57 protein-coding genes, 1 tRNA gene and 1 pseudogene (2 of these 59 only partly in view) are annotated in these 56,670 nt (G+C 60.5%); 15 read left to right on the top strand and 44 right to left on the bottom strand.

The features are described 5' to 3' along the window. The 3 genes from RPE78_RS09405 to RPE78_RS09395 all read right to left on the bottom strand — a co-directional run. On the bottom strand, positions 1-49 hold the 5' end (the start) of the coding sequence (locus RPE78_RS09405) for a MarR family winged helix-turn-helix transcriptional regulator (RefSeq protein WP_406720398.1). Its footprint begins 473 nt before the window's first position; 49 of the gene's 522 nt are visible here — the first part of the coding sequence; it begins with the start codon at positions 47-49; the stop codon falls past the left edge of the window. A 151-nt stretch (positions 50-200) separates the two neighbouring features. After that, positions 201-485: a succinate dehydrogenase assembly factor 2 gene (locus RPE78_RS09400; protein ID WP_339109222.1), complete on the bottom strand. Its 285-nt coding sequence runs from the start codon at positions 483-485 to the stop codon at positions 201-203. After that, entirely contained in the window at positions 482-862 is a 381-nt protein-coding gene (locus tag RPE78_RS09395) for a multiprotein-bridging factor 1 family protein (RefSeq protein WP_406720397.1), read from the bottom strand. Before RPE78_RS09395 ends, RPE78_RS09400 begins: the two co-directional genes overlap by 4 nt. 81 nt (positions 863-943) lie before the next feature. Between RPE78_RS09395 and RPE78_RS09390 the strand changes: the two genes are divergently transcribed. After that, a complete protein-coding gene (locus RPE78_RS09390; RefSeq protein WP_406720396.1) occupies positions 944-2,146 on the top strand; it encodes a pyridoxal phosphate-dependent aminotransferase in 1,203 nt (400 codons plus the stop codon). A gap of 99 nt (positions 2,147-2,245) precedes the next feature. Here RPE78_RS09390 and RPE78_RS09385 read toward each other — a convergent pair whose 3' ends face one another. Next, positions 2,246-2,659, bottom strand: a complete 414-nt coding sequence (locus RPE78_RS09385; RefSeq protein ID WP_406720395.1) for a VPLPA-CTERM sorting domain-containing protein — start codon at positions 2,657-2,659, stop codon at positions 2,246-2,248. A 246-nt stretch (positions 2,660-2,905) separates the two neighbouring features. On the opposite strand from RPE78_RS09385, the gene RPE78_RS09380 reads away from it, so the two are divergent. Then, positions 2,906-3,328, top strand: coding sequence for a hypothetical protein (locus tag RPE78_RS09380; RefSeq protein ID WP_339109218.1), 423 nt, complete (start codon positions 2,906-2,908; stop codon positions 3,326-3,328). On the opposite strand, the gene RPE78_RS09375 is transcribed toward RPE78_RS09380, so the two are convergent. The 3 genes from RPE78_RS09375 to RPE78_RS09365 form a co-directional block, all read right to left on the bottom strand. Then, a complete protein-coding gene (locus RPE78_RS09375) occupies positions 3,325-4,677 on the bottom strand; it encodes an MATE family efflux transporter (RefSeq protein WP_406721644.1) in 1,353 nt (450 codons plus the stop codon). The genes RPE78_RS09380 and RPE78_RS09375 overlap by 4 nt on opposite strands. A 143-nt stretch (positions 4,678-4,820) precedes the next feature. Further along, entirely contained in the window at positions 4,821-5,453 is a 633-nt protein-coding gene (locus tag RPE78_RS09370) for a cytochrome b/b6 domain-containing protein (protein WP_339109217.1), read from the bottom strand. 89 nt (positions 5,454-5,542) lie between these two features. Further along, positions 5,543-6,139 (bottom strand): class I SAM-dependent methyltransferase, encoded by a 597-nt coding sequence (locus tag RPE78_RS09365; RefSeq protein WP_339109216.1) that lies wholly within the window; start codon positions 6,137-6,139, stop codon positions 5,543-5,545. A gap of 286 nt (positions 6,140-6,425) precedes the next feature. Between RPE78_RS09365 and parE the strand changes: the two genes are divergently transcribed. Genes parE through RPE78_RS09350 form a run of 3 tightly spaced genes read left to right on the top strand, consistent with a single transcriptional unit; the run spans position 6,426 to position 9,855 of the window. Further along, positions 6,426-8,384: a DNA topoisomerase IV subunit B gene (parE, locus tag RPE78_RS09360; RefSeq protein ID WP_339109215.1), complete on the top strand. Its 1,959-nt coding sequence runs from the start codon at positions 6,426-6,428 to the stop codon at positions 8,382-8,384. After that, positions 8,384-9,007 (top strand): HEPN domain-containing protein, encoded by a 624-nt coding sequence (locus RPE78_RS09355; RefSeq protein WP_406720394.1) that lies wholly within the window; start codon positions 8,384-8,386, stop codon positions 9,005-9,007. The genes parE and RPE78_RS09355 overlap by 1 nt, the downstream gene beginning before the upstream one ends. Further along, positions 9,004-9,855 (top strand): aldose 1-epimerase family protein, encoded by an 852-nt coding sequence (locus tag RPE78_RS09350; protein WP_406720393.1) that lies wholly within the window; start codon positions 9,004-9,006, stop codon positions 9,853-9,855. The genes RPE78_RS09355 and RPE78_RS09350 overlap by 4 nt, the downstream gene beginning before the upstream one ends. Positions 9,856-9,866: 11 nt before the next feature. On the opposite strand, the gene hypE is transcribed toward RPE78_RS09350, so the two are convergent. The 21 genes from hypE to RPE78_RS09245 form a co-directional block, all read right to left on the bottom strand. After that, complete coding sequence (gene hypE / locus RPE78_RS09345; RefSeq protein ID WP_406720392.1) at positions 9,867-10,889, bottom strand: hydrogenase expression/formation protein HypE; 1,023 nt, start codon at positions 10,887-10,889, stop codon at positions 9,867-9,869. A gap of 96 nt (positions 10,890-10,985) precedes the next feature. Further along, a complete protein-coding gene (gene hypD, locus RPE78_RS09340; RefSeq protein WP_406721643.1) occupies positions 10,986-12,122 on the bottom strand; it encodes a hydrogenase formation protein HypD in 1,137 nt (378 codons plus the stop codon). 7 nt (positions 12,123-12,129) lie between these two features. Next, complete coding sequence (locus RPE78_RS09335; RefSeq protein WP_339109211.1) at positions 12,130-12,420, bottom strand: HypC/HybG/HupF family hydrogenase formation chaperone; 291 nt, start codon at positions 12,418-12,420, stop codon at positions 12,130-12,132. Continuing rightward, entirely contained in the window at positions 12,420-13,946 is a 1,527-nt protein-coding gene (locus RPE78_RS09330) for a sigma-54-dependent transcriptional regulator (RefSeq protein WP_406720391.1), read from the bottom strand. Before RPE78_RS09330 ends, RPE78_RS09335 begins: the two co-directional genes overlap by 1 nt. Further along, complete coding sequence (gene hypB / locus RPE78_RS09325) at positions 13,901-14,788, bottom strand: hydrogenase nickel incorporation protein HypB (RefSeq protein ID WP_406720390.1); 888 nt, start codon at positions 14,786-14,788, stop codon at positions 13,901-13,903. The genes RPE78_RS09330 and hypB overlap by 46 nt, the downstream gene beginning before the upstream one ends. After that, positions 14,788-15,129: a hydrogenase maturation nickel metallochaperone HypA gene (gene hypA / locus RPE78_RS09320; protein ID WP_339109210.1), complete on the bottom strand. Its 342-nt coding sequence runs from the start codon at positions 15,127-15,129 to the stop codon at positions 14,788-14,790. The genes hypB and hypA overlap by 1 nt, the downstream gene beginning before the upstream one ends. Next, complete coding sequence (locus RPE78_RS09315) at positions 15,122-16,006, bottom strand: hypothetical protein (protein ID WP_406720389.1); 885 nt, start codon at positions 16,004-16,006, stop codon at positions 15,122-15,124. Before RPE78_RS09315 ends, hypA begins: the two co-directional genes overlap by 8 nt. Then, positions 16,003-16,839 (bottom strand): [NiFe]-hydrogenase assembly chaperone HybE, encoded by an 837-nt coding sequence (gene hybE, locus RPE78_RS09310; RefSeq protein WP_339109480.1) that lies wholly within the window; start codon positions 16,837-16,839, stop codon positions 16,003-16,005. Before hybE ends, RPE78_RS09315 begins: the two co-directional genes overlap by 4 nt. Positions 16,840-16,856: 17 nt before the next feature. Then, positions 16,857-17,681, bottom strand: a complete 825-nt coding sequence (locus RPE78_RS09305) for a hydrogenase expression/formation protein (RefSeq protein WP_339109208.1) — start codon at positions 17,679-17,681, stop codon at positions 16,857-16,859. Between the two features lie 4 nt (positions 17,682-17,685). Then, positions 17,686-18,102, bottom strand: a complete 417-nt coding sequence (locus tag RPE78_RS09300; RefSeq protein WP_339109207.1) for a hydrogenase accessory protein — start codon at positions 18,100-18,102, stop codon at positions 17,686-17,688. Positions 18,103-18,112: 10 nt separating this feature from the next. Next, positions 18,113-18,433, bottom strand: coding sequence for a HypC/HybG/HupF family hydrogenase formation chaperone (locus RPE78_RS09295; protein WP_339109206.1), 321 nt, complete (start codon positions 18,431-18,433; stop codon positions 18,113-18,115). Beyond that, on the bottom strand, positions 18,433-19,074 hold the full coding sequence (locus tag RPE78_RS09290; RefSeq protein ID WP_406720388.1) for a HyaD/HybD family hydrogenase maturation endopeptidase: 642 nt from the start codon (positions 19,072-19,074) through the stop codon (positions 18,433-18,435). Before RPE78_RS09290 ends, RPE78_RS09295 begins: the two co-directional genes overlap by 1 nt. 250 nt (positions 19,075-19,324) lie before the next feature. Next, positions 19,325-20,827 carry an FAD-dependent oxidoreductase gene (locus RPE78_RS09285; RefSeq protein WP_406720387.1) on the bottom strand — a complete coding sequence of 501 codons (1,503 nt, stop codon included), beginning with the start codon at positions 20,825-20,827 and terminating at the stop codon, positions 19,325-19,327. Between the two features lie 135 nt (positions 20,828-20,962). Then, a complete protein-coding gene (gene cybH, locus RPE78_RS09280) occupies positions 20,963-21,742 on the bottom strand; it encodes a Ni/Fe-hydrogenase, b-type cytochrome subunit (RefSeq protein WP_339109203.1) in 780 nt (259 codons plus the stop codon). Positions 21,743-21,745: 3 nt separating this feature from the next. Next, positions 21,746-21,940, bottom strand: coding sequence for a hypothetical protein (locus RPE78_RS09275; protein ID WP_339109202.1), 195 nt, complete (start codon positions 21,938-21,940; stop codon positions 21,746-21,748). A gap of 13 nt (positions 21,941-21,953) precedes the next feature. Further along, positions 21,954-23,750, bottom strand: a complete 1,797-nt coding sequence (locus RPE78_RS09270; protein WP_406720386.1) for a nickel-dependent hydrogenase large subunit — start codon at positions 23,748-23,750, stop codon at positions 21,954-21,956. A gap of 2 nt (positions 23,751-23,752) precedes the next feature. Further along, positions 23,753-24,829 carry a hydrogenase small subunit gene (locus RPE78_RS09265; protein ID WP_339109200.1) on the bottom strand — a complete coding sequence of 359 codons (1,077 nt, stop codon included), beginning with the start codon at positions 24,827-24,829 and terminating at the stop codon, positions 23,753-23,755. A gap of 210 nt (positions 24,830-25,039) precedes the next feature. After that, positions 25,040-27,304, bottom strand: a complete 2,265-nt coding sequence (gene hypF, locus RPE78_RS09260) for a carbamoyltransferase HypF (RefSeq protein WP_406720385.1) — start codon at positions 27,302-27,304, stop codon at positions 25,040-25,042. A gap of 76 nt (positions 27,305-27,380) precedes the next feature. Next, positions 27,381-28,814, bottom strand: a complete 1,434-nt coding sequence (locus RPE78_RS09255) for a nickel-dependent hydrogenase large subunit (RefSeq protein ID WP_406720384.1) — start codon at positions 28,812-28,814, stop codon at positions 27,381-27,383. Further along, positions 28,811-29,830 carry a HupU protein gene (locus RPE78_RS09250; protein WP_406720383.1) on the bottom strand — a complete coding sequence of 340 codons (1,020 nt, stop codon included), beginning with the start codon at positions 29,828-29,830 and terminating at the stop codon, positions 28,811-28,813. Before RPE78_RS09250 ends, RPE78_RS09255 begins: the two co-directional genes overlap by 4 nt. After that, positions 29,830-31,182 carry an ATP-binding protein gene (locus tag RPE78_RS09245; RefSeq protein WP_406721642.1) on the bottom strand — a complete coding sequence of 451 codons (1,353 nt, stop codon included), beginning with the start codon at positions 31,180-31,182 and terminating at the stop codon, positions 29,830-29,832. The genes RPE78_RS09250 and RPE78_RS09245 overlap by 1 nt, the downstream gene beginning before the upstream one ends. A gap of 334 nt (positions 31,183-31,516) precedes the next feature. Between RPE78_RS09245 and hemP the strand changes: the two genes are divergently transcribed. The 3 genes and pseudogenes from hemP to RPE78_RS09230 all read left to right on the top strand — a co-directional run. Further along, positions 31,517-31,666, top strand: a complete 150-nt coding sequence (hemP, locus tag RPE78_RS09240; RefSeq protein WP_339109196.1) for a hemin uptake protein HemP — start codon at positions 31,517-31,519, stop codon at positions 31,664-31,666. Between the two features lie 257 nt (positions 31,667-31,923). Continuing rightward, a complete protein-coding gene (gene rlmF / locus RPE78_RS09235; protein ID WP_406720382.1) occupies positions 31,924-32,829 on the top strand; it encodes a 23S rRNA (adenine(1618)-N(6))-methyltransferase RlmF in 906 nt (301 codons plus the stop codon). Positions 32,830-33,342: 513 nt separating this feature from the next. Further along, a pseudogene (locus RPE78_RS09230) lies at positions 33,343-33,581 on the top strand (transposase); the annotation flags it as partial. A gap of 122 nt (positions 33,582-33,703) precedes the next feature. Here the strand turns inward: RPE78_RS09230 and RPE78_RS09225 are convergent. Next, positions 33,704-34,867: a DNA cytosine methyltransferase gene (locus RPE78_RS09225; protein WP_406720381.1), complete on the bottom strand. Its 1,164-nt coding sequence runs from the start codon at positions 34,865-34,867 to the stop codon at positions 33,704-33,706. A gap of 79 nt (positions 34,868-34,946) precedes the next feature. On the opposite strand from RPE78_RS09225, the gene RPE78_RS09220 reads away from it, so the two are divergent. Next, positions 34,947-36,332, top strand: a complete 1,386-nt coding sequence (locus RPE78_RS09220) for an ATP-binding protein (protein ID WP_406720380.1) — start codon at positions 34,947-34,949, stop codon at positions 36,330-36,332. Then, the gene (locus tag RPE78_RS09215; RefSeq protein ID WP_406720379.1) at positions 36,329-37,276 is read left to right on the top strand and encodes an O-methyltransferase; all 948 of its coding nucleotides are present in this window, start codon (positions 36,329-36,331) and stop codon (positions 37,274-37,276) included. The genes RPE78_RS09220 and RPE78_RS09215 overlap by 4 nt, the downstream gene beginning before the upstream one ends. Positions 37,277-37,884: 608 nt before the next feature. Here RPE78_RS09215 and RPE78_RS09210 read toward each other — a convergent pair. The 14 genes from RPE78_RS09210 to RPE78_RS09145 form a co-directional block, all read right to left on the bottom strand. After that, complete coding sequence (locus RPE78_RS09210) at positions 37,885-39,240, bottom strand: hypothetical protein (RefSeq protein WP_406720378.1); 1,356 nt, start codon at positions 39,238-39,240, stop codon at positions 37,885-37,887. Between the two features lie 226 nt (positions 39,241-39,466). Further along, on the bottom strand, positions 39,467-39,817 hold the full coding sequence (locus RPE78_RS09205) for a hypothetical protein (RefSeq protein WP_406720377.1): 351 nt from the start codon (positions 39,815-39,817) through the stop codon (positions 39,467-39,469). Then, a complete protein-coding gene (locus tag RPE78_RS09200; protein WP_406720376.1) occupies positions 39,805-40,572 on the bottom strand; it encodes a lysozyme in 768 nt (255 codons plus the stop codon). The genes RPE78_RS09205 and RPE78_RS09200 overlap by 13 nt, the downstream gene beginning before the upstream one ends. Positions 40,573-40,611: 39 nt before the next feature. Beyond that, positions 40,612-41,301, bottom strand: a complete 690-nt coding sequence (locus RPE78_RS09195; RefSeq protein ID WP_406720375.1) for a hypothetical protein — start codon at positions 41,299-41,301, stop codon at positions 40,612-40,614. A gap of 35 nt (positions 41,302-41,336) precedes the next feature. Then, a complete protein-coding gene (locus tag RPE78_RS09190; protein ID WP_406720374.1) occupies positions 41,337-41,948 on the bottom strand; it encodes a hypothetical protein in 612 nt (203 codons plus the stop codon). A 2-nt stretch (positions 41,949-41,950) separates the two neighbouring features. Beyond that, a complete protein-coding gene (locus tag RPE78_RS09185) occupies positions 41,951-46,825 on the bottom strand; it encodes a hypothetical protein (RefSeq protein ID WP_406720373.1) in 4,875 nt (1,624 codons plus the stop codon). Between the two features lie 5 nt (positions 46,826-46,830). Next, the gene (locus tag RPE78_RS09180) at positions 46,831-47,247 is read right to left on the bottom strand and encodes a DUF6950 family protein (RefSeq protein WP_406720372.1); all 417 of its coding nucleotides are present in this window, start codon (positions 47,245-47,247) and stop codon (positions 46,831-46,833) included. Positions 47,248-47,251: 4 nt separating this feature from the next. Beyond that, positions 47,252-47,863 carry a hypothetical protein gene (locus tag RPE78_RS09175; protein ID WP_406720371.1) on the bottom strand — a complete coding sequence of 204 codons (612 nt, stop codon included), beginning with the start codon at positions 47,861-47,863 and terminating at the stop codon, positions 47,252-47,254. Further along, entirely contained in the window at positions 47,863-48,153 is a 291-nt protein-coding gene (locus tag RPE78_RS09170; protein WP_406720370.1) for a hypothetical protein, read from the bottom strand. Before RPE78_RS09170 ends, RPE78_RS09175 begins: the two co-directional genes overlap by 1 nt. Then, positions 48,150-48,764, bottom strand: a complete 615-nt coding sequence (locus RPE78_RS09165) for a hypothetical protein (RefSeq protein WP_406720369.1) — start codon at positions 48,762-48,764, stop codon at positions 48,150-48,152. The genes RPE78_RS09170 and RPE78_RS09165 overlap by 4 nt, the downstream gene beginning before the upstream one ends. Next, complete coding sequence (locus RPE78_RS09160) at positions 48,764-51,097, bottom strand: hypothetical protein (protein WP_406720368.1); 2,334 nt, start codon at positions 51,095-51,097, stop codon at positions 48,764-48,766. Before RPE78_RS09160 ends, RPE78_RS09165 begins: the two co-directional genes overlap by 1 nt. Continuing rightward, positions 51,069-51,257, bottom strand: a complete 189-nt coding sequence (locus RPE78_RS09155; protein ID WP_406720367.1) for a hypothetical protein — start codon at positions 51,255-51,257, stop codon at positions 51,069-51,071. Before RPE78_RS09155 ends, RPE78_RS09160 begins: the two co-directional genes overlap by 29 nt. Positions 51,258-51,289: 32 nt before the next feature. Further along, positions 51,290-51,670: a GTA-gp10 family protein gene (locus RPE78_RS09150; RefSeq protein ID WP_406720366.1), complete on the bottom strand. Its 381-nt coding sequence runs from the start codon at positions 51,668-51,670 to the stop codon at positions 51,290-51,292. Next, positions 51,670-52,119 (bottom strand): phage tail tube protein, encoded by a 450-nt coding sequence (locus RPE78_RS09145; protein WP_406720365.1) that lies wholly within the window; start codon positions 52,117-52,119, stop codon positions 51,670-51,672. The genes RPE78_RS09150 and RPE78_RS09145 overlap by 1 nt, the downstream gene beginning before the upstream one ends. A 456-nt stretch (positions 52,120-52,575) precedes the next feature. Between RPE78_RS09145 and RPE78_RS09140 the strand changes: the two genes are divergently transcribed. Beyond that, positions 52,576-52,758, top strand: a complete 183-nt coding sequence (locus RPE78_RS09140; RefSeq protein WP_406720364.1) for a hypothetical protein — start codon at positions 52,576-52,578, stop codon at positions 52,756-52,758. A gap of 1 nt (position 52,759) precedes the next feature. Next, complete coding sequence (locus RPE78_RS09135; protein WP_406720363.1) at positions 52,760-53,824, top strand: tyrosine-type recombinase/integrase; 1,065 nt, start codon at positions 52,760-52,762, stop codon at positions 53,822-53,824. Positions 53,825-53,900: 76 nt separating this feature from the next. Here RPE78_RS09135 and RPE78_RS09130 read toward each other — a convergent pair. After that, a tRNA-Gly gene (locus RPE78_RS09130) sits at positions 53,901-53,974 on the bottom strand. A 173-nt stretch (positions 53,975-54,147) separates the two neighbouring features. On the opposite strand from RPE78_RS09130, the gene RPE78_RS09125 reads away from it, so the two are divergent. From RPE78_RS09125 to RPE78_RS09115, 3 genes are all read left to right on the top strand, one after another. Then, positions 54,148-55,389, top strand: coding sequence for an Hsp70 family protein (locus RPE78_RS09125; RefSeq protein WP_339109194.1), 1,242 nt, complete (start codon positions 54,148-54,150; stop codon positions 55,387-55,389). 151 nt (positions 55,390-55,540) lie between these two features. Then, positions 55,541-55,984, top strand: coding sequence for a MarR family transcriptional regulator (locus tag RPE78_RS09120; RefSeq protein WP_339109193.1), 444 nt, complete (start codon positions 55,541-55,543; stop codon positions 55,982-55,984). Beyond that, positions 55,977-56,670 carry the start of an MFS transporter gene (locus RPE78_RS09115; protein ID WP_406720362.1) on the top strand. It continues 959 nt past the right edge of the window, so only the first 694 of its 1,653 coding nucleotides appear in the window; the start codon lies at positions 55,977-55,979; its stop codon lies off the right edge, out of view. Before RPE78_RS09120 ends, RPE78_RS09115 begins: the two co-directional genes overlap by 8 nt.

Here is a 56,670-nt window from a genome sequence, read left to right as displayed (position 1 = left end):
GGTCCGCGACCACGCCGCCCATCTGGCCCATAGGGGGTTCTATACTCATCTCATTCTCCGCATCATCTATGCCCCGAAAGACACCATGCGGGAAAATGCCAAAATTTCGGTTAAGCGAATTAAATCTATCGCAAATCTGACAATAATTTTCAGACAACATGGCGGAAGCAAGGCAATTTGCCCCTTCCGCCATAATTGAATCATGCAACCGAATGACGTTTTTTCGCAAAGGCCGCAATCACTTGCAGCAGTTGAAGATACTCCGGCGGGCAGGGTTTCGCCCCCGACACCCACAGATAGAGATCCTGATCATATTCTTCCAGCAGCGCGTCATAGAGGTCCAAGGTGGCCGGATCCATCTTTGCCAGCTCGCTATCGGCAAAGGGGCCAAGCACCATGTCCATCTCTTTCATCCCGCGCCGCCAGCTGCGCATCACCATCCGCTTCAGCCGCGCTTCCGGCGTTTCCTGAACCTGTCCGGTCATTGGCTCTCTCCCGCTTTGACCCTGCGCTCCAGCCGTTCCAGCCGCGCATCGAGGTCTTTGATCACCGCACGGGCCTCGCGTATCTCGCGCAAGATCTCCCGCTCTCGTTCTGCCTCATCTACCCCTTGCGGCGGCCCGTCAAGTCCGGCGCCCTCGCCATTGAGCAACCACATCAGCGAAACATTCAACATACCCGCCACCATCTGCAACTTGTTGGCACGCGGGTCGGCCATATCCTCTTCCCATGACTGCAGCGTCTCCAGCCGCACGCCCAGCTTTGCGGCCAGTTCGGTCTGGCTCAGCCCTGCGGCCTCGCGCGCGCCCTCCAGCCTGTCGCCAAAGGTCGCGGCATCTCCGCCATACCAGTCATCCGCCATGGGGCCTCCTCTTGATCGCCATTTGACCCGAGCGTAAGACATGACCACGCAAGTTACAAACCCATCCGAACGGAGCCCCTCATGGCCTTTCTCTCCGACAGCCTCGCCCGTGTGAAACCCTCGCCCACCGTGGCCATGACTGGCAAGGCGGCAGAGCTGAAGGCCGCAGGGCGCGACATCATCAGCCTTTCGGCGGGCGAGCCCGATTTCGACACGCCGCAGAACATCAAGGATGCAGGCGCCCGCGCCATTACCGAGGGCCGCACCAAATATACCACCGTTGACGGGATCGCCGAGCTGAAACAGGCGATCTGCGATAAATTCGCCCGCGAGAACGGGCTGAGCTATACGCAAGCGCAGATCAGCGTGTCCTCGGGCGGCAAGCAGGTGCTGTTCAACGCCTTCATGGCAACGCTCAATCCCGGTGACGAGGTCATCATCCCCACGCCCTATTGGGTCAGCTACCCCGATATGGTGCTGATCGGGGGCGGCACGCCGGTCTTCGTGCAGGGCAATCCCGAGATGGGCTACAAGATCACGCCCGAGGCTTTGGAGGCCGCGATCACGCCGCAGACCAAATGGTTCCTGTTCAACTCGCCCTCCAACCCCTCGGGGGCGGGCTATACGCGGGCAGAGCTGAAGGCGCTGACCGATGTGCTGATGCGCCACCCCCATGTCTGGGTGATGACCGACGACATGTACGAACACCTCGTCTTCGACGGCTTCGAATTCTGCACCCCCGCCGAGGTGGAACCCGCGCTTTATGACCGCACACTGACAGTGAACGGCGTGTCGAAAGCCTATGCGATGACCGGCTGGCGGATCGGTTATGCCGGTGGTCCGGTGGAGCTGATCACCGCGATGCGCAAGATGCAGTCGCAATCCACCTCGAACCCCTGCACCATCAGCCAATGGGCCGCTGTCGAGGCGCTGAACGGGCCGCAGGATTATATCCGTGACAGCCGCGAGGCCTTCCACCGCCGCCGCGATCTGGTGGTTGCGGGGCTCAACGCCTGCCCCGGCATCACCTGCCCCACGCCCGAAGGGGCCTTCTATGTCTACCCGTCCATCAAGGACTGCATCGGCAAAACTTCGGCCCAAGGCACCAAGATTACCGATGACGAGACCTTCTGCACGGCGCTTCTGGAAGAAACCGGCGTGGCCACGGTGTTCGGCGCGGCCTTCGGCCTCAGCCCCAACTTCCGCATCAGCTACGCCACCTCGGACACCGTGCTGACGGAGGCTTGCAACCGGATCAAACGCTTCTGCGAAGGCCTCAGGTAAGCCACATCGCGAAGGTCGCACCACCCTGCGGCCAGCCGATTACGACACGTCTGGAACAAAAAGAAAAGCCGCTCGGTCGAGCGGCTTTTCCCGTTTGACTCAGGCCGCTTTCACGCCCGATTTACGACGACGCAGCGCCGCAAAGCCACCCAGCGCGCCAAGCAGCAAAATGCCACCCGCCGGAAGCGGCACGGGGCTGACCTGCTCATCGCCACCACCGTGACCGCCGTGGCCACCATGACCACCCTGCCCGTCATGACCGAAATCGGCCGAGCAGCCACAATGCGGTTTGGTCGCCTCGGCATAATCAGGGGTATCCCCCCACTTATGGTCGTCTTGGTCTTTCCAGTCCTTGTCAGACCCGAACCAATCCCCATGCCCCTCGGATTTGAAGTCGCTGGAATAGCCATAATCCTTGCTATCCGTGGACTTGGAGTCCGCTTGGTATGTCGATGCGAATACCGAGCTTCCCCACACGCAAATCGTCGCAACAGTTGCGATTTTCTTAATCATAAAAAAACATCCTTATAGGCTGTCAAAAGCGTGCCCCACCCACCACAGGTCGAGTCACGTAAGGTAAACATGTTTCTCCACCCGAGAATTGCAATGAGGATTTTTTTCAATCGGCGGAAGATCGCATAACATGCCATTATCAAGCCGGAAGAGCCATATTTTATTGACCCCTCGCACAAGCGGTCAGTTGATCCCCCACCGCAGTTGTCGTTAAGGATGGTGCATCAACAGTCTGGAAGCTGCCCCATGAGCCTCGATCTGCCCGAATATTACTTCCGAATCCGCGAGAATGGCGCGGCCGTATTTCGGGTAGACACCCAGAACCGCCAGCGCCGGATCGAGATGGATCAGATCGCCGTGGTCAATATCCGCAATGGAGACATCAAACCGCAGGGCGGGCGCGAGCTGACCGATGCGGATATGCGCCAGATCACCCAATGGATGGCCGATCGCAGTGCCCTGCTGGCGCAGCGCGATATCGACGACATCCACCGCGCCGTCGATTACCTGAACCTGACCACGCAATGGGTGCAGTCAAAAGCCACCGATGCACAGCTCGAGCATGTCACAGACGCGCTGTTGCTGGCCATGCATGATCTGCGCAGCGTTCTTGTGCGCAAGAAGGCCGAGCGGCTGATGGGTCAGCAGGCCGAGACCCGCGACGATTAGGCCATAGGGCGCCGCCCGCCGCCGCGCACGACCCAGAAGCGATACATCAGCAGCGACGAGGCCGTGGCAAGCCCTGCGGCCAGCCCCAGCCAGACCCCGTGCGATTGCAGCCCTACATGGAAGGCCAGCACATAGCCCGTGGGAATCCCGACCAGCCAATAGCTGGCCAGCGCAATCCACATCGGCACGCGCGTATCCTGCAGGCCGCGCAGCAACCCCATTGCCAGCACCTGCATGGCATCGAACAGCTGGAACAGGCCCGCCAGCGCCAGCAGGCCGCTTGCCAGCAGCAGGATCTGCGCGGAATCCCCGCCCGGCTTCAGGAACAGGCTGACAATCTTTTCCGGAATGCCCAGAAATGCGGTCACCGTGACCGCCACGATGACCAGTGACATGCAGATCACCGTGATGGCCCCGCGCCGCAGATGTTCGGGGGCACCGGCCCCATAGGCGCGCCCTGCCCGCACGGTCGCGGCATTGGCCAGCCCCATATGCAGCATGAAGGCCAGAACACTGGTTTCCATGACAATGCCATTGGCCGCCAGCTCGATTGTGCCAAGCCATCCCATCATCAGCGCGGCCATCTGGAACATGGACGCCTCGGCCAGAATGGTCAGCCCGATCGGAATCCCCATCCGCGCCACGGCCCCGAACGCAGACCAGTCAGGGCGCCAGAACCGCTGCCACAGCGCCACATGCGACAGCCCGCGCGCACGATGGGCATAGACCATCAGCACCAGCATCGACACCGTCTGCACCAGCACCGAGGAAAGCGCCGCGCCGCGCACGCCCATTTCGGGAAAGCCCATCTCGCCAAAGATCAGAAGCCAGTTGCAGACGATATTCAGCCCCACCGCAGAAAGCGTGACCCAAAGCACGATCTGTGTCCGCTCGAACGCCGAAAGATAGCTGCGCAGCACCGCCACCACCAGCATGGGCACGATGCCAAGCCCCGCGATGCGCAGATAGTCCTGTGCCAGCCTCGCGGTTTCGGGGGCCTGCCCCAATGCCTGTAGCACCGCAGCGGAATGCCACATACAGGGAATCGAGACCAGCCCCGTCAGCACCGACAGCCACAGCGCCATACGGGTATCGCGCCGTGCCTGCGTTTCGTCATTGCCCCCCAGCGCCATCGAGACGCGCCCGATGATCGCATTGGCAAAGCCCGTGCCGAAGAGAAAGAAGAAGAACAGGTAATTCGTGCCCAGAACCACAGCGGCCAGTTCAGGCACTCCGTACCAGCCCATCATGATCGTATCGGTCACACCAAGCCCTGCTGCCGCAAGGTTCGACCCTACCAGCGGCAAGCCCAGCGTAAGAATGGCGCGCATATGGCCAAACGCCCCCATCGAGGTGTCGAGGGGTTTGTCGGTCTGGGTCATCACGGGGCTGGCCATTTCGCATTCCTGATCGAGTGGTCAATAATCAGCCCGTGCCACGCCCCCATGAACCCGTCAAGCCTTAGTAAGCATCGCTAGGATTGCGCGCGGCGTTACTTTTGCGTCATCGGGGCGCGCCGGGGAAGGCGGGCGCGGCCTGTAATCATCGGCGTCACAAGGTTCTCGCGCTTCCAGAAGCGATACCAGAAAATCGCCAGCACATGTATGATGACCAGCGCCAGCAGCAGATTGGCGAGGGTCTCGTGCAGATCAACCGCCCGCACGGCGTTCTCGTACCCCACCCAATCCGCAAAGGGGCCGACATTGATATAATCATCCGGATCGGACACCAGACCCGTGCCGACCTGCGCCGCCAAGAGCCCCAAGATCAGCACAACCGATAACGCGCCCACAGGATTATGCCCGCGCGTGTAGGACGGCTTACGCGACACCAACGTGCGACCATAGCGCGCAATCGCGCCGGGCCCTTTTACAAAGCTGGCAAACCGCGCCGTTTGCGGGCCGAAAAACCCCCAGAAGACGCGGGCCACGACCAGCGCGCCGATGCCGTAGCCCAGCCAGAAATGCAGGCTCATGTCAACGGGCCCCCATTTTCCAAGCCCCCATGCACCACAGACCAGCACCACCAGCGCCCAATGGAACGCGCGCACGAAAGGATCCCAGACCGGCACTGTCTCGAAGCGGCTGTCGGTGTCGGAGGGATCCGATTGAAATCGATGCGTCATGACAAATCCTTTTTCAAAACCCTGCCCGCCGAGTGTCGCGCAAGGTCGCTCTGATGTCATGCAGTAAATCGGTCCGGACGGGGCAGCGGTCAGGATGGACGCTGCATCACGAAATCGATCAGCGCGGCACGGCCCGAATGCCCCTCTCCCTCGCTCAGATCGGCATCGTAATCGGCCTGATGCAGGATTTTCCAGCGCGGAAACGCCTCGCGCAGCAGATCCAGATCATAGAGCTGTTCCACATTGCTCGGCCCGCCTGTGCCATAGCGCGGCTGACGACGGGCAAAGCCGTGGATCATCACCACCCCTCCCGGCGCGACCGCACGCCGCATCCCGTCGAAAATATCCTCGCGGAAGGCCGGATCGGCAAACTGGATGAAACAGGCCAAAAGCGCGTCATATTCGGCCACGGGCCAATCCCAGCCGCGCAGATCCTGCGATAGCATGGTGATCGTCACCCCCCGCGACGCCGCCAGCCGCTGGGCTTTCTCACGCGCCGGAGCCGAAAGCTCGACCCCCGTCACCTCCAGGCCCTGCTCGGCCAGAAACACGGCATTGCGCCCTTCGCCCTCGGCCAGCGACAGCACGCGCATACCCGGTGTCAGCCGCCCTGCCTGACGGCGCACGAACTCTGCCGGAGCGGTTCCGAAAACATAGTCCGAATGGGCATAGCGTTGATCCCACATTCTCCTCCTCCTTTATATCTTTTGACTCAAAATGGCATTCGCATCCTATGTAACAAGATGACGTAGTCTCTTGCCCTCAAAGGGAAAACCCCTCAGGCACAAACCAGCCTGCCAATGGGCCGTTTTCCACCCATGACGCCCGTAAAACAGGCAGGCGGCAAACCGGCGGCCCCGATCCGGCCAACCGGACGTGAAACTTCCTGTGGACGGTTTCGGCAGGGCGCTTGCCGATTTTGCCCCAAATGATGTATGGCTCAAGGCCAACCCCACCAAAGAAAGCGAGCAGATGTCCGACGATCTTCTCTCCACCCAGTCCGAGTCCGAATATGACGCCTCCTCTATCGAGGTGCTGGAAGGGCTGGAACCTGTTCGCAAACGCCCCGGCATGTATATCGGCGGCACCGATGAGCGCGCGCTGCACCATATGCTGGCCGAGATCCTCGACAACTCGATGGACGAAGCCGTGGCAGGCCATGCCAGCCGCATCGAGGTCGAGCTGAACGCGGATTACTCGATCACCGTGCGCGACAATGGCCGCGGCATCCCGATCGACCCGCACCCGAAATTTCCGGGCAAATCGGCGCTGGAGGTGATCCTGTGCACGCTGCATGCGGGCGGCAAATTCTCGGGCGATGCCTATGCAACCTCGGGCGGCCTTCACGGGGTGGGCGCGTCGGTGGTGAATGCGCTGTCGGATCTGATGGTGGTGCAGGTTGCCAAGAACAAGAAGCTCTACGAACAGCGCTTCTCGCGCGGCATCCCGCAGGGGCCGGTCGCGGAAATCGGCGCCGCCCCCAACCGTCGCGGCACCATGGTCACCTTCCATGCCGACGAGCAGATCTTCGGCCATCACCGCTTCAAACCCGCGCGGCTGATCAAGATGGTGCGCTCGAAGGCCTATCTGTTCTCGGGCGTTGAAATCCGCTGGAAATCCGCGATTGACGATGGCGAGACGCCCACCGAGGCCACCTTCCACTTCCCCGGTGGTCTGGCCGACTACCTGATGGAAACGCTGGGCAAGGCGATGACCTATGCCGACCGCCCCTTCTCGGGCAAGGTCGAGTTCCGCGAGAAATTCAACGTCCCCGGTTCGGTCGAATGGGCGATCAACTGGACCCCCTCGCGTGATGGCTACATCCAGTCCTATTGTAACACCGTCCCCACCCCCGAGGGCGGCACCCATGAGGCGGGCTTCTGGTCGGCGATCCTCAAGGGCATCCGCGCCTATGGCGAGCTGATCAACAACAAGAAAGCGTCGAACATCACCCGCGACGACCTGATCACGGGCGGCTGCGCGCTGGTGTCCTGCTTTATCCGCGAGCCCGAATTCGTCGGCCAGACCAAGGACCGTCTGGCCACCGTCGAGGCGCATCGTCTGGTCGAGGGCGCCGTCCGCGACCACTTCGACAACTGGCTGGCCTCGGACACGAAATCCGCCGGCGCAATCCTCGATTTCCTTGTGCTGCGCGCAGAAGAGCGTCTGCGCCGCCGTCAGGAAAAGGAAACCGCCCGTAAATCGGCCACCAAAAAGCTGCGCCTCCCGGGCAAGCTGACCGATTGCACCGCGAAAAACCGCGCCAATACCGAGCTGTTCATCGTCGAGGGCGACTCGGCAGGTGGCTCGGCCAAAGGCGCGCGCAAACGCGAAACGCAGGCTCTGCTGCCGCTGAAGGGTAAAATCCTGAACGTCCTCGGCGCGGCCTCTTCGAAACTGGGCACCAATGCCGAGATCAGCGATATCTGCGAGGCGTTGGGTGTGGGCCTTGGCACCAAGTTCAACGTCGAAGACCTGCGTTACGACAAGATCATCATCATGACCGATGCCGATGTCGATGGGGCGCATATCGCGTCGCTTCTGATGACCTTCTTCTTCACCCAGATGCGCCCGCTGATCGACCAAGGCCACCTCTATCTGGCCTGCCCGCCGCTCTACCGCCTGACCCAAGGCGCCAAGCGCATGTATGTGGCCTCCGACGCCGAGAAAGAGGAATGGCTAGCCAAGGGATTGGGCGGCAAGGGTAAAATCGACGTGCAGCGCTTCAAGGGTCTGGGCGAGATGGATGCCAAGGACCTGAAAGAAACCACAATGGACCCCGCCACCCGCAAACTGATCCGCGTCACCATCGACGATGATCTGGGCGGAGAGACGGCGGATCTGGTGGAGCGCCTGATGGGCAAGAAACCCGAGCTTCGCTTCCAATATATCACCGAGAACGCCCAGTTCGTTGAGGAGTTGGATGTATAATGTCTGGCAAAAAGCCACTCACTAAATTTCACGCAGTTATTGATCGATCAAACGCCTTATTGGATTTACATTCATCGAACCAAGCACAAGCAAACGATGATTTAATCCGTGCGGCTATTGTACTGTCCGTTGCGGCTTTTGATGGCTATTTTACAAACAAATTCGTCGATATTCTTGTACCATATCTTAAGACTCGCAATCCTGGCTCCGACCTAGTTAAGCTTCTAGGCGAAGCCGGCTTAGATACTAGAGTTGCGCTGGAACTTCTTGGAATGGAACGCCCATATCGCCGAATACGGACTATTGTTAGCGGCCATTTATCAGGAAAGACAACTCAACGCTTTGATACGATCGATAAGCTATTCCTATCGATTGGGCTTAAAAATCTTTCTGCTAATGCTGCGAAGACCACCAAAAAGACAAACATCAACGCCCGCATCGGCGCATTGATTGAAAAGCGACACGCTATCGCACACACTGGTGATCTAAATAGCCACGGAAATACACAACCGGTTAATCGTGAAAAGATCCGCCGCAGAATCCAAGAGCTAAAAGAGCTTGTGGATGCGTGTGACAAAATAATTGATTCCGCGAGTATGGTAAAGAAGGTCAAGCGCCCATGACCACCATCACCTCCCCCGACCTCACCGTGACCGTCTCCGATATGGGGGCCGAGATGCAGTCGCTTGCCTTCCGTGGGCAGGAATTCCTCTGGAATGGCGATGCCGAATGGTGGACGGGGCGCTCGCCGGTTCTGTTTCCGATTGTGGGCCGTGCGCCCGACGATAAGATCGAGATCCGTGGCGAGAGCTTCGATATGCCCCAGCACGGGCTTGCCCGCCGCCTGCCCTTTACGGTGGTGGCGCAGGACGAGGCGCATGTGACCCATGAGCTGGTGCCATCGGAGGCCACCGCAAGCTATCCCTATAAGTTCCGCCTGCAGTTGACCCATCGCGTGACCGGCCCGACGCTTGAGGTGGCCGCCACCGTGACCAATGAAGACACCGCCCCGATGCCCTTCGGGCTCGGCTTCCATCCGGCCTTCCGCTGGCCGCTGCCCAATGCCACCGGCGCGCATAAGGTTGAGTTGGCCAATGGCGCGGAGCCCGCGATGAACCGCGTGGTCGATGGGTTGATCTCGCGCGAAACCGAGGCCTCGCCCTTCCATCAGGGGAGCCTGACGCTGAGCCATGATCTATTCGCCAAGAATGCCGCGATCTTCCCCGAAGGCACGGGCGAGGCGCTGCGCTATCAGGGTGAAACCGGCCCGAGCCTCGATTTCCGCTTTGCCAATCTGCCGAACCTCGCGCTCTGGCAGCCGCCCGGCGCGCCGTTCCTGTGCATCGAGCCCTGGCACGGAATGGCGGCATGGCATGGGGCGGGGGCAAAAATCGAGGACCGCCCCTATACGCTAAGCCTAGGCGCGGGCGAGACTGCCCGCTTTGCATGGTTCGTGACGATCCGCGACTGAGAAAGACGCGCTTAGCAAATACGGGGCAGCTGCTCGCCCACCAGCATATCCACGATGCGGGTGCCGCCGAATGCGGTGCGCATCCGCACTTGGCCCGCATGGTCTGCCACGGCCCGCCCGATGATCGCGGCACCCTTGCCTTCGGGCAGGGCCTGCATGGCGGCAAGCGCGGCCTCGGCTTGTTCTTCGGGCGCAAAGAGCACCAGACGCCCCTCATTGGCGAGGTAGAGGGGGTCGAGCCCCAAGATCTCGCACATGCCGACGACCTCGGCGCGGAGCGGAAGGGCGTCTTCCTCGATGACGATGCCACAACCCGCCTCTTCGGCGATTTCATTCAGGGCGGAGGCCAGCCCGCCTCGGGTCAGATCGCGGGCGGCTCGAGCCTGAGGTGCTGCGGTAAGAGCGGCCTCCATCAGGTGACCAAGGGCGGCGCAATCGCTCTCGATCGCCGAAGACAGCGCCAGATCGCCACGGGCCGCGAGGATGGTTGCGCCGTGGTCGCCCAGCACCCCGTTGACGATAGCCACATCGCCCGCGCGAACATGGGAGGCCGCCATATCGCGGGAAGCGGGGATCACGCCGATGCCGGAGGTGGTGATGAAAACGCCATCGCAGGCGCCGCGTTCGACGACCTTGGTATCGCCTGTCACGATGCGCACGCCTGCAGCCTCGGCCTCGTGCGCCATGGTCGCCACGATGCGGCGCAGAAGGGCGAATTCGGTGCCTTCCTCGATCACGAAGGCGGCCGAAAGCCAGAGCGGCTTTGCCCCGCCCACGGCGAGGTCATTGACCGTACCGCAGATAGCGAGCTTGCCGATATCACCGCCCGGAAACTCCAAAGGGGTGACGACGAAGCCATCGGTGGTGAAGGCAAGTCGCGCGCCCGGTTCGCGCAGGGCGTCTGTCATCAAGCGGGCCTGATCCTCCATGCCGGGAGGGGCGAAGGCGGAGGTGAAAATTTCCTCGATCAGGTCGCGCATTGCGCGGCCACCGCCGCCATGTGCCAAGGTGACGCGTTCGCCTCTTAGTGCCATAAGTCTTGTCCTTTGAGGGGGGCTGCGGCCCAACGGGGCATCGAGCCCCGCTTGCGCCGCCGGAGGCCTTGCCTCCGATGCCGCCTATGATTTCGGTTATTCTGCCGCCGAACGGGCGCCGCCATATTGCCAATAGGCCGCGCAGGCGCCTTCCGAGCTGACCATCAGCGCGCCGAGGGCGGTTTCCGGTGTGCAGCCCTTGCCGAATTGCGGGCATTGGGTCGGTTTGATCCGGCCCGTCATGACCTGACCACAGGCACAGCCCTCGACTTCCGGCACCTCTCGGCGACCCACCGCATAGCCGATGCCGAATTTCTCTTCGGCGTCATAGGCGCGATAGGCAGGGCGGATCCGCAGACCCGAGGCATCGATTTCGCCCAAGCCCCGCCATTCAAACGAGGGGCGTTTTTCATAAACATCCTCGATGGCAGCCAACGAGACCGGATTGCCATTTTCGGGCACCACGCGACCATATTGGTTTTCTACGCGCGGTTGGCCTTGTTCGATCTGGGTCAGCACCATCAGCACCGATTGCAGAAGATCGGTGGGTTCAAAGCCTGCCACCACGATCGGCTTGCCATAATCTTGCGCAATAAAATCATAGGGGTGGATGCCGATCACCATCGACACATGGCCCGGCCCGATAAAGCCGTCAAGCATCATATAGGGGTCATCGAGCAGCGCCTTGATGGGTTCGGGCACGGTGATATGGTTGCAGAAGACGGTGAAATTCGGAAGCCCCTCACGCGCTGCCTGCTGGATCGCCAGCGCGGTGGAGGGCGTAGTGGTTTCAAACCCCAGCCCGAAAAACACCACCTCGCGGTCGGGATTGCGCCGCGCCAGTTCCAGCGCATCAAGGGGGCTATAGACCATGCGGATATCGGCCCCATCGGCCTTGGCCTGAATGAGCGACTTCGTCGACCCGGGCACCCGCATCGCATCGCCGAAGGTGGTGAAGATCACCTCGGGGCGCTCGGCCAGTTCGATACATTCATCGACCCGCGCACGCGGCAGCACGCAAACCGGACAGCCCGGACCATGAATGAACTCGATGCCCTCATGGATCAGCTTGTCCAGCCCGTAGCGAAAGATCGAATGCGTATGCCCGCCGCAGATCTCCATGATATGCACGGGCTTTTCGCGGGTGGCACCTATCGCATCGGCCTTCTCGGCAATCGCCGAAAGCAATGCGCGCGCCAGTTTCGGGTCGCGGAATTCAGAGGCAAATTTCAGCGCCATCTTACACCCGCCCTTCCAGCGCCGCATCGCCGGCTGCCATCTGTTCCAGCGCCTCCTGCGTCTCGCCCAGCTCATGCAGGGCGGCCAAAGTCTGCGCGGCCTCGTCCTCGTCGATCTTCGCCATAGCGAAGCCCACATGGATCAGCGCCCATTCCCCGATCAGCCCCTGCAAAGGACCATCGGCAATACAGGCCACATTGACCGCGCGCCGCACGCCCGACACTTCGGCCAGCGCCATCATACGCGCCTCATCGGTGATCTCGACGATCTGTCCCGGAATGCCCAGACACATCAGTCTTCCTCCTCATCCATACGGGCTGACGGCCCCATTATTCCGTAACGGTCGAGTTTGGCCCGCAGACCCACACGGCTCAGGCCCAGCTCGGAGGCCGCACGGCTTTTGTTCCAGCGATGGCGGGTCAGCGTCTCGCGCAGGATCCGCATCTCCATCAATTCGATCCGGTCTTTCAACTGCCCGCTGGCCTGTAGCGCGTCTTCTTCCGCCGCACGATCCGCCCCCTCATCCGAAGGCACAGCCTGCAGGATATGGCGCGAGATCAGCTCGGCCCCCAGCACGTTTTCCTGCGCAAAGATCAGCATACGCGTGACCTCGTTGGTCAGTTCGCGCAGATTCCCCGGCCAGTCGTAGTTTTCCAGAAATTCCAGCGCCGCCGCGTCAAAGCCCATGACAGGCTTGGAATGGGTCGAGGCCGCCTCGGCCAGAAGATGCTGCGCCAGCATGGCCACATCGCCACGTCGCGCCCGCAACGGCAAAAGCCCGATCTCGCCTACTGACAGCGCATAGTAAAGATCGGTGCGGAACCCGCCCTCGGCCACACGCGAACGCAGATCCACACCCGCGCCACAGATCAGCCGCAGATTGGTGCCCACCGTTTCCTGCCCGCCCACCGGTGTGATGGACCCTTCGGACAGCACACGCAGCAAGGCCAGTTGCATCGCAGGCGAGGCTTCCTCGATCCCCGAAAGGTAGAGCGTGCCGCGATCCGCTTTCTGCATGAGCCCGATGCGGTTCACCCCGCCCGGCAAGACACCGCGCTTGGCCCCGAAAAGTTCCACCATGGCCAGATCTTCCGGCAGGCCCGCCAGATTGAATTCATAAAACGGCTTTTCCGACCGCAGGCTGCCATAATGCATCGCGCGGGCCAGTTGCGCCTTGCCAGTGCCCGCCTCGCCCGTCAGCAAAACCGGAATGTCGAAACTGGCATATTGGCGCGCAATCGCCACCGCATCATTCATCGCGGAATTGGGGCTGCGCAGGATGGTTTCAAAGCCCATCCCTTCGCGCAGGGCACGGCGACGCTTTTCCAGACGGCTTTCGGATGTGCTGGACAGAAAGCGCATCTCGAGCTGCATCCGCTCGTTGTCACGCGCAAGATGGAACAGCTTCACCGCATTGCGTACCGCCATCAAAAGCTGTTCGGGATGCCACGGTTTGGCAATGAACTGATGCACGCCCGCATCATTGATCGCCGCCACCATCGAATTGCTGTCGGTATAGCCGGTGATCATCATCCGCACGGTTTCGGGCCAACGCTCGCGCACCTCGGTCAGGAAATCCACCCCCGTCCGCCCCGGCATGCGCTGGTCACATAAAATCGCCTGAATCCATTCGTTTTCCAGCACGTCCAGCGCGACCGACGCATCCGGAGCGGTGAAAATCTCGAACTCGTCCTCAAGCGCAAGTTTCATCGCCGTCAGCGAATGCGGCTCGTCATCGACCAGCAGAATGGAGGGCAAAGGGGCGCGCGCCATCAGCGCGCCTTGCGGGCCAATCCCGCCTTCAGCCAGTCCAGCCATGCCGCCATTCCCTCGCCCGTGCGGGCCGAAACGCGCAGAATGATCAGATCGGGGTTCACACGGCGCAGATTGGCCTCGTAGAGATCCAGATCGACATCACAATGGGGGGCCAGATCCACCTTATTCAGAAGCGCGATCTTGGCAGCCGTGAACATATCGGGATATTTCAGAGGCTTGTCCTCACCCTCGGTGACCGAAAGAATGGCCACTTTGGCATCCTCGCCCAGATCAAAGGCCGCAGGACAGACCAGATTGCCGACATTCTCGATAAACAGAAGCGCGTTTTCGGCAAGCGCAAGCCGCCCCAGCGCGGTGTCGACCATCTTACCATCCAGATGGCAGCCTTTGCCGGTATTGACCTGAATCGCCTGCGCGCCGGTGGCGCGGATACGGTCGGCATCATTGGTGGTCTGCTGGTCACCTTCGATCACCGCCAGAGGCTGGTCGCCCAACATCTCGATCGTGCGACACAAAAGCGTGGTTTTCCCCGAACCCGGCGACGAAACCAGATTTGTCGCAAAAATGCCATTCTGCGCCAGATATGCACGGTTTTTCGCGGCAAAATCATTGTTTTTGGACAATATGTCCGTCTCGATTTCAATCAGGCGCGCCTGCGAGAAGCCCGGCACCTCAACGCCCGCGGCACCATGTCCGCAATGGATATCAAGGCCGTCGCTGACCACCTGACGCGCAGCTTGCGGCTGCGCCATAGGTCTGGTGGGCACCCCTTTCGGCAGATCGAAAGGCAGTTGCCCCCTGGCCAGTTGCTGGCCCTGCTTTGCCAGATGCGCCTTGAATTCATCCTCGACCGAATGGCCGCTACAACCGCACACCGTGCACATCACGCCACCTCCATATCTTTAATCCGCATCTCGTCGCCCCCCTGCGGCATCAACTTGCCGCCCCCGCAGCGCGGGCATGGGTCTAGACGATCCATAATCTCCACCTCTTCCATACAATCGTAGCACATCGCCCGACCGGGAAGATCAATGATTTCAAGTACCGCACCCTCGGCAGGGCTGCCACGCATAACCACGTCGAACGCAAATTCCAGTGCGTGCTTTTCCACACCGGCAAAGCGCCCGATCTCAAGGCGTAGCTTGGTGATCTGTGTCACCCCATTGGCACGGGCGGCGTCTTCCACCACGGAGCGGATTCCTTCGGCAATCGACATCTCATGCATGCGACACCCCCTCGATCTCGACCGCCACGCAAGGGTCCAGAATATCCACAACCAAAGCGGCAAGCCCAGCTTTCCGCCAAGGCAATGTGGCCAGCGACAGCTCGAGCGCACCGCCCGGAGCGAGCAGGTGATCGGTGGGCGTCACACGCTCCACCGCGCTCACCACGCCGCCCGAAAGCTGTCCGCGCAGCGCATAAACCCCGCGCGCGGCCTCGACCAGCGCGGTATTATCAGGGCGCAGCACCGGTGCCGCAGGGCGGGTCACGACCCGCGTCAGATCCACAAGCCGCCCCAGCGCCCGCCACAAAGGACCGCGCCCCCGCGTCTCTTCTGCCTGTTTCATCAGCGGATGGAACGCCACACGACCGGCGGGCGAATTTTCCTGCGCCATCTTCAGCATCGGGTCGAACAGATCAGCCACCCGCGCCTCGGCCTCATGCGGGGCAAATGCCGCATCGATCCCCGCCATCAGGGGCGACACCCCCTGCCCCGAGACAAGCCAAGCCGCCAGATCGGTAATTTCGCCACGGCCCCACAAATGGTGCAGCAATGCAGGCCCGCCCTGTGCCCACCCATCGGGCAGGGCTTGCGGCGCGTGCCCCAATGCCTTGGGCCAGAACAGAAAAAGCTTTGCAAGGTGGTCGCGCAGGATCTCGTGTCGGGTGTCTGACATATCGGCCGGCAGCCCCAAAGACAGCCGCACCGCCTGCGACTGCGCCGCCCCGCACAGATTGAACAGTCGCCCCATCATCTGGGCTGCGGCCTCGGGGTCGCGCCCCCGCATCATGGCCCCCACAGAGATGGGCGCAGGCAGACGCAAACGCGGGGCAATCATCTCGCCACGTCGCTCCAGACCTATGCCCAAAACCTGTTTCATTCCGTCTCCTTCGCGGGCTCCGATGCAAGCCCCCCCGAGATCAACTGACGCCGCGATGGTGTGGCCAGTTCGGCGACGCCGTCTTCGGAGAGCTGCGCGAATTCCGCGCCGCCGGTCTCGGCTTCTGCCTCTTTCTCTGCCAGCTCGGCCTCGCGGGTCGCGCGGATCTCTGACTTGCGGTCCGTCTCCGCGCGGTTCTCTTCCTTGAACAGCTCCGCCATGATGGCCTGTGCCACCTCGCGCGCCTGCATCTGGGTCTGGAATTCCTCCATCGGAGAGAACAGCGAACAGGCTTTATAGCCCCCCGTCAGGTCCCGCTTGTTATGGATGAACTCATAGCAGCCGGACGGAAATTCCACCATTTCTTTGGCCCCGGGAACCAGATCGGACCAATCCTCGCCTGCGCCCGGAAGAAGGATCAGGTTCATGAACCACGGGCTGAACAGCACCCCCAAAGCGCGTCCTTCATAGGGGCGGAACCCCACGGCCTCGACCGAAAGCGCCTTATTCGACAGCGGCACGTCGCGCATGGTCGAATTCCAGATCTCGCGAAAATCGGCTGTCAGATTTCGAACATGCTCGTCGATCCGGCGCTGCTCGATCATCAGCGGCGCGCCGGGGTCCTCGCGGACCATGAACTGGGCTTTGGGCGCATCGCAATTCGGACATTTCCAGTCTTCTGGCAGCGCATTGAACGGCGTTCCGGGCAAGACCTGCCGGAAATCATCGCCGATTGCCGGATCATAGGTTGACCAGCAGATCTTGCATTCCATCAACGCCTGATCGGAAATCCGGTCATGCGCGCCCATATAACTGCCTTCAAACCCTGTCACTTGTGCAACATCCGCGCTCATCTGATCGCCTCCAGCACTTCGCGGATACGGTCGGCGCTGTCTTCCAGATCTTCCGGTGCGGCAAGAGCCACTTCGGGCATATCGGTCACCTCGAACGTGTCCAGAATAAGCGTGTCCATCGAGTTGAAAAACTGCACACGCCAGACATGGCGCAAGGCTGTGGCGGTAATCCGGCAATTTCCGTAGCCCCGCGACAGAATGGTAACCGCCCCTTCGCCCAGCACCCGATCCAGCCAGAGCAGATCCTCTTCGGTATGCGGCAGCAGCGTCAGATTGACCACATGCGGCATACCGCCCTTATAGCTTTCGGATTTGTCGTAAAGCTCGGCCACCAGAGCGGGCGCGTTGACCACGCCATTCGGGCGCTGTGCCTGCGGCCCCTGCCCTTCGCGGAACGGCTCGAACGCACGGGTCATCGACACCGACGGCACCGGCCCGATCTCGATCCGGTCCACACCCGATCCGGCCACGGACCAGACCCCCGCAAAGACACTTTCCTGCACCATCAGGGCGGGGATGCCACGGATTTTCATGGCCACTTCCCCCTGCCCCATCGTCTCGGCGATCAGCGCACGGTTGGCCGCATCCAGCCCCGACAGGTCAAAGCTGGCCATCCCCCCCTTGGCGCAGGCCTCGACGGCTGTGGCAATATCGGCCAGCGTCTTCAAGGCGGGGCTCATCGCGGAAGGATCATCGACCTCGGGCATATGCGCGGAATAGGTGCGCATGCCCGAGGGCAGCTCCATATATTCCAGCTCCTCGCCGGTTTCCTGTGACCCGGGACCGAAGCCCATCGGCGGCAGATGGAAATTGTTCACCATGAGATCAGCCTTTCAGATCAAGGATATGCGAAGTGCGGGCAATATAGTCATCCCAGTCGCGGATTTTCTCGATAGCCCCCAGATAGACACCATCGCGATAGAACAAAAAGCCCGGCGTCTTCAGCGCGCGGGTCTGTTGGCGCAGCTCGGCCTCGATGGCATCATCGATCACCGCACAGTCGAACAGGTTCTGGAACGCCATACGCAATTCGGGCAGCACAACCGCCGCATCTGGCGTTTCCAGATTGCGCTTGGAATCCCCCGGCACAAAGAGGCAATGCACCCCCTCCTGCGCGGTAAAATCGGCCACCGCTTCCAGAGTGGCCAGACGGGGATAAGAGAACTCGTTACTCAAACGCTGCACCAGAGGATGGATTTCCCCCGAGGGCTTCGCGTCACTAGGCATTACAAAATCGTGCATTATCGGTCCTTCAGGCGGTTTTGCGGCCCTGCGCGGCAGCGGCAGCCAGATGCGGGGGAAGTTCGGGGCTGCGGGCTTCGAGATCGGCAAAAGCCGCGCCCAGATCGCCGCCCGCCATCAAGGCGCGCAACCCCTCGAGCGCCGCGGCGATCTTGGCGGCCTCATCGGCAGAGATCACCTCGCGCGCGGCCCCCAGAAACACCAGCAACCAGTCACCGGGCTGTGCTTCGGGGGTCAGCGACAGGTCGATCACCTGCGGCTGCCCTTCCTCGATCACGTCACCGCGGATGCCTTCGCGCGCGATCAACTGCAGCGGAATACCGACGCACATCAGGCGCGCACCTTGGCCGCCGAGGGAAAGAAGCGGTGATCGCCGATACGGCAGGCCTCGTCCTCATCGGGACGTCCGTTCTCATAGGCACCGCGCTGGATCGAGACATCGGCCAGATCCTCGCTATCGGTCCGGCCGGGCACGACCGCAATATCCCAGCGTTGCAATTCGCGAATACATTCAGCGATAGCGGGCTGGATCTGGTCGGATACCACCTGCCGCAGACCGCCGCCGTAATCCTCGATCTCTTCGGGCTGACAGCCGATCAGGGTCAGATATGCGGGCGCGTAGCCCATCAGCTCGGCGGTCGCCAGCACATCCTGAAAACCGGTCTGGTGCAGACTCATCTTTTTCGCCCCCATAAAGGCGGGCACGTCCTTGTCGCGCAGGGTCACCATCATGCCGGGTTCCAGCCCGAAATCAACGGCATCAAACACGATCAGCGCATCACATTCCTCAAGGAACGGCAGCAGATACAGCCCCTGCGTTCCGCCATCCATCAAACGGACATTCGCCGGAACGGAATAGGTCTGGGCCATGGTTTCGACGCAGCGCACGCCAAATCCTTCATCCGCCCAGAGCACATTCCCGATGCCCAATACCAGAATATTCTGCGGGACCTTGGTTTTATCGGCTTGCATGGCGTGCTCCTTTCGCCTGCTGGCAAGAGGCCTTTCGCCTCCGGTCATAGAATGACCATAGACAAGCGATGATCAAAAACAGAGCACTTCATGAAAAAAAGTATTCTTATAGCATATGACTGAATTTAATAGATAATATAGAATATAATACAAAAAGGATGCATGAATAATGGAAGCCACCTATCCACTTTAAGCGACAGTAAGGACAGGTGGCTTCCATAGCATAAGAGGCCAATTCACCCGAAAAGAGTCACGCCTCCCAGTCGCGTTCTGTTTGCAGGGCCTCCATATCACGGTTGCAGGTCAAAAGCGCGCCATGCAGGAAACTGCCGCGAATATGGGCTGCGAAATCTTTCTCGGCCAGATCGCCATCCACCCGCACGCCCTGCGACGGAACCCCATGCCCGACATAGCGCAACTGCGCATCGCCCTGCTTGGTCCAGAAAAACGGGATACGGTCGAAAGGCTGATCGGTCTGGCCCATGAGATAGACGGCAAGATGCGCGCCCTGATCCGCCGCATGGGCCCAATGCTCGATCCGCAACCGCCCCGACCCATCACATGCCGGATAATTCGCGATGTCACCGATTGCGAAAATGGCCGGATCGGAGCTGCGGAACTGCGCATCCACCAGAACGCCGTTCTCCTTCTCGGCCAGATCCAGCCCTGCTTCTTTGGCAAGCGTCAGATCGGGGGCAACGCCGATGCCCAAAATCACCAGATCGGCCTCGAGCCGATGGCCGTTTTCCAGCGTCACCTGCGCCCCGTCGAAAGCGGTCAGCGTGGTGCCCAGATGAAACGCGACCCCGTCACTCTCATGCTGGCGCTGCACGAAGTGTCCGATTTCGCGCCCCAGCGTTTTTTCCATAGGTACCTGATCCCGGGTCACCACATGGATTTTACGCCCCTCTACGGCCAGCGCCCCTGCCGCCTCCAACCCGATGAAAGACGAGCCAAGCACCACGACCGAGCGCGCCGTCTCCGCCCGCGCCATGATCGCGCGGGCATCCGACAGGGTGCGCAGCGTGAAGACCGCGGCATGATCCGCCCCCTCGAAATCCGGACGGACAGGCACCGCCCCCGTGGCCAGCACGAGACTGTCATATTCAAGGATCTGACCATCGGACAGATGCACCTGTCTGGCCTGCCTGTCGATCTTGCGGGCGCTGATCCCCCGGAGCAGCACGGGTTGCGGATTGTGCGGATGGGCAAAAGGCAGCGCCGCCGCCTCGGGTGCCTTCATTCCTGACAGAACCTGCTTGGACACGAAGGTGCGATCATAAGGGGCCTCGGCATCCTCGGAGATCAGGGTCACCTTTGCCCCCTGCCCCGCCGTCACGAAGCGGTCGGCCAGAGCATGCCCTGCGGCGCCCGCCCCGATAATGACGATCTTCTCTTTCGGAGCCGCGCCCTGCGGCTCTGCGGCGGGCGTACGCTTTCCTGTCACCCGCAGGAGGCCATCGGCAATTTCGACCTGAAAGCAGCCGAGCGGCGTGATCGCCGGAGCACCTGTCGCCTCGCCGGTCCGAAGATCGAAACGGGCATGGTGGAACGGACAGCGGATTTCGCCCTCGGCAACAAGCCCCGTGCCCAGATCGGCCCCAAGATGGGTGCAACGGGCGGAGACGGCATAGGCCTGCTGCCCCTGACGCACCACCGTCACCTCCTGATTACCGAAACTCCCCGTGAGCGGCTGGTTCTCTTCAAGCGTGTCAAAACGGATGCCTGCCTTGAAATCGGGTTGGTCTTCCATGATGCTCCTCCTGAAATACGTTTCTCCCTCAACGCGAAGCGGCCGCCCACGTTCCCGCAGCGGCCCTCACAACAATGAAAGGCGCCGGAGCACCACCTCCAACGCCTTTCAACATAATGAAATTATTTATTTAAATTACTCTACCTCGTCATCCTTGAAGGTCCGGTGCCCCGAAATCATGGTCGAGACCATAGACTGGCGCGACATGATGTCTTCGCGGATCGCGACATAGATATGGATGATCATGAAAATGATGATCGCCCACATACCAAGGTGATGCAGCGTGTGCAGACGCTGGCTGTTCTGCACAAGGCCAAGCACCCAGCCCATCAGCGTGTCAGGCAGTGACCCCTGACCAGCGCCTTCGGCATAAAGCGCCCAGCCGGTGACCAGCATGAAGGTCAGCCCGATGGTGATGAAGAAAAACATCGCAAGCTGCGCCAAGGGGTTATGGCCCACATATTTCTTCGGCTTGTTTTCAAGGAACAGATACCAGCGGATCTCGAACATGACCTCTTTCCAGAAATGCATGTTGAGGATCGGGACATAGAACATCTGTCTGGCATGGTGATTGCCCACCATTGCCCAGTAGAGCCGTCCGAAAAAGCCGACCGTCACGATCATGGCCGCTGCGAAATGCGCGAAACGGATATAGCCCATGACGAACTGGTTATAGGCCTCGTCGATCTGCATCGAAGGCAGCGGCGCACCGATGAAATAGCCCGTGACGCAGAGAACGATGATGCAGGCCGCATTGGTCCAGTGCCACAGGCGCACCGGCGCCTCGTAAACATAGACCGAATTCTGCCGACGGATCGATTCAAGATCCGCCGCCGTCGCATCACCGGTCAGCCGTGCGCCGGGCATGATCTCCGACGCATCGACCGCAGGCTGGTGGATATGCTTGTCGGCCATGACTCAGTCCTCCTTGGACTTGCCAAAGACCTTCCGCACAGCTTCCAGCACCAGATAGACCGCCCCTACAGCAACCGCCGCCATCAGAAGATGCGCGATTTCATGCCCGAAGGGGCCGGGGGCCGTCGGGTGGCCCGGATGGGCCAGTGCCGGTGTCGCGGTCGCTGCAAATGCAGCCAGAATTGCCAGACGTTTCATAATGATCCCTCCCTTAGCGCACTTTGACCGTGGTCAGCTCTTGCCCGTCATTCGACATCACATGGGTCGAACAGGCGAGGCAGGGGTCGAAGGAATGCAGCGTGCGCAGCAATTCGACCGGCTCCTCGGGGCGTTCCATCGGGGTGTTCATCAGCGAGGCCTCGAACGCGCCGATATTCCCCTTGCTGTCACGGGGCGAACCGTTCCAGGTGGTGGGCACCACGCATTGATAGTTCTCGATGCGGCCATCCTTGATCTTGATCCAGTGGCCAAGCGCGCCGCGCGGGGCCTCGGTCATGCCCACACCCTTGGCCTCTTTCGGCCAGGTGCTCGGGTCCCATTTCTCGATATTGGCGGTCGACTGGTCGCCCGATTTGATGCGGTTGATCAGCTTGTCATAGAAATGCAGCTGCAAACGCGAGCAGTATTCGGATTCCAGCGCCCGTGCCGCAGTCCGGCCCAGCGTCGAGAAGACCGCATCAAACGGCAGATCCATCTTGGACAGCAGGCCATCGACCTGCCCCTTGATGTCCTCATGCCCTTTGGCATAACCGATGATGTAGCGCGCAAGCGGCCCCACCTCCATCGCATGGCCCTTCCAGCGCGGAGCCTTGATCCAGCTGTATTTGGCGCCCTCATCCAGCTCTTCGATATTGGTCTTGGTGCCTTTGGCATTGGGACCGAGTTCGAATTTCGGATTGGTCTCGCCATCCCAAGGATGCAGACCCTTGCCCGGCTCGCCATATTCATACCACGAGTGGTCAACGAATTCCTGCACCTGTTCGGGATCGCGCGGATCGACATCCAGCACTTCGTTCAGATTGCCGTTGATGATCGCGCCGCGCGGCAGATGCAGCTGCTCGGGCGAGAAATCATTCGGATGCTCGGGAATATCGCCATAGGCCAGACAGGATTGCGACGACAGGCCGCCCCCGTAGAGCCAGCTCTTGTAGAAGCCGCCAATCGCGATCACATCGGGGATGTAGACATTGCGGTTGAATTCCAGCCCCTTGTCGATGATCGATTTCACAAGGTTGAGGCGTTCCATGTTGATCGCCCCCACCGAGCCCACGCCATCGATATTGATCGGGCACGGCACGCCGCCCACCAGCCAGTTGGGATGCGGGTTCTTGCCACCGAAGATGGTGTGCAGCTTCACCACCTCTTTCTGAAGATCCAGCGCCTCCAGATAGTGGGTGGTCGCCATCAGATCCGCCTCGGGCGGCAGTTTATAGGCGGGATTGTCCCAATAGCCGTTCTTGAACAGCCCAAGCTGTCCGCTTTCGACAAATTTCTTCAGCCGGTTCTGCACGTCACGGAAATAGCCGGGAGATGACAACGGATGGCTGGGAGACACCATCTGCTGCAGCTCCGACGTCGCCTTCGGATCGGCCTTGAGCGCATTGACGGGGTTGACCCAATCCAGCGCATGCAGGTGATAGAAATGCACGATATGGTCGTGGATCTGCAATGCCAGCTGCATCAGGTTGCGGATGGAGTTGGCGTTATCGGGGATCTGGATCCCCAGCGCATCTTCCACCGCGCGGCAGGAGGTCAGCGCATGGGTGCCGGTGCAGACACCACAGATGCGCTCGGTGAAGGCCCATGCATCCCGCGGGTCACGCCCCTTCAGGATCACTTCCAGACCGCGCCACATGGTGCCGGTCGAGACAGCATTCCGGATGACGCCATTCTCGTCCACGTTCACTTCGCAGCGCATATGGCCTTCGATACGGGTGACGGGGTCCACAACAATCCGCTTGCCCGAATTGTCCATGGCATAGCCGTTGGGAGTATTGAGAACGCTCATGCTCAGACTTCCTCGTTTTTCTTCTGGGCGCGCTTGAGCGCGGAGACGGCGGCATGCACGGCCACGCTGGCACCGACAACGCCTGCGGCCACACCACCGACCTTATCGGCATTGGCCTCGATCCCGAATTGCTTGATATTGGTCAGCCGGTCATAGAAAGACCCCTGATCCCAGAACCCGTCTTCCGAACAGCCGATACAGCCGTGGCCCGACTGGATCGGGAAGCTCACGCCATCATTCCAGCGCACGGTGGAACAGGCGTTATAGGTCGTCGGGCCCTTACAGCCCATCTTGTAGAGGCAATAGCCTTTGCGGGCGTTCTCGTCGTCCCAATGTTCGACGAACTGCCCTGCGTCAAAATGCGGCCGGCGATAGCACTTGTCATGGATACGCTGCGAATAAAACATCGCCGGCCGCCCCTGACGATCCAGCTCGGGGAGCCGGTCGAAAGTAAGCATATAGGTGATAACACCGGTCATGACCTCGGCGATGGGCGGGCAGCCCGGAACCTTGATAATCGGCTTGTCGGTGATGACCTTGTGCACGGGGGTCGCACGGGTCGGGTTGGGGGCGGCGGCCTGCACACAGCCATAGGAGGCACAGGCCCCCCAGCTGATGATCGCCTTGGCATGCTGGGCGGCATGTTTGAGCTGCTCGGTGAAGGGCTTGCCGCCGATGATGCAATACATCCCGTCTTCATTCAGCGGCGGGTTCCCCTCGACCGCGAGGATGTAGTTGCCTTTGTATTTCTCGATCGTGTCTTGCAGGGCGGCTTCGGCGGCATGACCTGCGGCCGCCATCAGCGTGTCGTCATAATCGAGCGAGATCATCGACAGCACGACATCCTTGGCCAGCGGGTGCGCCGAGCGGATGAAGCTCTCCGAACAGCAGGTGCATTCCAGCCCGTGCACCCAGATCACCGGCGTCCGCGGTTTGGTTTCCATCGCATGGGCGATCTTGGGCACGAAAGACGGCCCCAGCCCCAAAGCCGCTGCGGTGAGCGAGCAGTATTTCATGAAACTGCGCCGGGTGATCCCCTGACGGCGCATAACGTCGTAGAATGTCTCGATCGAGGACAAGACCTTCCCTCCCTGGTGCCTGGCTGCGGGATGGGGCCAAAGCCCGCACCGCGCGTGGTATGCCATTGGATGCCACAGGCGGACGGGCCAAGGCCCGCGGAAAATGACAAAATGTCACAGGTCCGTTTTATGATTTATTTTCATACGGTTGGTCAAAAATATCCATATAGGACGCAGGATTGATCGGTCACTTGACTACCAACTCCCCGCCTATCTGGCAGCTTGGCTTTCACCCATTGCCCGCGCCATGCCAATCACCGCCTGCCCCAAGGCCAATCCGCCGTCATTGGCCGGAACCTTATGATGCAGCAAAACCGGCACGCCCGCCAAGGCGGCCACAAGCTCGTCCTGCAACACGGTGTTTTGCAAACAGCCCCCCGACAGCGCGACCGCCTGCGCCCGTCCCGCGCGCACCAGATCGCTGGCCCGCTGCGCGAAGGCCTGCGCCAATCCGCGATGGAACCGGAGCGCCATGATCTCGGGCGGCACGGCACGGGCGCGGTCTTGGGCCCACGCCTGCCAGAGAGGGCGCGTATCTATCTCTTCGCCCGCCCCGAACGGATAGCCGTCGCAGACCCCTCCGTCCTGCAGCGCCTTGCGCGCCAAAGCCTCCAGCCCCATCGCGGCCTCGCCTTCAAAGCTCTGCGAGCCCGCAAATCCCAAAGCGGCCGCGAACGCATCGAACAGCCGTCCGGCAGACGAGCAGGACGGCGCATTCAGCCCTTTCGCCATCGCCTGCCGCAACAGGGCCAAAGGCTGCCCCGACAGCAGCAGATCCGCCAGCGCGCCCAGCCCCGCATGGTCCAGCTGGGCCAGAAGATTGCGCCAAGGGTCGCGGCTGGCCCGATCCCCACCGGGCAGCGGCACCTGCGACAGATGTGCCACCCGCTGACAGGTGGCATACTCGCCCAGCAAAATCTCGCCGCCCCAGATATGGCCATCCTCGCCCAGCCCCAACCCGTCAAGCACGATCCCCGCCACAGGCCCCGCCAGCCGCGCCCAGCCGTTTTCCGCCAGACAGGCCGCCAGATGCGCATGATGATGCTGCACGCGGACCAGCCCCACCCCCTCCGCCTGCGCCCGCGCCTCGCCATACCGTGTCGCACGAAACTCCGGATGCAGATCGACCGCCACCAGATCGGGGGAATGCTCGAACAAGGCGCGATAATCCCGATCCGCCGCTTCGAACGCCGCGATATTGAGGGCATTGTCCAGATCTCCCAGATGGTGCCCCAAAAGCGCCTGCCCCTCGCGCACCAGACAGATCGCGCCTTTCATCTGCCCGCCATAGGCAATCACCTGCGGCCCCTCCCGGAACCCTTCGGGCAGATCCAGCACATCGGGCACCCGCCCGCGCGCCCGACGCAGCACCATCGGCCCCTGCGGGGTCATCCGCTCGACAGAATCATCCAGACGGCGCGCAATGGCACGGTCATGCAGCACAAAACCATCCACAATCCCGCCCAGCTTGGCCAAAGCCTCCTCATTGCCAATCACCTGCGGCTCTCCCGAAGGATTGCCCGAGGTCATCACCAAAGGACGACCGGTTGCCGCCACCAGCAGATGATGAAGCGGTGTATAGGGCAACATCCAGCCCAGACAGCCCTGCCCCGGCGCCAGTTCGCGGGCCGCCACACCCGTAGCCCTGGCCCGCAGGGTCAACACCACAATCGGCGCGGCAGGATCGCGCAACAAGGCACGCTCGGGGTCACTCACATGACAGGCCGCCTCGATCATGGCCGGATCCCCCATCACGGCCAGAGGCTTGGCAGGCCGGTGCTTGCGGGCCCGCAACCGTGCAATCGCCTGCGGATTGCCCGCATCACACGCAATATGGAACCCGCCCAACCCCTTGATCGCCAGAATCTCGCCCGCGCGCAACCGCGCCGCCGCCGCCGCCAGCCAGTCTCCGGCTTCGGGCACACACCAGACCTTGGGGCCGCAGATAGGGCAGGCAATCGGCTGCGCATGGAAGCGCCGGTCGGCAGGGTCGCGATATTCCTCCGCGCAATCGGCACAAAGCGCGAAAGCTGCCATGGTCGTCTGCGCCCGATCATAGGGCAGCCCCGTCACAATCGAGAATCGCGGGCCACAATGGGTGCAATTGGTAAAAGCATAGCCCGCCCGACGCCCCGTTCCGGCCACCTCCGCCAGGCAGTCCGGACAGCTGGCCGCATCGGGGGTCACCCGCGTCCGCACAGCCCCCGCCTCCGAAGCCAGAATAACGAACCCCTCGGCCAACGCACCCAGCCAGCGCGAAACCTCCACCTGATCGACCCGCGCCAGCACAGGAGCCTCGCCCCGCAACCGCGCAACCAGAGCCTCCACCGCCGCACCACGCACACGGATCACCACCCCGCCCGCATCATTCAGAACATGCCCCGACAGCCCCAGCTCTTGTGCAAGACGCCAGACAAAGGGCCGGAACCCGACACCCTGAACCTGCCCCCGCACGCGAATCTCGACTGTTTCCATGTTCCAGCTGCCCTAAATATCCCGGGGTGAATTGGGGCCGCCAAGGCCCCAAGAGGGGCAGAGCCCCTAGCGATGCTCAATGCACGGTGCAGGCCATACAGGGGTCGAAACTGCGCACGATATGCTGCACCGAAACCGGCACCTCCTCGCCCTCCTGCACCGGCGCCCCGACCAGCGCCGCCTCCAGCGCACCGGGCACCCCCTGCGCATCGCGCGGGCTGAAATTCCATGTCGTCGGCGCAATGATCTGATAGCTGGCAATGACACCACGTTCGATGCGCAGCCAATGCCCGAGCGCCCCACGCGCCGCCTCGACCAGACCGACGCCCACGCCCTCTCTCGGCATCTTGCCCTGCTGCATGAACTGCGCTGCAGGATCAATCGCCTCGGCCCAGCGCTCCATCAGCATCTGGGTCCGTGCAAGCTCCAGCAACCGCCCGCCGATCCGGCCCAGAACACCGGCCCCACGCATCGCATGGGCCAGCGGATGGCCATCCAGGACCTGCCGCGCCAAAGCGCCGGTTTCAAACACGCGCCCGTCCAGACGCGGGGCCTTGCACCAGCTATAGGCGCTCTCGCGCATCATCTCGTCGGGACGGGTCTCGCCATATGCGGGATGCCTGGCCTCGCCCAGCATCCACGCATGCGACGGATCTTCCACCAGCCCCCGCAAATCCAGCGGCCGCGCCTCCCCTTCCCAGATGCCGGCGGCAAAGCCATAAGCGGGCGCCCCCCCATCAGAATGCAGCGGATAGGCACCGAAGCTCAGATACCGGTCCCCCCCCTGCCCCAGCTGGGCCAGACCGAGCGTCTCGGCGATCTCGAAAAACAGTCCGGCATCGCCACTGCGCCACGCCAGAAGATCCCCAAGGCCCGCCAGCGCGACAAACTCTTCCAGCGGTGCCCCGAAGACCACTTCTTCCAGATAGCGCCGGAACCCGCGCAGAACCGAACGTATCCGCAGCCGCTCGCTTGGCCCCGGCGCCCGCGTCACTCCCCCCGGCTGGAGTGCCAGAGTATGCGGCCATTTCCCCGCCATCAGGCCCAGAATATGCATCAATTCCGCGCGGGCTGCGACGCAGGCACGCTGCGCCGAGCCCTCCATCGGGGTAAACCGCTGTAGCGCGCGGCCATGCCACGACCGTCCCGCATAGACCGGTCGTGTGAAATCGGGCATGAAGAACAGATTGAAATGCGTCAGATGGTCGGACACATTCTCGACCGCATGGATCAACGCGGCCATCATCGCACCTTGCGGCGTGGGGGAAAGCCCCATTGCCGCCCCCAAGGCCCGCGCTGCAGCCGCCGACTGGCTGATCGAACAGATCCCGCAGATACGCGGCGTGATGGTCAGCGCATCGCGCGGATCCTTGCCCACCAGCATGCGTTCGAACCCGCGATAAAGCGGCGCATTCACATGGGCCTGCGCGACTGCGCCCCCTGCAATCTCCAGCCGTACCTCCAGATCCCCTTCGACCCGATTGAACGGCCCGACCACCAGCTTTGTCATTTGCGCCCCTTCGTCTGCGCCGCACCCGCGGTTTTGCCCCGCAGGCTTGGCGGCACATCCACACGGTCGGCCACGGCATTCCGGGCCAGACGCTCGGGGGTGGCCGCCTTGGACAGCGATGCCAGCGCCATGAACCATGCTTTCGGCATATCGGTGGGCAGCCCCACCGGAATACCCGCGATTTTCGGGGTCTCGGTAAAACTGTGACGCGGTTCCTCGAATTCGGGAGCGGTGCAGTTGATACAGGGGTAATTGCCGCGCGTGCACGACCCCGACCCGTTCCACGGGCGGATATTGCAATCCCCCATCGCCTGCGTCCCGATACAGCCCAGATTTTCCATCATGCAGCCGATATCGGACAGTTTCACAGCCGAGGCCTTGTATTCGTAGAACTCGTTTTTCGGACAGCCGTGATGCACAAGATGGCGGGTATAGAAAAGCGGTCGCGCCAGCGCATCCAGATCCTGCGCACCCAGCCGGTCTTCTGCCAGCAGCATCAGGGTCTCGCTGGCCCAATCGGGATGGGTCGGACACCCTGCCACATTGATCACCGGCAAACCACCCGCCGCACGGAAACTGGCGGGAAAGATGCCGCCACTATGCGCGCCCTCATATTGCAGCCCGCACGCATCCGAGGGATTCTCGCCCGCCGAGGTTACCCCGCCAAAGGCGGCACAAGTGCCCACCGCCACCACATGGCGCGCCTTGGCGGCAAGGCTTTTGACCCAGTCCAGCATGGACCGGCCCGTGCCGCCCAGCATCTGGAACCGCCCCGTGCCGCGCGGGCCGCGCGCGATTGCGCCCTCGACACATAACACATCAAGCGCGATCTCTCCGGCCTCGACCCGTGCCAGAAGGGCGCGGGCCTCGGCCCCTGTCTCGAGGCTCAGGGAAGGATGCCAGAGCAGGTTGATCCCCGCATCGGCCAGCCGGTCGAACAGGATCGGCCCTTCAGCGCATAACAGCGACATCGTACAACCGCCGCAGCCCGAGGATTGCAGCCAGAGAACATTCATTAAACCTTGGACCCCATCTGTTTAGTCTGTGGCAATTCCAACAGGAAACAGGCCCCGCCCGCCGCATTGGCCCGATAGGATAGCCGCCCGCCATGATCGGTGGCAATGCGGTGGCTGATGGCCAGCCCCAGCCCCGTGCCCTGCCCCACTTCCTTGGTAGTGAAAAACGGATCGAAAATCGAGCGCGCCACCTCTTCGGAAATACCCGGCCCGTTATCGCAGATCACAAGGCGGGCCATACCGGCCTCTTCGGATGCCGTGATCGTCAGATGCGGCGCAGGCTCTGCCACCATTGCATCCAGCGCGTTCTGCACAAGATTCATGATGATCTGCTGGATATGGCCTGCGCGCCCCATCGCCTGCAGCACAGCCAGCCCGTCAAACACAATGGCGACCTCCCGATCCGACCCGCGCGCGACCCAATGTGCCGCAGTCCGCGCCACTGTCACCAGATCGAAAGCGACGCTCTCGCCGGAACCATCCGAGGACAGGCGACGCAGATCCTCGACAATATCCCGTACCCGCTCGGCCCCGTCCCTTGCACCGGCAATGGCTTCGCGCAGGTTGCGCACCTCGCGATCCAGCCGCAATTCCTCGCGCAGAGCCATCAGCTTTTCCCGCGAAGCACCGTCTTGCACCTCGTTGAAATAGGTTTCGAATTTGGTCGCATAGCGCTCCATAGCATGGGTATTGGCATAGACGAAACTGATCGGATTGTTCAGCTCATGCGCGACACCGGCCAGAAGCCGCCCCAGCGAGGCCAGCTTTTCATTCTGCACCAGAAGGGATTGCGCGGATTTCAAGGCGTCATGGCTGGCCGCCAGTTCGGAATAGGCGCGCCGCAATTCCCCCACAGGCCGCCCTGTCAGCACATGCCCGCTCAGCCGCCCGCGTTCGTCAAAGCGCGCATTGATCGACATCTCCAGCAAGATCTCCCCCTCCGGCCCGCTCAGGCTAAGCTCGCAGGTCACAGTGGCGCGGCGGTCGGTGCATTCGGAAAGCGCCGCAATCAGGTGGTCGCGGCTGGAGGGGGCGACAATATCGAGGATATCCAGCCCCGACAGATCCCCTGCCGAACAGCCGGTCATCTGCGCCACAGAGCTGGAGGTCTCTTCCACACGCCCCTGACGCGAGACAACGATCAATGCATCCGACACCGAAGACATGATCGAGTTCAGATAGGAGCGCATATCCTCAAGCGCATGATTCTGGTCTTCCAGCTGCGCCTGATAATCAACGAGATTCGCATAGGTCTTGTCCATCGCGGACAAAACATCGACCCAAGCGGCCTCCTCTACCGCCAGAGGCGGGGCAGCAGCAGGGCTGTCATAGGGCGTGTGATCGTGTTCCATGCTCATATATCAACCCTAATCGCTTGCGCCGGCTTTGTCTGCATTGCTTTGTGGCAGGATCTTGCAGAAATAATACCTGACTATAATAATCAGACTTTACAAACCTGATTTTTTCACTCAGATTAAGCCCCACGATGCCAGTTGATCTCGACCAGCCGCTTGCCGAAAGGATGATGGATATGCGCCTACGCCCCGCCCACCGGCCTGCAAAACAGGCAAAATCGGGCTCGACCACACCGATTACACTCGCAGACCTCGTACAAGCCCTGTGCGACGGCTTCAGCCCGCGCACGAATGCAATCGACACCATGCTAGACAGAATTGAGAGAACCAGATGACCATTTCCCCTAGCTTCACCCAAGCCCTTCCCGCGCATGATGCAGAAGATCTGACCAATGGCGGCAATCAGGCCAATATCCTTCTCAACGGTCAGGTCTATACGCTGCGCATCACCCGCGCCGGCAAGCTGATCCTGACCAAGTGAAGCGTATTCCGCAGGGTCCAGATTTCATTTTTATCATTATCCCAAGGGAGCGCCTCACGAGCCGCTCCCTTTTTTGTGCCCCACAGGCCGGAGGCTTCGGAACAGGCCGCGCCCACCTGTGTCACACGCAGCCACCGCCCCCGCCTTCCAGTCCGGCCCAAAGCCATAGGGCGCCAAATCCGGTTCGGGTATTCCGTCGCCGCGCATGACCCTTTAGACTGCCCGCATCGCCCGCCCCCCTGAATGGAAGCTTTCCCGTGACGACCAAACCCATGTTGCATCCCCGAAACCAGCATCGGGAAGGGTATGATTTTGCGCGTCTGGTGGCGCAGACCCCCGAGCTTGAGGCCTTCACCCTGAAAAATCCTCTGGGCGGGACGACAATAGATTTCAAGGAAGCCGCCGCTGTCCGGATGCTGAACCGTGCGCTTCTGAAGACCCATTACGGCATCGGGTTCTGGGATATTCCGGCCCGCTATCTCTGCCCACCGATTCCCGGACGGGTCGATTACATCCATTATCTGGCCGATCTTCTGGCAGAAAGTAACCACCGTGCCATTCCGCGCGGCCCGCAGATCAGGGCACTGGATATCGGCACCGGCGCGAATCTGGTCTATCCGCTGACAGGTCAAAGCGAATATGGCTGGAGCTTCACCGGCGTCGATATCGACCCCGATGCGATCCGGTCGGCGCAGGATATCTGCCGCGCCAACGCGCTTGACATCACGCTCAGATACCAGCCCCGGCGCGAGGATATCTTCAAAGGGGTGATCACGCCCGATGACCTGTTCCATGTCACCTTATGCAACCCGCCCTTCCATGCCTCGCCCGAACAGGCGCAAAAAGGCACCCGACGCAAATGGCGCAACCTTGGCAAGACGCCTTCCACGCAACTCAATTTCGGTGGACAGAATGCCGAGCTGTGGTGCCCCGGTGGCGAAATCGGCTTCATCGCGACCATGATCGAACAAAGCATGGATGTCGCCGAGCAATGTTTGTGGTTCAGCTGTCTGGTCTCGAAAAAAGACAATCTCGATCCGCTATACCGGCTGTTGAAACGGGCAAGGGTCGCCGAATACCGGACCGTTGACATGGCACAGGGGCAGAAAACCAGCCGTTTTCTTGCCTGGACCTACTACCCCGAAAGACAGCGCAGCCTGTAACGGAGCCCCACGCGCCCTGCGGCCCCCACCGATCCGGCCTGACCGGATGACGCTATGCACATGTGACCCACGGCCCTGTTGAACACGGGACGAAACAGTCGCAACCGTTTGCAGATACAGGATGATGTCGGGGAGTTTGGAGCGGGCGGCGGGCTACTGGTACCGCCGCTTTTTCCTGCATTATCAATCGGCTCATGTCCACCAAGACACGCAACACCACCCAAATAAAAACAATAGGTTGAAAAGCGCATGTCCCACGAATCATTGCCTAAACACCACCGACGGTTTGGGCGGATAGCGGTCGTTCTCCGCGGGCGCCAAGCCAAAGTTCCGCTTTGGCCAAAGCGGCCATTCAAACCCTATCGGAGCTGAATCCTCTTTCTGCGGCGTGTGGTGGCAACACCACATCCTGCGGCGTGTGGTGGCAACACCACATCGTGCCAGCTTCCGTCGTGCATGAGGGGGGCATTTTTGGACGCCGATAAGGACTCAATTTTCGGTGCCGATTGCCAGACCTTGGCAGCGGATCGCGGCTACGACAGAGCGAGCTGCGTCAGATGGTGGTGACGCACCCCGTCGCCCAGAAATCCCAGCGGTGCCGGAAGAAAATCGAAGAGCCATTCGGCTGGGCCAAGATCAACAGCGGCATGGCACAGGCCATGTATCGCGGCGTCGACCGTGCGCGGGACAGGTTCACACTGACGATGGCAGCCTGTAACCTCGCTCGGCTGCCAAAACTGCTGGTGGCCTGAAGCGCGAAAGCGCCGTCGAGCCTGCCTGCCAAAGTTACAGCCCCGCACCGGCATCCGCATAGAAGGAAACTGTTCCCTCACGCAGGGTTTGTCAGCGGCCTATTAAACGGCAGCAGCCAGCTTCAAAGTTCTTGCTGACTTTCCATCATACGCTGCCGCCCCGCAACCATCGGCTCAAATTGCCTACATTCAATTTCTGATATTTGTTCAAAAGCAGTGGTTACACTCTCTTTGATAGCCTCAAATATCTTCTCTGAGATAATTGGCGACACACTATTACCAATCATTCGAAAGCTGTGCCAAGAAGTACGGTGGAAATTGAACCAATCAGGAAATCCTTGAAGCCGTGCCCCCTCCCTAACGTTAATTACACGCGGAAGACTGGGATGCAGAGGGCGAACCGACTGATAAGATCCTCGCTCCGGTCCTGTGCCGGCCCGAAGGGTTGGGCATTGCCCAGACCATGAAAGACGAAAATGTCTTCCGATTTTGTCTACTTTCCCTGGTGCAACCGACGAAAAGCGGCGAATAATGCTATCCTTGTGCTGAACACAGGTCAGACCCGTGGTCAAATTGTTGCTTGACCTGAGGCGCCTTGCATAAGGGGAAACGTTCACTTCGGATGACAACTGCCAGAGGTCGAAGTCACTATCGCACTGTTGAGACGCAGATTTCGCTCCGAGGAGGTCGGATATGGCGTCTCGCACTGAGGTCGGATCGGTGACCTTTTGAAGCAAAACAGACGAAAATGTCTTCGCATGGAGTGCTTCTACGAATCCAAAAACGAAGACCCGAGGACGGCTGGTCGCCGCACCGTAGTCCTTCGCATCAAGGAGCAGAGGGCCAACGATATGGTATTTTTCCCTCACCAGATCCAATGCATTTTCAAGTTCCGAAATGTTCTTCTTTGCAATGAGACCCTTCACATTCTCCATTACGAAAAATGATGGTTCGCATTCTGAAACCAAGCGGAAAAAGTCTTTGAGCAGTGTGCGCCGAGGGTCGTCTGGATCTGATCGTCCGATAGAGCTAAACCCCTGGCAGGGTGGCCCACCGATGATACCGTCGATCGTAACCTGAGCTTTTTCCCGTAAATCAGAGCCGGTCAACTGGGCAACGTCACACAGTTCCAGACGCTCCCCGGGGAAGTTGGCACCATGCGAGCTGGTAAGCACCGGGTCTACGTCGACGGACAAAGCAACATCGAGGCCAGCGCGACGCGCGCCAAGGCCCATGCCGGAGCAACCGCAAAAAAGGTCCACAATTTGAATTCTTTGTGATTTCATGGTGCTGTACTATCATGGGACTGGATTGAAGTCGACGCAGCAAAGTGATTACCTCAAACAAAAATTGTAGAGGGCCATTATGAGCGAATCTGAGAACCACTTGAGAGCCGACGGCGCAGCGGAAGATCCTCTTGCGGTCGATGCCAGCCCGACCAAGGCATTCTTCTGTTCTGTCATCACTCGCGACCTCAGCTTGGAAGATGCGATTGCCGACTTGGTCGATAACTGCGTTGATGGCGCAAAAAGGCTAAGAGGGTCAGAATTTATGCTCGATGGGCAAAAGTTGTATGACGGTCTTTTTGTCGACCTTAATTTTGATAAGACGCGTTTTTCAATATCTGACAACTGCGGCGGTATTGATCTGGATATCGCGAGAAAATACGCATTCAAGTTTGGACGAGATGAAGGGTTTGATGGCACTCCCGGATCCGTGGGGCAGTTTGGCGTGGGCATGAAGCGAGCGCTGTTCAAAATGGGCGCTGATTTTTCCGTACGAACAAAAACGACCCGCGATCAATATACGATTAAAGTTAATGTCCCCGATTGGATTAAGGAGCCCCATTGGGACTTTCGTATAGCTGAGCACGAGAGATCTGAGATCTCGAAAGATGAAACGATGACGGAAATAACTGTCGAAAGCTTATACGAAGGTGTGGCGGGTCTGTTCAGCGCAGATTTTTTCAAGACCAAAGTCATAAATGAGATCAAAACGTCGCAACAACACTTTATTAGAGGTGGCTTGATCATAAGGGTCAACGGGCAAGCTATTATCTCACCGGAATGGCAGCTTGCCGCCAGCGATACGCTGAAGCCATTTTATAAATCTTACGAGGATGAGGGCGGGAAGCATGTCTTAAAGACTCGCATCTATGCCGGCATTGGCGTTTCTGCGCCAGCTTCTTCTGGATGGTATGTGTTTTGCAATGGTCGTTGCATTATTTCAGCGGACCAGACGAATACTACGGGGTGGGGTGATTTGCCTGGAACTGAAAGTGTTTCAGTTCCGAAGTTTCACAATCAATTTACTCGGTTCAGAGGCTATGCATTCATGGATTCAAATGATCCAGAGCGCCTTCCGTGGAATACCACTAAGACTGATCTCGATTTTGACCACCCGGAATATATGCGTCTGAGGCGGCGGCTTGTCGAGATATCTCGGCCAGTGATTGACTTCTTGAATGAACTTGATCGAGAAAGAGATTACTCACCCGAAGACCAAGAAGTGTCTCGAAGCTTGGAGCGCGCGCCCATGGCGCCAATTTCAAAACTGACGGTGCCGCAAGAGTTTTCTTACCAGAAAGCTACGGTCAAAAAGGGGCCGGTTCTGCGGAATATTGCATTCAAAAAGCCAGAACCAGAGATAGCTGCCTTGCAGAGCGCACTGAGCGTGTCGAGCGCAAAGGATGTGGGGATAAAGTCTTTTGAGTATGCTTACAGTCGCCTTGTTGAGGAGGATGATCTTTGACGGGCAGCTTCGAAAAAATCGACTATCGGCTCAGGCCTGCGAAACATGCCGAAAGACTAATGCTGGTCGAACTGGTGCGCAGAATGCGCTTCGAGCACATAGATCAATATCGTTATATTGGGATGGGCTCTGTCGGCTTTGTGGATCATCGCGTTTTCCATAGGGGGCTCGGACTATCTGATATGATCAGCATTGAAGCGGCTTCAGATGAAAGTGTGCAAGAGAGATTTATCAGGAATGTTCCACTCGCGTGCATCGATTTGAAGTTTGGCCACACTTCGAAAATTCTGCCAAAATTAGATTTTGATAAAAAATGTGTTTGCTGGCTGAACTACGACGACCGTCTTTCCTCAAGCATGTCCGCAGACATAGCTACGATTGGCTCGCGCTTGCAAAGCGGCTCATTTCTGGCAGTGACTTTCGCGTGTGGTATCCCCACTGAATCGAAAGGTGCAAGCGCTGAAATGAAAAGGTTGCGGGAAGAGTTTCCAGCACTTGTCTCCGAGGGCGCGAAACAGTCGGAGTTTGAGGGGAAGCGATATGCAGATCTGGGGAGGCGGGCGTTAGGCAACTCTCTTGAAAGGTCCCTCATTGAAATGGATGCCACCCTTCCTCTCGAGGATCGAAGGGTTTCGTCTCAGGTTTGTTATTTTCGTTATCGAGATGGCGCGGCAATGTGCACAGTGGGTTGGGTCGTTTATAAACGGAGCGAGGAGGAAGTTTTTAAAGATTGTGCCTTCGATCAGCTCTCATATTATCGGAATGCGGATAATGATTTCGTTATCAAGGTTCCGAAATTTACGCCGTTTGAGATATCGCAATTGGAAAGGCTTGTGCCAACGGGACACGTGCCCGATCTCCCTTGGCTTAAAGAAGCGGACAGGTCCGCATTCCAACAGATTTACCGATACCTTCCGAGCTTTGGTGTATTTGAGCCGGTGTAACGTGCAAAGGTACTTGATTGCCTGAACCGTCTTCTATGTACTCCATTCATATTTTCCGTCAAGCTTGGCGGGAGGCCCCTTGGGGTCTCCAGAGGGGGGACGAATGACCCTCTTTGGACCGTGCGTGGAGCACTCCATGGAGAGAGCTGGGGGAGGAGAGCTAAGTCTCCTCCGCCCGGGCGCAGGGGGTTAAAGGGGAGTGCAGAACGATGACCCGAATCCTGCGAAAGCATGCCGCGGAGGCGCGGGGTTCCGCCCCCCCCCCCCGGCGAACGACAAACGATCAGAGGCCCCTACGGGGCCGGAGTGAGGTCTCGTTAATTAGTTACTTTCTTCTGCAGGACCTTCCGGCCTTTCGTTTCCCAGTGAAAAGCACCGCTTGCGCAAACAGAAGGATTGTAAACGCGAAACTACTGCGCCATGGACGAACAGCTGGTCTGGGGAAGCCGCGCCGCAGCGCTGCGCAAGAGCGTGAATGGCAGGAATGGGCCGAAACCACCCCCCCACGAATTAGCCAGCCCTTAACCTGCCCGCGCTAACAAGATGGGGTTCACATGTCCTAATGCGTGCAGAGCGCGGGGAGCCAACCGGCTCCCCTTTCGGTTGCATCAATCGAAATCCAGTGCCCACGACGTCTGATAGGCATAGTTCGACCCCGCGCTCGGCGTGATTCTCACATCCAGAACCCCGTCATCACCAATCTCGAAGGGGATATTGGCAAGCTCGTTCGATGTTGCGTTAGTCGCTGCATCCAGCACCCCGACCGTTGCACCGTTCACCACCACATCCCCACGCCGGTCGGTGCCAGTGGCCGCACGCGACGCAGCCAGCGTCAGCCGACCGGTCGCGCCAGTTGGCAAGCCCATATGCCGTGTCTGCACGAAAGCCTGTCGCGTGATGCTCTCCGCCGCAGAGGCATAGGTGTAATGCGTATTCATCGCCGCCCCCTGCAGTCGTGAGTCGGAGATAATCGCCGCATCGCCACCACCTTGGTTCGACGGGATAGACCCGCCGATGATATCCACCGCGAAATGCGGGCAGACCGCCCCCGTCTGATCGGTGATATAGCTGCGGAACTTCGGGATGACATTGACAGCCCCGCCATAGGTGACCGCATCGACCGCCGCCGCTGCGGTATCATCACCCGCCGCACAGCGAAACACAAAGGACTTACCCGCCACATCAGCCCGCGCGTCGTTGTCGTGCTGACGCTTGAGCTGGTACAGCAACCACTCGGGGAAGATATGCTCGACCGATGCCACCAGATGGGTTTTGTCGCCATAGGTCACAATCCAGCGCGACTCGTTCACCCATTCATACGCATCGATTTTGGCCACCCCATCCGAGGCGTAACGCGGCATTTCCTTTTCGATCCACGGGATAACATAGGCCTCGTTATAGGGCAGCGAGCCATTCACATCAGTGGCAGGGTCATTATACAGCACCGCCGGATCTGCCGTGTAAAACCGCTTCGTCACACTGGCCGCTGCAAACCCGCCAAAGCCAATCCGCTTCAGCCGGTCGGTAATGCCGGACAGGCCGGTGCGGATGAAATCCCCCTGCGTGTCATCCAGAGGCCGCATCGCCGTGATGTCATTGCCGGGGCGGTGCATCATAGCAAACGCCCGGCGCGCCGTGCTGGCATAATCCACCGCCACATCATCCAGCCGCGTCTGCGTCTGGGCCATCCGGTCCCCGCGCACGGCACGGTTATCGAGGACACCCCGATAGCCGAGGTTCCGGAACGCGGCCTGAATATACGCGGCCTGTTCGGTGCTATCGTCGCCATAATCCATCAGACTCGCCCCGATCAGCACAATGGCATCAGCCTTCAAAGGATCGAGGAAATGCCCCGGAATACTTGGGCGCGGGATGGGACGCGGATAGCCAAAGGGCGGGCGCGGGATGGGACGCGGATAGCCAAAGGGCGGGCGCGGGCCGCCACGTGAGGGGAAACGTGCCATGATATTATGCTCCTATTCAGGGGTTTATTGGCGTATGCGTCATTGCGCACGGTCATAGGTTTCAACGGCCACACGTCGGCGGCCATCGCAGGCGATCAGCTCGTCACCGAGGCGGGTGATGCTCACCGCGTCATCAGCCAGCGTCCCGCCTGTCGCCAGCAGGGACGCCGGAGACGCGCACGGAATACGAGCGGCAGCGGGCAGTTGGACTTGCGGGCGCGGCGGGTCATCGGCCACCACCGGCCCAGTGCTGCTGGATTGACTGCAGGCGGTCAGCAGGGATGCCAGCGCCAGACAGGCCAGCGTCGGTTTCGAGTTCATCGATCAGCCTCCTTTGGGCGGTGTCGCGTTCGCCCTGCGCAACCAGCAGGGCGCGTTCGGCCTCGGCCAGCGCGGCGTTGGCGGCGTTGGTGCGGGCGGTTGCCGCATCCCTCTGAGCGAGGGCTGCGGCCAGATCATCGGCGTGGGTTTCTGCGGCCTCGGCCCGTGCCGCCTCGATGCGGGCAGACATGCGCCAGCCCTGCACCGTCCCGCCGATCAGCAGGCCGGTCACGGCTACAGCGATCAGGCGATACACAGCGGGTATTCGCCCTTCTCGCGGCGGTTTACGAGGCCCGCCACCACGCGCTGCCCCGCGCGGTTCCACCACGTCATTGCCTTACAGCTGCCGAGAATGTCGCCCGCGTTCAACCGGCGCATAGCGGTCGATCCACCTGCCGACGCAATGCCAACGTTGATCGCGAAGCTGGTCCACGCCACCCCGCGCGATGTGGTGATCCGGGTGGCCAGCGTGTCACGGGTCATGAAACGTGCCGTGCCGCGCCAGTATTCCAACGCCTCGGCCCGCAGGATCTGTGCACACTCGGCCCGCGTCTTGCGCATTCCGGCCACCACCCCGCGCGTGGTGCCGCTGCAGATGGTCCAGACACCCACGATATCGCGATAGGCGACCAGTTCGACGCCCTCCCAGACCTCAAGAAACGGCACCGCCTGATCGAGGATCTGCACCTCCGAGGTCTGCGCCCCCGCCACCAAAGGCCGCGACGATGCTGCCGCCCACGTCGTCTGCACCGCGAAGATGATGATCAGCGCGGCCACAGCCAGCATGCGCAACCATTGCACCCAAGCGCGCGAAGTCTGGCGCACCAGCCGCCCCGCCGTGCCAGCGATCAGCAGGCCAACAGCGATTTTCCATTTGACATAGGGGTCCATGTCGAGACCGGTCAGCGCATAGACGACCTCGGGCACCAATAGGACCAGCAGGCCCATCACGGTGAACCAGAACGCGAAGGACTGCACCAGAACACGTCTGGCGTCGGGAATGAGCTTCATTGTTTTCTCCATAAAAAAAACCGCCGGAATGGCGGGGGATTAGGGCAAGATCCGGAATGGAACTTCGGGGCTTCGCAAGGGCGGCACGTTGGGGCATTTCTCCGGCCAGTCCACGACGAGGAAGGCCATCGCCAGCCCGTCGCCCGTCGGCTCCACCCCGTCATCGGCGGGGATGCGGGCCGAGAACCGCGACACCTGCCAGGTGTCATCAAGTGGCATCGGCACCGTCCAGCCATCGCCATCGCTGTTCGATTTGCCGGTGAACAGATGCACCCGCCCACCGCCGTTCACAAAATAGGCCCGCGAACGCGGCGTGCCGCAATCGCGCAGCTTGCGCATGCGCCATTCGTGAAACACCAGCCCACCGATCCGGCCCGCACTGACGCTATTGCCGATGCTGGCAAAGCGGATCGGGGGGCTGCTATCGAGTGCCTTCGCCTTCTCTAGGCTGGCGATACGCTCGACCACCTTATTGACCGTCTCAGCCACCCGCGCCTGAGTCTCGGATATCGTGGCGATGGTGGATTGCTGCTGCTCGATGGAGGTCCGGACATCGCGCAGATCCGCCGCCGTCACCCCGATCTGGGCGGCGATAAACCCCGAAAGCCAGCCCTCGATACGCGGCTGCAAGGTCCAAACCATAGCCCCCCAGATGACACCCGCCGCCGTGACCGTTGCACCGACATTACGCACAAAGGCAAACCAGCCCGCTTTTGTCGTTTCTTTCATGCTCGCCTCATAAAAAAGCCCGCCTCGGGGGCGGGTCAGGTGTCTCTCAAGACCATGTTTTCGGTGTTGCTGGGCCAGCCCGCATCTATGTCATACGACCCACCGCTATCGATGGCCGCAACCAGCTCGGCCTCGCGGGCAAAGCAGTCGCTGACGTGCTGGCGCATGGCGTAGAAGAAGGCCATGACGCCCGCGAAGTCGAGCGCCTGATACTGACCGTCCGCAAATTTGAAGTTCAGCGAATAGGCCGACACCTGCGCATCGCTCAGGCCGCCGATATAGGTCACCTCGTTCGTGACCAGCGACCGCGAATATTCGTCGGTCTTCATCGGCAGGTTCATAAAGACGATGCCGCCATCCATGACGGTGTTGCGCTTGACCCGGACGGCCTCCTTGGCAGCGTCTGCGACCTCCGTATCGGTGCGAGGATCAACCCACGCCTTCGCGTCCCAATCCCACTCATAGGCAGGGTCGGGGTTTTCGGGGAACGCCACAGGCGCACCGTCCGCGACATAGTAGGTCCGCCCCGAATAGCGGCCTTCCAGCAGCGCCTCCGTATCGGCAACAGCAGGCTCTCCCGCCGCATCCGGCAGACGCATGGTCCGCAAGATCTGCCCGCTGGCGGGGGCGTAGATGGTGTAATCCATGCTCACCTCTTGAGATAGACGATTGAGAAATTGAGATAGTTGACGGTCGAGGATCGGAAGTTTGTGGCCCAGACCCTGATCGTTTTTGTGCCTGCCGAAAACGGCGCCATGAAGACGAGGGGGTCGCCGTCATAGGTCCAGTAGAAACCAGTTTGCGCAAACGTCTCCGTCTTGCCGCCATAGATATACCGATCAAAACTTTCCTCCGGCACGGTGATCCGCCACGCATATTCCTTGGCATTGTCGAGGTTGATCATCCCGTAGTTATCGGCGCTCAGGAACACCAAGCTATCCACTGGAATTTCCAGCGTGAACTCGGCTTGCAGATAATAGCGGTCGTTCGCACAGCCATTCGGACAGGTGATTTCGTAGCTTTCCGAATACGAGACAGACCCCTTTGCAAGGTTGAGCGTGTCAACGGTCAGCTCAGCGATATGCGCCCCTGTGATCGAGGCCAGCTCGATATTGGCCGCACCAACCCGCAGATCTGTCACGTCGATCTGGTCAGCCGTGACCAGACCGAAGAACTGCGAAATTTCGCCGTCGAACTGCAGGACGTCAGACGTGAATTTCAGCACCGACCGCGATGCACCATCGCCCCCATCCTGCGCCACGCCCGAGATCGAGAACACCCCGCCCGAGCCTGCGGTGCCGGTCACGGACCACGATGCCGCAACTTTACCGCCTAACGTGGCCAGAGCCTGCGCCTGCTGTGTCACCGTGGCCGAGCTACCATCGGCCTGCACATCCAGCCCCGTGAGGAACTGGCCGAAAGCCGTGCCTGCGAGCGCATCGAGGTCAAGCCCCTTGATCTCTTCGAGGCTGCCGGACAGGCCGGAAATAGAGGCGTTAAACTCCTCCTTCGCCGCTGCAATCGCGCTGTCCTGCTCCGAAGTGGTCACGTAGTTGGTCAGCAGCGTGGATTTGATCTGCCCGTCAGCGCCACGAATGGTGGCATCGTAGGTCGCGATTTTCGATGCCGTGGCCGTGTCCGCTGCCGATTTGTTGTAGTAATTTTCCGACAGGTTGGTGCTGATCGCCTGATCGCCCGCCTCGTAAGCCGTGGTGAGATCCTGCGATGCCTGAGCAACAGCTTCCACACCGTCGGCTTTCAGCCAGTAGAGATTGGTCAGCGTGGCCTCTGTGTCCGCACGCACGTCCTCTGCGGCGGTAATGTCCTCCGTCTTGATGATGGCGACCTCATAAATCACCCCCGACTCTGCCCGCGATGCCGCACAATAGACGAACGGCAGGATATAGGCCGAAGCGCCCGTGCTGGACCATTCGAAGGCAACCTCGGTCCATGCGCCCCCTGCCGGTGTGGTCATGTTGGTATTGAGGATGTTTGCCGAGGCATAGGCGTAGTTTTCGTCGTAGACCCGCACGACAAAGATTAGCGCGGTCTCAGAATTGCTGACAGCATCGCCAGCGTGTCGCGCAACAACGGTTGTGCGATATTTGCGGATCTCGCTGTTGCGCAAATATCCACGCGGCGCGAGGTGCTTGTTGACCGTGATACTCCCGTCAATCTGCGCGACGTATCCATAGAGATTGGACAGCCGGAACGTGACAGCAGGATCGAGGCCCCCTTTGTTCGCAGGCGCTCCGCTCAGGCTATTGGTCCAGTGCAGCCCCTGTTCGCGGAAATCCGACACCGAAAGAGGGCTTTCCGCCGATTGCAATGTGGCCGTGTCCGCCGCCTTATAAGCCGCAGTCAGCGCCTGCGTCAGCGCAGCATTGGCCGCTTCTGCATCCGATTGCGTCAGATAGGTTTCCGCCACAGAGGCCAGCACATTGCTGTCGGCCGATTTATACGCGGCGTCCATATCGCTGATGCGCTGAGCAAGTGCGCCCTCGCGTTCCACCACCACCGCATCCTGATCCGCGATAGCGGCGCTGATCGCATCCGCGACCAGACCCGTTGCCAGCTCCTCGTCCGTTGCGGGACGCACATTAACGCGGTGCACCTTGAAGCTCACCGGCGTATCCGTATCGTCCGTTCCCCAGTTGCAGATCAGATAGAGGTAGTGCGAAACCGAGTTCTCGCGCGTTGCCCCATCGGGTCGCGTGACAACATAGCGCAGGCGCTGCATCTGCCCGATCGCGTCCTCGTAATTCGGATCATCCGACACGAAATGCTCCACGCGTCGGTTGCTGATCTGCGGGCTGGTATTGTTGTCCCACAGGAGCTTGGTGCCGCTAAGCGAGCCAGACAGCAGCGTGACGTCCAGCTCGATCACATGCCCCGCGCCGCCCACTGAGGTGAACGCGCCAGCGGTGAATTGCAGACCCGGACGCGATGCCTCGTCGGGCGCGGTCAACGTCCACGTCTTGCCGAGCGGATAAATCTCGTTGTCCGCAGAGGTGACAGTGCCATCCGCACCCCAGCGCGACACGTAGCTACCGAGATAGATGTCCCGCATGATGCTATCCGTGCCGATACCGATAGCAGCCGACAGGTTCGTCTGAGACAGGGCAAACGCATCATCCAGCGCGGATTTTGCTGCATAGGTTGCATTCGCCGTTGCCAAGGCGTCTGCGTCGGCCTCCTTATAGGCACTGGTCACATCCGCCGCAGATTGCGTGATTGCACCCGTCAGATCGGTGATTGCCTGCGCAAGATTGTCAGATGCCGTCTGTTTGTTGGCATCAATCTCCTGCTGCACACCATCGAAGACCTCAGTCAGCGTGCCATCAAAATCGCTGGTCAGCGCGTCGAATTCATCCCGCACCGCCGCTGCCGCCGTGGCTGCGTCTGCCGCGTCCTGCTGGGCCTGCGCAATCCCATCCGCAGCCGCATTGGCCGCGTCCAGCGCCGCGTTGACCTCGGGCGAGAGGTCGCTGCCAGATAGATAGACTGCGGGCGTCGTGAGCGTCACCCACTCCGACCAGTCGGACGCGGGCGTCAGGTCAGACAGCAGCCGACCGCGCGCCTGATAGGTTGTCGCAGGCAGGATGGCCGCGTCATATGTCCAGACCAGATCGTCATTGATCGGCAGGGCCTGATCGATGGACACACTTCCCCCGTCAACTGCCAGCTGCACATGCAGGGCCGTCAGGCCGGTGGTTTCGTCGTCGGCCACGGAAAACCGGATCGCCGCGCGGCGGTCGGTCCCGCCCGCGTCCTGCACCGTGACCGGCACGGCGGCAAAGGTATCGATCCCCTGCACCGGCACCGTCGGGTTTACGGGCGTGGTGATCACATAGGGCAGCTCGAAATCCGACGACCAGTCGTAATCGGACGGGTCGGCCTCGGTGAGATTGACCTGCACATTGAGCGCGGGCGTGATCGTGATCGAGCCGCCGAGGAACATTTTGTCAACGTAGCCATTGCGCGCCGACGACCACGAGAGCGCATCCAGAGGCTCCAGCGCCACGGCATTGGGCGGCAGCACAAAGACGTGCACTCCAAAGCGCCGGTAATCCTCCAGCTGGGCCCGCATGAGGCGCTGCACTTGGTCGGCATAGGGGACGCAGGAATAGGTCATGGACGTGGGCAGATACCGCCCGCCATCCGCTGCCGTGGCCGTGGCGCTGACATATTCAGCCGCGTCCTTGGTGGCCCATTTCTCGGCAGGCTCGGGATAGGTGGCGGTCAGCGCGTTATAGGTATTCGTCATCGCCGGGAACGGCGTCAACGTCTGCCCCTCGGTGATCAGAATGCTCTCGTCGGTGATCGAGGCAGCCGAGGTCACAGGCACATCGACCATCGGTTTGACGACACCGCCAACCTCGGCAAAGCGCATATTCGCCCCCTGCCCGATCTGCTCCAGCACAGCGGCAGGCACCATATCCACGGTGATTTTGGCACCGGTGCGATAGCGCGGTTCGGTCGCACCATCCGACAACGTCACGGTCTCGTCGCAGCTATTGGCCGCCGCGATCCATGCATCCGGAGGCAGACGCCATGCGGCGAGGTTCTTGCCGCCCCAGATCCACTCGCCAAACGGATCAGCCCCGTTCACCCCGTGCCAGTAGATGCCGCGAATGATGTTATAGGCCTGAATGGCGGGATTATGATCGCCCGTGCCGGTCCACGTCGTCGGATCATCCCAACGCTCCGGCCCATACCCGCCATTGGTGCCGTCATTGCGCAGGTCATAGAGGCGCAAGGGCGGCGGCACGAACGTATTCGTGGGCGGCGAGGTCATCGTCTGCGGATCGAAATAGTAATAGCAGATCGCATAGGATTTGCCGGTGCCGACCATATCGGCGGTCCACGGGTAATCCGGATCATCGCTGCACAGATAGACGAGTTGCGGATCGGCAGCGAGCTGCGTGCCGTCCACGTATTTGACCAGCATGCGGTCGCGGGCCGAAGCCCCCGAACCCTCGCGGAAATTCTTCACCGGATAGCCGATGATCTGGTCAGCCGAGTAATCGGTCGAGCTGTTCACCCCGCCCTTCTTGAACCACGACCAGTTGCCTCCGACCGAAATCGCGGGATTGTCCCAATCGATCCGCGCCTCTTCGTCATTCACCCACAGCGTGGGCGTGCCGATCTGCGGCAGACAGGACAGCTCGACCACCTCGGCAATGATGCGCGACCCCTCATTGGCGACGTATTTGCGCACGCCGCCGGTCGAGGACAGGCCCAGCGTGAAGGAAAGCGACGCATCGTCTCCCAGCTCGACCTGACTCGACCCCGCCTCGACACCGGAAGCGGTCTTGCTGGTCAACGCCGCCGACAAAAGCGAGGCAGCCGCCGAAACCGCGATCCGGCCAAACGACGTTGCAAGCAATGCGCTGGCCGCATTTGCCGCGACCGACCAGAGACTGGCCCCATTGGCCAGCAGCGCCCACGAGACCGGGCCAGCATGTGCCGGAACCGCGCTGACGGCGATCAGCGCGGTGGAAATCAGAAGCAATTTTTTCATTGGGGTCAGACCTTGAAGGCGCGGGTCATCATTCGGCGCGGGACAATGCCGCGCCCGTTCGGGGTAAGGATGTTGATGTGCGACACATCGACAAGGCCCACGGCCTCGGAGAGCGGGCCATCAACGGGAACAACGCAAATGTCGCCCATATTAACCTTGGAAAGTCGTTCATGCTCCGGCAGGCGTGAAGCAACAGCAGCGCCCAAGCTATCAAAGCCCATATCGGCCAGTAAGGCCGCCGCCGTTTCGGGGCTGTCGTATCGCCCGCGCAGATCGGCCACGATATCCTCGCCGGTCATCGCCAGCACGGCCCCGCCGCCAAGGCCGACAACGCAATCATGAGTGCCCCAGACATGTGCCAACGGTGTCTGACGCGAAATTTCGTCACGCAACCGCGACCGCCAGTTGTTAAATCTTTTCATAGCATTACTCGTTGAATTTTATCTGGCGGCTGGTGACGGTGGATGCATACTCTACGAAGCGGTCACCGCTATTCCGTCGTTTTTGGTGCTGGTCCGACGACTTCGCGGGGTTGATCTGCCGCATCTGCGTGATGATCTCGGACTGGATCGTCAATGTGATCGACCCCTCCCCGCCAACCGCAGGCGTCACAAGCGGTGCCTCGTCCACGATCCCCGCGAACATCAGAACCGGCATCGAGGCCATGCCGCCCCCCGAGCGCAACCCGACATGGATCTCGACCGGCGCGCCCTTGATGATGTGACCGCGAAGCATGGACTGTGCCGCATCGGCAATCTGGCTCATGGTCACATTGACGGTCTTCGAGGTCAAATCCGCGACGTAGGTGATGGACCCGACAGACAGCCCGCAGCCGCCAATATGGGTGCGCGCCTCAATGGTGCCGTCCACGCGTGGCATATCCAGCGGCAGGTCATAACTACCTGTCCAGAACGGAAAGGCCACGGTCTCGCCTGTGTCGCGATCCGTGGCCTCTACCGTGACGAACCAGACCGGCTCGATACCATGCTCCGGTGCGTCCTGTAGCGCGGCGATGAAGCCTGCGGGGAGGTCACGCATTACTGGGGGCCTCCGCTGCTGGCGTCCAAGGCCTGCTGGATGGCGTCGCGCAGGCTGGCATCCAGCTGGGTAATAGCGCATGCGAGCGACTGCACCTCGCTGCGCAGCGCGACCACTTCGTTTTCTAGTGCCTCGATGCGGAGCTGGTCGTCAGTCTTCACCTTCCCCGTTCCGGTAAAAGCCTTCAGCCCATACGCGGTGGTATACACCCGGGAAGCGTCCTCGACGGACGTCACCTCAACCCCAAGCGTGATGGCGTCTGTTTTTCCTTTAAGCGTGTGTTCGGTCATGGTTTCTGCCTCAATGTCAGGGTTTTCTCACCCACCCGATTGCCCGGAAGAGCTGCAGATGCTGCGGGATCAACAAGCATCATTTTCAGATAAGGCTTAGCCAGTTCAACCACTGCCCCGGCAGCAAGGATCATGGGCGGGAAAGGATAGACCGGAACCGGTCCTGCAACGCCGCTGTCGTCAGCAGTGACATCCTCATCAAACTCGGCAAACCAAATATGACCGCCATAAACGACGGATAACCGATGGCCAGCCAGAATGTCCGTGCCAGGGGCAAGCCCTGATAAGGTGATCGCCGTTCGATCGGTCGAGAAGGACGAGATTACCACCCCACTCTGATCGAGCCCTTTATACATCGGGTCTGCGAATAAAAGGGTGCGATTGGTGCCGAGGCGGCGCATCTTCGCATCAAATGCCCGCCCTTCAGCGTGGGTCAGAAAACGTGGAATACCAACCTGCGCCGTCCATAGCGGTTCAGCCAGTTCTGCAGACCAAAACTGGCCCGAACCCACACCGCTGGTTTCCTCGTTGCGTTGCAGATCCATTGTACAGGACGACGGTATAATCAGATCGGAAATCCACCCCAGATCCGCAGGGAAAGAAATTGCCATCAACGCCTCCAATCTTCCCGAGTGATGCCAACTACACGAGCGGGCAGCTGTTCATCATAAGCCGCCAACGCCGAAACGATCTGATCCGCCACACCTGCCTGTGCGCCGCGCGCGTCAATCGAGATGTTACGCACGACGGTGGCCGCCCCGCTGCCCGCCGACTTTCTAAGCGCCGCCTGGGCCTGTGGAACATTCAAAATAGCCCCGTTTTGCGAGGGCACGAATATCTCACTGTTCGGCGTGTTCTCATTGACCAGATAGGCCGACCCCGCGCCGACCCCACCGCCAGTTGCACGCTTGCCGGAAAGCAGACTCGTAGCACTTGAAAATAGACCGCCGAGCAAGCCGCCACCGCTGCCCGAAGCGAAAACGCCCTCGTTAAAGAGTGCCGCTTGCAACGCCGCCTTAGCGATGGACTTGGCCAGATCCTCGAATACGCCCGACAGGCTTTCACCCGAAACGATCGCATCAAGGAAGCCGTCTTTCAGGTCGTCGGTCAGGTTATCGACAAAAGCCTGCTGATCCGAAAGCTGCTTATGCTTCTCGGTCAGGTTTCCGATTGCCTCGGCCTGCGCGTTGATCTTCGCGTTAAGCTCGTCATCGACCGCCAGTCCGCGCCGCTTGGCTTCATCCAGAAGCGCCCACCGCGCTTGCAGCTCGGCCACCTGAGCACCGGACTTGCCGAGCAAGTCCATCTGGCGCTCGATACGCAGAAGATCCTCGTCGGAGGCGGCAAAGAGACCGGGCTTGGCCTTCTTCGACTTGCTACCATTTGCGGCCTTCTTGGCTGCCGCCTCGGCGGCAGCCTGCTCCTTCTGCCATGCGATCAGAGCCTGACGGTTCTGCTCGGTTGCCACAGCATTCTCGATGAAGGCCTTGCGTTGCTCATTCACGACATTGACGACAGTCGGATCAGGGCCTGCCGGAAGGTCGGTCTGGCTGTCGAATTGCAGGCCCGCCAGGGCGGCCGCTCGGCCAGTCGGATTGTCCTTATACTGCAATTCGATCTGCGAACGTTGCAGGTCGTTGATCCCCTGCGCCGAGAGCTGAATAGCGTTATTGACTGCGCGCTGCAATTCGTCGGCAATGCGCCCGGCCGAACTGGCGGCACCATCCAGCGCCCCCGAGGCCTGCCCCGCCGCACCCGTGAGGTCGGACGCTGCCACGCCAGCCTTTGACAGTTGCTCGTAAAGCTCGCGCGCCTCGTCCGACATATCCGCAGCTGGCCCGAGAGTGCTCTGCAGCGTATCTGCCAGCTCGCGCGCGGCCTGTGCCTGAGCTTCCGGCCCCTTGGCCGTCTGCAGCTTCTCGAGACCGCCAGCGACTTGCAAAGCCGCGCCTTGCGTGATCTTCAGCTTCTCGGCCAGGTCATCCAGCGTGCGCGTGTCAAAGCCGCCGAGGTTCAGCCCATTGACGAGATCCAGAAGCTGCGCATTGGGCTGCAGGTTCTCAGATTGCAGTTTCCCAAACTTCTCCGAGATCGCATCGAGCGTTGTGTCGAGCGAGTCCTGCGCATTGGCCTTGTTGATCTGCTCCAGCGCCTCGAAAAAGTCCCGCGCCGCGTCCGTCGCCTTACCATATTTCTCGGCCAGATCCGCCGTCGGCATGGTCGCATTCTCGACCGCCGATCGGTAATCCTTCACGGCTCCCTCGAGGCTCTTGACCTTTTCGTCAAGCGTCTGCGCCTTTTCGCCCGCGCTCAGGAACGTCCCCGCAAGCGGCAGCGCCACCGCTGCGACGACACCGAGAACAGCCCCGAGCGCACCAAAGCCGCCCAGAAGCTGCGGCATCTGCTGGCCGAGCGCGGTCGTGGCCGCTGTCCCTGCCGAGATCTGCACAAACAAATCCTGCAGCTGATAACTGACGTTCTGGATCTGGCCACGAGCTGACGGCGAAATGCCGGAGAAAGATTTGGCCATTTTCACATTAGAGGCCGTGACTTTATTGGCAGTCGCCACAACTGCGCCACCCGCTGACGTGCTGGCTCGTGCAAGGTCGGCGTTCAGAGACCCCAGAGCCTTCTCGTAAGCCCCCACCGAAAGCTCAGGCTTGATCCGGTTTAACTCGGCAAGCTGCGCATTGTACTTCTGCTGCGCGGCATAAAGTGGGTCATACTTATTGCGAAGACGGTCCAATTCAGCGGAAAACGCTCCAGCGCTCTGTTCCGCGCTGTTAAATCCCGTGACCGTCTTAGCATTACTGCGAACAAATGCCTGCTCAGAGCTGTTCGCTGCCTTGAGCGCCCGAGCCTCGATCCGCGCGAGCTGCTTCACAAACTTCTGCTCGGTCAGGCCAATCGGGATTTCAAGACCCGCTTCCGCTTCCGTTACCATTCCACATATCTCCGAGTTCGCACAGCGCGTCATAATCCGCATCTGTCATCGGCCCACCCTCATGAGCATGGCCTTTGCCCTGCGACCTGTTCCAACCATCAAGGCAGGCCAGATATTCCCAGAGCGTCATTTCCTTGATCTGCGACGGGGCGAAACCCATCACGGCACCATTGCCGATGATGCGCGAAAACCTCAGTCGGCCCCCATCTCCACCGCCGCCTGATCCTCCCCCACGGGGTCATGCTCCTTGCCTGCCAGCGCATTGCTGATGATGGTGAAGGCCAGCAAGTTCAGCTCACCAATGTCCCCGTCAGAAAAGGCCTGATCGGCCTTTCGCTGCGCTTCCTTGCGATCCATCCCCGCCCCGATTAGCCCTAGGCGGACGCAATCAAGAGTTTCACGTATACGGACGGGTGCATAGGCAAGGCTGCCTCGCGCCCGCCCAAGCGAGAGCCGGTATCGGAGATCGAGAACTCCGTCTGACGTGCTATCGTCCAGCGCGTTCAGTTCGCCGAGACGAAGGAGGAATTCATCCTCCCCGCCCGGCCAGTTCAGAATAACCGGCTGTGTCATCAGGTCACCGTATTATAAGTAAGCTCGCCATCGGACACGACAGAGACGGTGCATTGCGCCTTGTTGCCGCGCTCGCCGCTCGTTTCGAAACTGGTGACGTGAACCTTGCCTTCCCAGAAGCGCCCGTTGTTGGTGTCGGTTGCTTTGCCGACATAGATCCGCGCCTTGATACTGTCCGTGGTGTTGAAAGCAGCCCACCAATTGTCAAGCGCCTCGGCAGCAAGGATGCCGGAACCGTTCGCTGAGAAATCGAGACTTTCGACACCGCGCTCGATCCACGCCGGAAGCTCGGGATCGTCGCAGTCAGGCACGGTCACATCCTGCGTGTTTTTCGAGAAGGTCACCGTATGGCTATTCAGGCCGCAGGGACGGAGGAACGTGCCGGGGTTTGCTGTATCTTCCAAGAAGATCGCAACCGACGAACCCACAAACGTGGTCGGTTTGGCCATATCAGGCTCCTAGATTTTGGATTGCCTTGCCCAAGGGCCGATATGGGCGCAGGGACTATTCCCTGATCTCTTCGATGCGGGAGCCAGCTTTCAAACGGCAAGCCCGCGTCAATCCGCGCCGGATCTGACCCGCGCAGAACCGATGCCAGTGAAGACGGGATCAAAGCACTGCTCGCGGAGCTGTCCAACGATAGCCGAGACCCAGTCAAACGCTGCGCGATCGACGTCATTCGCGCTCTGTCCGGCGAGATAGAGGCTTTGAGTAGCAAGCAAAAAACCGAAAAGGACAATTGAATGTACCTACTTCTAACAGTCGTTCTTTTGGGCGGAGCAACCGCCAGCGATAGCAAGATCGGGTTTTGGCGTTCAATGATCTGGCCGTGGTATCTGGGCAAAAAACTCGCGGACTGGGCGCTGAAAGACTGAGAAAAGACAGCGATAAACAAGGAGGTATCCATGAAAGCAGCACGACCGACCAAAACCGCCATCCAGCGCGCCATCTCTGCATGCCGAGAGGAAGGTATGGCCGCCGATGTGGTGGAGATCCTGCCAGATGGCACGATCCGTATCAGCCAAGCGGCATCGCGCCCCGCGGCAACCCGCCAGCAAGACGACAATCGCAAACCTCTACAGTGGTGAAATGAAGATCAATCTGCCCGGTCTACTGATTGAAAAACTACCCTCCGGAAACCTTCGATACCGCGTCCGCGTCGAGAAACAGGCGTCAAAACGGATCATCCTCACGGTCACCCCGGAACACCCCCAGTTTATGGAGGTCTATCTCGCCGCGCGCGTGGGCATCAAGATCGAGCCGGAAGCCACCGCCGAAGAACGCGCCATCCGTGGTTCTGTGGGCTGGCTAGCGGCAAAGCATATCGCCGCCTTGGAGCAAGACGTGAAATCTGGCGCGGCCTCGCCGCTTACGTTGAAGAAACGCAAGCAGGTGATGAAAGTCCTGACCGAGCGCTACGCAGATTATTCTCTCGCGATGCCGACCTCCAAAGTCATCGAGCTGCGCGACGAGTTCTCCGCGACACCGGCATGGGCTGACAGCATCGTCGAGGGCATCCGATCGATGTATCGATGGGCGGCAGAACGCGAACTGTCTGACGTAAACCCCGCCGCTGGCATTCGACGGATCGATCAAGGCAAAGGGGGCGCGGTGCCGTGGACCGCCGATGACTTGCGCAAGTATCGCAACAAGTTCCCCGCTGGCACAACCCAGCACCTTGCGCTCACCATCTTCATGTTCACCGCCTGTCGGATCGGCGATGCCATCCTTCTGGGCCGACAGCATGAAACAATGATCGAAGGCGTCAGGGCAATCAGCTGGAAGCCGAGAAAGAAAGGATCAGCACCGGTCACAATCCCGATGTTGCCGCCGCTTTACAAAGCAACCCGCGCCGTCGAGCACACGAGCAAGACTTACCTAGCCAACAGCAAAGGCGAGCCCTTCGCGACACCCGATTCCCTTGGCCAAATGTTCCGGCGCTGGTGCCGTGACGCCGGGCTGGAGAACCGCAGCGCGCACGGCATCCGCAAGGCCGCAGGCCATCTCTTGGCGCAGGAAGGATGCTCACAATACCAGATCATGACTATCCACGGTCACACGAGCGCGAAGACATCCGAGATCTACACCAAAGGCGTCGAGCGATGGAAAATGGCGCGCGATGCAATGGCCATGTTGGAGCATATGAATTGGTAAAGTGTCCCACGGCCCGTTTCAACGTGGGACATATCAGGGGCAAAGCCCTGTAAAACAAACAGAATTTTAGGAGGATTGGAGCGGGCGGCGGGAATCGAACCCGCGTCATTAGCTTGGAAGGCTAAGGTCTTACCACTACACAACGCCCGCGTAGTGGGAGAGTGGATATAGAAGCGACAGCCGCGATGCAAGCCCCTTTCCGATCTGCGTCGGGGGAAGTTTTGCATCTCTCTCGCGGCCTCTTGCCAGAGCGCGATGAACTCATTAGCTGGCATGTTCCGCCGCTTTGAACAGTGGCGCGCACCTGCCTGAAAGAGACGCCCATGCCCTGCCTTGCCATCGACTTCGGAACCTCCAATAGCGCCCTTGCCGTCTTGGAGACTGACGGCATCCGCCGCCTGACCGTGGAAGACGGGCAGGACACCCTGCCCACGGCGGTGTTCTTTCCCGAAGACGGCAGCGAGATGCGGATCGGGCGCGCGGCAGGCGAGGCGCTGATCGAAGGCGATGCCGGACGCTATATGCGGGCGCTCAAAAGCGTTCTGGGCACGGAGCTTCTGCACGAGGAACGGCGCATTGGCCGCAAACGGCAAAGCCTTGCCCAGATCATCACGATTTTCCTGATCCGCCTGCGCGAGGAGGCAGAAGCCCAGACGGGGGTGCGTTTCACCGAGGTTCTCTCGGGCCGCCCCGTGGCCTTCCACGACGACCCCCAACGCCATGCCCGCGCCGAAGCCGATCTGCGCGCCTGCTATCTGGCGGCGGGTTTCGAGACGGTGCGGTTCCTGCCCGAGCCCGAAGCGGCCGCCTTGGCGGCAGGCCATTCCGAACGCGCCAGCGAGACCGGACTGATCATCGATATCGGCGGCGGCACCTCGGATTTCTCGGTCTACCGTCGCGAGGGAAAAGAGATCCGCATCCTCGCCAGCCACGGCATCCGGCTGGGCGGCACCGATTTCGACCATGCGCTTTCGCTGGCCCGCGCGATGCCCGAACTCGGTCTGGGCGGCACGTTGAAACGCGAGATGGGCGACGGCACCCTGCCCGTACCGCGCGGGATCTATGTCGATCTGTCGCGCTGGGAAAAGATCCCCTTTGTCTACACGCCGGAAACCCGTCGCCTCGTGGCCGATATGGCGCGCAACGCGCTGGACCCGCTGCGCATCGGGCGTCTGGCGCGGGTGGTGGACGAACAGCTTGGCCATGAACTGGCCTTTGCCGTTGAAAGCGGCAAGATCGCGGCAAATTCGAACGCCGCACAGGCCGCCATCCGAATGGGCATGATCGAGCCCAAGCTCGAGGTCCGCCTGACCCGTGGCATGCTCAACGCCGCGCTCAGCCAGCATCAGGAAGCACTGCGCAATGCGATCTACCAGACGCTGATGCAGGCACAACTGGCCCCGCAAATGCTGGATGCGGTGGTGCTGGTAGGCGGCTCCAGCCTGATGGCGCTTGTCGCCGAAGAGGCACAATCGATCTGCCCCAACGCCCAATTACGCAAGGCCGAAGCGTTCACTGCCGTGATCGACGGGCTGGCGCTGGCCACGGCCAACTTCACACCCTGACCATTTTTGCAGCATTGTGCCTTGCGCGCGCAATGCGTCTGCATAAGTGCACCGTTTTTCCCGAAGTTTGGCATTGGAAAAACACGCAAAAGATATACACCTTCCTTAAATAAGCTTGCTAATAGTTAGAGTGCTAACCCAGAGGAGCGCCATGACCCGCCTTGATGACCGTATGGTCTTGAACAGTATGGTTTTTTTAAACCGCCGCTTGCGTAAGGCCTTTGACGCCCGTGCCAGCGCGTTGGGTCTGACCTTTGCCCGCGCACAAGCATTGCTACAAATCGCCCGCAATGAGGGCAGCAGCCAGACCGAGCTTGCCGAGGCCCTGCGCATCGAAACCCCGACCCTGAACCGCACGCTGGACAGTCTGGAACAGACCGGTTTCATCGAACGGCGCGCTGTCGAGGGCGACCGGCGTGTGCGGCGCGTGTTCCTGACCGATCTGTCGAAAGATAAGGCCGCCGATATCCTGCAATACACGAATACGCTGCGGCACGACCTGTTCCACAACCTGTCCGACGAGGAATTCGCCCAGCTTTACGAGCTGGTGCAACGTCTGCACGTCAATCTGGACGATATGGCAAAAAATGTCTGAGACACCGCATCTACATATCCCGGGTGTGAACCCGAACCCGCGCGACCCCTCGCCCAAAGAGCAGCGCCCGCCGCCGCCCTTCGAGCCGAAGCCGCGCCTGCATGTTCTGGGATATGTGACGGCGTCCATCTGCGTGGCCATCGCCATGTCGCTCAGCCAGGGGTTCGTAACGGCCAATTCGCAACGCATTGCCGGTGACCTCGGAGCCAGCCAGACCGAGGCCCTATGGCTGACGGCGGCCTATATGATCCCCCGCGCCTCGCTGTCGCTGATGCTGGTCAAACTGCGCACCCAATACGGCCTGCGCAATTTCGCCATTCTATCGGTGGCCTGTTTTGCGCTGATCAACTTCGCGACCCTCTGGGTGGACGGGTTGCATAGCGCCATCGTGGTCGAATTCTTCGCAGGCTGCGCCTCGGCCCCGCTGGCCTCGGTTGCGGTGCTCTACATGCTGGAGATCATGCCCCTGCCCAAGAAAACCACCTTGGGCCTGCCACTGGTCATGACCTTCATTCTGGTCGGCACTCCGCTGGCCTATGCAATTTCGCCCAGCCTCTATCACCATTTCAACTTCCTCTCGCTCCGGCAGATGGAATTCGGACTTTCGCTGCTGATGATCGCGCTGATCTACATCCTGCCTCTGTCCCCCATGCCGCGCGCACCGGTTATTTCGGTAATGGATGTGC

The organism is Thioclava litoralis (assembly GCF_045278885.1).
In the GTDB taxonomy this organism is placed as follows: Bacteria; Pseudomonadota; Alphaproteobacteria; order Rhodobacterales; family Rhodobacteraceae; genus Thioclava; species Thioclava litoralis.
Note: the sequence above shows the minus strand (reverse complement) of the source record. Positions and strands in the feature narration are given on the sequence as shown.

Bases quoted from the DNA above. Each gene is read 5' to 3' on its own strand.
- RPE78_RS09350 (WP_406720393.1), top strand. From the start codon at position 9,004: ATGACCACCATCACCTCCCCCGACCTCACCGTGACCGTCTCCGATATG.
- RPE78_RS09155 (WP_406720367.1), bottom strand. From the start codon at position 51,257: ATGGGTTTCGCCCCGTCGCAGATCAAGGAAATGACGCTCTGGGAATAT.
- hypB (WP_406720390.1), bottom strand. From the start codon at position 14,788: ATGTGCACGGTGTGCGGTTGTAGCGGCCATTCGGTCGAGGATGAATTC.
- RPE78_RS09355 (WP_406720394.1), top strand. From the start codon at position 8,384: ATGTCTGGCAAAAAGCCACTCACTAAATTTCACGCAGTTATTGATCGA.
- RPE78_RS09390 (WP_406720396.1), top strand. From the start codon at position 944: ATGGCCTTTCTCTCCGACAGCCTCGCCCGTGTGAAACCCTCGCCCACC.
- RPE78_RS09245 (WP_406721642.1), bottom strand. From the start codon at position 31,182: ATGGAACACGATCACACGCCCTATGACAGCCCTGCTGCTGCCCCGCCT.
- RPE78_RS09210 (WP_406720378.1), bottom strand. From the start codon at position 39,240: ATGGCACGTTTCCCCTCACGTGGCGGCCCGCGCCCGCCCTTTGGCTAT.
- RPE78_RS09140 (WP_406720364.1), top strand. From the start codon at position 52,576: ATGAAAGCAGCACGACCGACCAAAACCGCCATCCAGCGCGCCATCTCT.
- RPE78_RS09170 (WP_406720370.1), bottom strand. From the start codon at position 48,153: ATGACCGAACACACGCTTAAAGGAAAAACAGACGCCATCACGCTTGGG.
- RPE78_RS09365 (WP_339109216.1), bottom strand. From the start codon at position 6,139: ATGTGGGATCAACGCTATGCCCATTCGGACTATGTTTTCGGAACCGCT.
- hypE (WP_406720392.1), bottom strand. From the start codon at position 10,889: ATGGCACTAAGAGGCGAACGCGTCACCTTGGCACATGGCGGCGGTGGC.
- cybH (WP_339109203.1), bottom strand. From the start codon at position 21,742: ATGGCCGACAAGCATATCCACCAGCCTGCGGTCGATGCGTCGGAGATC.
- RPE78_RS09220 (WP_406720380.1), top strand. From the start codon at position 34,947: ATGAGCGAATCTGAGAACCACTTGAGAGCCGACGGCGCAGCGGAAGAT.
- RPE78_RS09305 (WP_339109208.1), bottom strand. From the start codon at position 17,681: ATGGTGAACAATTTCCATCTGCCGCCGATGGGCTTCGGTCCCGGGTCA.
- RPE78_RS09330 (WP_406720391.1), bottom strand. From the start codon at position 13,946: ATGGCTGGACTGGCTGAAGGCGGGATTGGCCCGCAAGGCGCGCTGATG.
- RPE78_RS09300 (WP_339109207.1), bottom strand. From the start codon at position 18,102: ATGCACGATTTTGTAATGCCTAGTGACGCGAAGCCCTCGGGGGAAATC.
- parE (WP_339109215.1), top strand. From the start codon at position 6,426: ATGTCCGACGATCTTCTCTCCACCCAGTCCGAGTCCGAATATGACGCC.
- RPE78_RS09380 (WP_339109218.1), top strand. From the start codon at position 2,906: ATGAGCCTCGATCTGCCCGAATATTACTTCCGAATCCGCGAGAATGGC.
- RPE78_RS09150 (WP_406720366.1), bottom strand. From the start codon at position 51,670: ATGACACAGCCGGTTATTCTGAACTGGCCGGGCGGGGAGGATGAATTC.
- RPE78_RS09125 (WP_339109194.1), top strand. From the start codon at position 54,148: ATGCCCTGCCTTGCCATCGACTTCGGAACCTCCAATAGCGCCCTTGCC.
- RPE78_RS09385 (WP_406720395.1), bottom strand. From the start codon at position 2,659: ATGATTAAGAAAATCGCAACTGTTGCGACGATTTGCGTGTGGGGAAGC.
- RPE78_RS09180 (WP_406720372.1), bottom strand. From the start codon at position 47,247: ATGAAAAGATTTAACAACTGGCGGTCGCGGTTGCGTGACGAAATTTCG.
- RPE78_RS09400 (WP_339109222.1), bottom strand. From the start codon at position 485: ATGACCGGACAGGTTCAGGAAACGCCGGAAGCGCGGCTGAAGCGGATG.
- RPE78_RS09145 (WP_406720365.1), bottom strand. From the start codon at position 52,119: ATGGCCAAACCGACCACGTTTGTGGGTTCGTCGGTTGCGATCTTCTTG.
- RPE78_RS09395 (WP_406720397.1), bottom strand. From the start codon at position 862: ATGGCGGATGACTGGTATGGCGGAGATGCCGCGACCTTTGGCGACAGG.
- RPE78_RS09370 (WP_339109217.1), bottom strand. From the start codon at position 5,453: ATGACGCATCGATTTCAATCGGATCCCTCCGACACCGACAGCCGCTTC.
- RPE78_RS09285 (WP_406720387.1), bottom strand. From the start codon at position 20,827: ATGGAAGACCAACCCGATTTCAAGGCAGGCATCCGTTTTGACACGCTT.
- RPE78_RS09375 (WP_406721644.1), bottom strand. From the start codon at position 4,677: ATGGGGGCGTTTGGCCATATGCGCGCCATTCTTACGCTGGGCTTGCCG.
- RPE78_RS09295 (WP_339109206.1), bottom strand. From the start codon at position 18,433: ATGTGCGTCGGTATTCCGCTGCAGTTGATCGCGCGCGAAGGCATCCGC.
- RPE78_RS09250 (WP_406720383.1), bottom strand. From the start codon at position 29,830: ATGAATGTTCTCTGGCTGCAATCCTCGGGCTGCGGCGGTTGTACGATG.
- RPE78_RS09165 (WP_406720369.1), bottom strand. From the start codon at position 48,764: ATGGCAATTTCTTTCCCTGCGGATCTGGGGTGGATTTCCGATCTGATT.
- RPE78_RS09255 (WP_406720384.1), bottom strand. From the start codon at position 28,814: ATGACAAAGCTGGTGGTCGGGCCGTTCAATCGGGTCGAAGGGGATCTG.
- hypA (WP_339109210.1), bottom strand. From the start codon at position 15,129: ATGCATGAGATGTCGATTGCCGAAGGAATCCGCTCCGTGGTGGAAGAC.
- RPE78_RS09185 (WP_406720373.1), bottom strand. From the start codon at position 46,825: ATGAAAAAATTGCTTCTGATTTCCACCGCGCTGATCGCCGTCAGCGCG.
- RPE78_RS09275 (WP_339109202.1), bottom strand. From the start codon at position 21,940: ATGAAACGTCTGGCAATTCTGGCTGCATTTGCAGCGACCGCGACACCG.
- RPE78_RS09315 (WP_406720389.1), bottom strand. From the start codon at position 16,006: ATGAAACAGGTTTTGGGCATAGGTCTGGAGCGACGTGGCGAGATGATT.
- RPE78_RS09335 (WP_339109211.1), bottom strand. From the start codon at position 12,420: ATGTGTCTGGGCATTCCGGGACAGATCGTCGAGATCACCGATGAGGCG.
- RPE78_RS09200 (WP_406720376.1), bottom strand. From the start codon at position 40,572: ATGAAGCTCATTCCCGACGCCAGACGTGTTCTGGTGCAGTCCTTCGCG.
- RPE78_RS09270 (WP_406720386.1), bottom strand. From the start codon at position 23,750: ATGAGCGTTCTCAATACTCCCAACGGCTATGCCATGGACAATTCGGGC.
- hypF (WP_406720385.1), bottom strand. From the start codon at position 27,304: ATGGAAACAGTCGAGATTCGCGTGCGGGGGCAGGTTCAGGGTGTCGGG.
- hemP (WP_339109196.1), top strand. From the start codon at position 31,517: ATGACCATTTCCCCTAGCTTCACCCAAGCCCTTCCCGCGCATGATGCA.
- RPE78_RS09120 (WP_339109193.1), top strand. From the start codon at position 55,541: ATGACCCGCCTTGATGACCGTATGGTCTTGAACAGTATGGTTTTTTTA.
- RPE78_RS09290 (WP_406720388.1), bottom strand. From the start codon at position 19,074: ATGCAAGCCGATAAAACCAAGGTCCCGCAGAATATTCTGGTATTGGGC.
- RPE78_RS09175 (WP_406720371.1), bottom strand. From the start codon at position 47,863: ATGCGTGACCTCCCCGCAGGCTTCATCGCCGCGCTACAGGACGCACCG.
- RPE78_RS09225 (WP_406720381.1), bottom strand. From the start codon at position 34,867: ATGAAATCACAAAGAATTCAAATTGTGGACCTTTTTTGCGGTTGCTCC.
- RPE78_RS09195 (WP_406720375.1), bottom strand. From the start codon at position 41,301: ATGAAAGAAACGACAAAAGCGGGCTGGTTTGCCTTTGTGCGTAATGTC.
- RPE78_RS09160 (WP_406720368.1), bottom strand. From the start codon at position 51,097: ATGGTAACGGAAGCGGAAGCGGGTCTTGAAATCCCGATTGGCCTGACC.
- RPE78_RS09190 (WP_406720374.1), bottom strand. From the start codon at position 41,948: ATGGATTACACCATCTACGCCCCCGCCAGCGGGCAGATCTTGCGGACC.
- RPE78_RS09135 (WP_406720363.1), top strand. From the start codon at position 52,760: ATGAAGATCAATCTGCCCGGTCTACTGATTGAAAAACTACCCTCCGGA.